This window comes from Streptomyces sp. NPDC044061 (genome assembly GCF_056434305.1).
In genome coordinates this window covers 188,080-242,311 of sequence record NZ_JBWKFL010000005.1, presented here as the reverse complement: position 1 = coordinate 242,311, position 54,232 = coordinate 188,080, and the positions used below count along the sequence as shown (strand labels likewise).

Here is a 54,232-nt window from a genome sequence, read left to right as displayed (position 1 = left end):
CCTCGGCGCTGCTGATCGCCGCGCTCGAAGAAGCGGCCGGGGGAGCCTGAGGTGAGCGGCGAGAAGGTGGTCGGGATCGTACTGGTGTCGCACAGCGCGGAGGTCGCCGCCTCCGTCGCCGAACTGGCGAAAGGCCTGGCGGGCGGGGCCCCGTCGGTGCCGGTCGCCCCGGCGGGCGGCACCGAGGGCGGCGGGCTCGGCACCAGCGCCGAGCTGATCTCCGCCGCGGCGGCCGCCGTGGACCGGGGCGTGGGAGTGGCCGTGCTCACCGATCTCGGCAGCGCCGTGCTCACCGTGAAGGCGCTGATCGCCGAGGGCGACGAACTCCCGGACGGCTCACGGCTGGTGGACGCGCCGTTCGTCGAGGGCGCGGTGGCCGCCGTCGTCACGGCGGCCACGGGTGCCGACATCGACGCGGTGGAGGCGGCGGCCGTGGAGGCCTTCGGCTACCGGAAGGTGTGAGCGACCGTCCAGGGGGCTCCGCCGTCCCCTGGCCCCCCTCAGTGGACCCCGACGAACCGCCGGGCCAGCCGTTCGCCCTCCGCCACCGTGGCGCGGTGGTTCTCGATGGGGGTGGCCCGCGAGTCTCTGAAGACGATGTAGGTGACGCCGGAGGCGACTCCCCCGCGCAGGGGGTCGGCCCGGATGCCGAGGGCCCGGGCGGTGGCGTAGGAGGCCTCGCCGATGATCCCGCGCGGGCCGGTGTCGCCGACGACCGCGTACCGCACCCGACCCCGGTAGATGACGGCCGCCACGGAGCCGCCACGGATGCCCTGCGCACGGTGGTCCCAGATGTGGCTCGGGGCGGGGATCACGATGTAGGGCAGGGTCTCGGCGTTCAGGTGGCGGCCGTCGGACTGCTGGTAGGCGGTGGCGGCGGTGAAGAGCGGGTCGGTGCGGCTGTTGCAGCGGGCGCTCGGACGTCCGTCGCAGTCGATGTCCAGGTCCGCCTTCCAGAACACCGCCTTGCGGGTGCCGCAGACCCGGACGGTCGCCCGGCCTTCGTCGTCGGTGCTGTACCGGCCCCGGGAGACCTGGGCGCAGTCGCGCACCCGGTCCAGCAGGTCGGCGGCTGTCACGTTGCCCTTGCCTCGGCCCACAGGCCCCTCCCGGGGTGGCACGGCGGCGGCGGGAAGCGTCGTCGGGGCGAGCAAGGCGGCACCGGCCACGGCCAGTGTCAGCGACTGGACACGCACTCTGAGGGACCCTCTCCTCGGGAACATTCCGGTCACAATGCGCACATTTGATACCGGTCTGCGAGCACAAACCACTCGTATGGGGCCGGATGGAGCACCCTTCTGACACCTTGTGAGAAGGCAACAGGGGCCGGGGACCTGAGCCGGCGTCGGCTCAGACTCCCCGGCCACCCGCGTCGGCGCGGGTTCGGCGACGACAGCGTTTCCGCGCCTCGGGCATGAACTTCCCTGTTTTTCACGGGAGTTCACCTCATAGGGAGACCTCAGCATACGTACCCCCCCGCCCGGTCACCAGCGCGGCCCCCTTGCTGTGGCCGCACGGACCGGGTCATATTGGTCCGGACCTTTGCCGTGATGCCGTCCCCTGGGAGGCAGAGCCGTGCGACGCGTTTCCCTCCGGCCCCTGCTGGCCTGCGGCGCCCTTGTCCTGGTCGCGTCCTGCGGCTGGAGCGGTGCGGCCGACGACGGCGACGGCCGGGCACCCGGCGCTCCGACGGGCGTCACCGCCGCGGCCGGCAGCGCCACCAGCGTGCACGTGATGTGGAACGCGGTGGCGGACGGCCCCGGGATCCGCACCTATGAGGTGTATCGCGGCTCCACGAGAGTCATGGAAGTGCCAGGGTCCCAGCACATGGTGGACGTCATCAGGCTCAGGCCGTCCACCCTGTATGCCTTCACCGTGCGGGCGCGGGACACGGACGGCCGCCTCGGGCCGCCGAGCCACGAGGTACGGGCCAGGACGCCTGCGGTCGTGGCGGCGGACCGCTCGGCGCCGACCCGCCCGTCGCGGCCTGCCGGGCGGGCGATCGGCAGCCGGGCGGTCCAGCTGTCGTGGGGTGCCTCCCGGGACGACCGGGGCGTGGTGTCGTACGACGTCCGGCAGGGCGGCGTGAAGATCCACAGCGTGGGCGGGAACGAGACCGCGACCGTGGTCACCGGGCTGCGTCCGGGCACCCGGTACGTCTTCACCGTGCGGGCGCGGGACGCGGCCGACAACCTCTCACCCGCGAGCGCGCCGGTCCGGCTCGGCACTCCGGGCACCGACGACGGCCGGGACACCGCACCGACCGGTTTCACCGCCTCCACCCACCGGTCCGCCGGGGCGTACTACATCGACCTGTCCTGGGATCCGCCCCGCGTGGACGGGGTGATCACCGAATACCAGATCCGGCTCGACGGCACCACGGCCGCCTCCCTGGTGTGGGGCGGTGATCCGCCGCGTGGCCGGGCCCACTACAGCTTCTACGTCGGGCGGGACGCGGGTGCCGGGCACCGGGTGCGGCTGCGGGCGCGGCTGCCCGACGGCACCTGGGGCGGCTTCTCCGCCGAGCGGACGGTGACCACGACCGCGGGCGGCTGACGCCCGGGCGGAGCGGGCGTCGACCGCGCTCCGGCCCGCACCGGAGGGATCGGGTCGTTCACCCGATCAGGCGCGGTCCACATGCGGCGCGATCCCGGAGGACGTTTGCTGCCGTTGAGGCAGCACGGACGTTTCCCGACCCTCGGCGGCGCATGGGACGTACCGCCAACCGTGCCGCCGGAGGGAAGCCAATGCGTATCTCCCGACTCCTCCTCCGCTCCGGCCTGACCCTGGCGGCCGCCGCCGCTCTGCCGGCTTCGATCGCCGGACCGTCGACCGCGGCCTCGGGCATCTCGGTGAGCACCACCGGGTCCACGGTCTCGGTCGTCACCAGTTCATGCACCCAGACCAACGGCAGCTGGGGCAACGCCTCACTCCTGGGCAGCCGGCAGGGGTCCTTCGCACAGGGCCGGCAGGTCGCCCTGTCGGGTACGACCATCAGCCAGTCCGCGGCCTGGTCCGGAGTGAGCCCGGGTACGTACACGGTCGTCGTGATGTGCTCCAACGGCAGGACCGCGGGCACCCAGTCCGTCATCGTCTCGGCCCCCGCCGCCCCCACCGCCCCCACGATCTCGTCGACCTCCACGCCCGCGCCCTCGCGGGGCGTGATGGGCGGCCTCGGCGGTGCGGCCCGCGACTACGGCGCGCTCACCCTGGGCGTCGGCGCGGCCCTGGTGGGCTCCGGTGTCATCGCCGCGGCCTGGTTCCTGCGCCGCCGCTCGAAGCCGTACCGGCTCTGAGGCGACGCCGACGGGCCGGGAGCCGAGGCGGCCGCGTCCGTCAGCCGGACGTGCCGTCCGCCGGTTCCGGCTCCTGCGCCGACGGCTGGACGGGCAGGCCGGCGAACTCCTTCAGGGCGTGGGTGAGCCACTGGGTCCAGAAGGTCTCCAGGTCGATGCCCGCACGCAGGACCAGATGGCGCAGGCGGTCCTGCGGGGCGTTTCGGTCCGGCGGGAAGTCACGCCGCTCGATCTCCTCGTACTCGGCCAACTGCCGCCGGTGCAGCTCCAGATGGCGGCGCAGGTCGGCCTCCAGGCCCGCTGTGCCGACCACCGCGGCGGCACGCAGCCGCAGCAGGAGGACGTCCCGCTGCGGCTTGGGGTCCTGGGCGGCGGCCGCCCAGCGGGCCAGTTCGGCGCGGCCCGCGGGCAGGACCTCGTAGCTCTTCTTCTGCCCGCGGGCCGGCTGCTCGGCCGGCAGGGCGCGGATGTGGCCCTCGGCCTCCAGCCTCCCCAGCTCGCGGTAGATCTGCTGGTGCGTCGCCGACCAGAAGTAGCCGATCGACCTGTCGAACCGGCGGGTCAGCTCCAGACCCGACGACGGCTTCTCCAGCAGGGCGGTGAGGATGGCGTGCGGGAGTGACATGGACTCATCCTAGGGACGCGCGCACGGCCCCTACAGGGCCGCCGCCAGCTCGGTGCCCTGCTTGATGGCCCGCTTGGCGTCCAGCTCGGCCGCGACGTCGGCGCCGCCGATCAGATGGGCGCTGCGACCGGCGGCGACCAGCTCCTCGTACAGGTCGCGGCGCGGCTCCTGGCCGGTGCAGAGCACGACGGTGTCCACCTCGAGGACCGTGCTCTCGTCGCCGACGGTGATGTGCAGGCCCGCGTCGTCGATCCGGTCGTAGCGGACGCCCGGGACCATGGTGACGCCGCGGTGCTTCAGCTCGGTGCGGTGGATCCAGCCGGTGGTCTTGCCGAGTCCCGCGCCGACCTTGCTGGTCTTGCGCTGGAGCAGGTGGACCGTGCGCGGCGGGGCGGGCCGGCGCGGTGCGGCGAGGCCGCCCGGTGCCGCGTAGTCCATGTCGACGCCCCAGTGGCGGAAGTACGTCTCCGGGTCCTCGCTCGCCTTGTCGCCGCCGTCGGTGAGGAACTCGGCGACGTCGAAGCCGATGCCGCCGGCGCCGAGGACGGCCACCCGGTCGCCGACAGGGGCGCCGTCGCGCAGGACGTCGAGGTAGCCGAGGACGCGGGGGTGGTCGGCACCGGGGAGCTCGGGGGTGCGCGGGGTGACGCCGGTGGCGACGACGACCTCGTCGAAGTCGGTCAGGTCGGCGGAGGTGACCCAGGTGTCGAGGCGTACGTCGACGCCGTGCTCGTCGAGCTGGTGGCGGAAGTAGCGCAGCGTCTCGTCGAACTCCTGCTTACCGGGGACCTTGCGGGCCACGTTCAGCTGGCCGCCGATCTCGCTCGCGGCGTCGAACAGAGTGACCTGGTGGCCGCGTTCGGCCGCGCTGACGGCGCAGGCGAGTCCAGCCGGACCTGCGCCCACGACCGCGACGCGCTTGCGCAGCCGGGTCGGGGAGAGCACCAGCTCCGTCTCGTGGCAGGCGCGTGGGTTGACCAGGCAGGAGGTGATCTGCCCGCTGAAGGTGTGGTCCAGGCAGGCCTGGTTGCACCCGATGCAGGTGTTGATGGCCTCCGGCCTGCCCGCGGCGGCCTTGGCGACGAAGTCGGGGTCGGCGAGCATCGGGCGGGCCATGGACACCATGTCGGCGTGGCCCTCCGCGAGCAACTGCTCGGCCAGTTCCGGGGTGTTGATGCGATTGGTGGTCACCAGCGGCACGGACACCGCGCCCATGAGCTTCTTGGTGACCCAGGTGTAGGCGCCGCGCGGCACGGAGGTGGCGATGGTGGGGATACGGGCCTCGTGCCAGCCGATGCCGGTGTTGATGATCGTCGCCCCGGCGGCCTCGACGGCCTTGGCGAGGGTCACGACCTCCTCGAGGGAGGAGCCGCCCGGGACCAGGTCCAGCATGGACAGCCGGTAGACGATGATGAAGTCCTCACCGACGGCCTCGCGCACGCGCCGGACGATCTCGACGGGGAAGCGCATCCGGTTCTCGTAGGAGCCGCCCCAGCGGTCCGCGCGGCGGTTGGTCTGCGCGGCGATGAACTCGTTGATGAGGTAGCCCTCGGAGCCCATGATCTCGACGCCGTCGTAGCCGGCCTGCCGGGCGAGGCGGGCGGCGCGGGCGTAGTCGTCGATGGTCCGCTCGACGTCGGCGTCGGTGAGTTCACGGGGCACGAAGGGGCTGATCGGAGCCTGCAGCGCGCTCGGCGCCACGAGGTCCTGGTGATAGGCGTACCGGCCGAAGTGCAGGACCTGCATCGCGATCCGGCCGCCCTCGCGGTGCACGGCCTCGGTGACGGTCCGGTGCTGCTCGGCCTCGGCCTCGGTGGTGAGCTTGGCGCCGCCCTCGTACGGCCGGCCCTCCTCGTTGGGCGCGATGCCGCCGGTGACGATCAGCCCGACTCCCCCGCGCGCGCGGGCCGCGTAGAACGCCGCCATCCGCTCGAAGCCGCGCTCGGCCTCCTCCAGACCGACGTGCATGGAGCCCATGAGCACGCGGTTGGGCAGCGTGGTGAATCCCAGGTCGAGCGGGGACATCAGGTGCGGGTAACGGCTCATCGGGCCCTCCGTGCAGGGTGCGGTCGCCTCTTGTTGTAGAGGAAGCGCACCACGTTTTGCAACTAGTTGCATAAACGCTGGCACGTGAGCCCGGCCACTCTGTAACTGCTGGTTCATTGCGGGCGCAGTACGCCCCGGCCGGGCAGGGAGCCGGCCGGGGCGTCGCTGTGGTCGGTGCCGCCCTCAGCGGCTTTCCAGGCGCAGGTGCAGGTCCCGCTCCTGGTCGCCGGAGGCCGTGCACGTCTCCTCGACGGCGAACATCGAGTCCAGGGTGGTGCGGAACCGGTCCACGGCCCAGTAACTTCCCTGGACGTCCGCGAGGATGGACGAGTCGAGATGGACCGGTGCACAGCTCCCCTCAAGGGCGTCCGCGACGTCGTACGTGCCGAGCCACACCATCGGACGGACCTCGTGGAGCTGCTGCGGCACTTCTTCGGGGGCCCGGTCCGAGGTGAAGCAGCTGTTCAGCGCGTCGAAGACGACGCGGGCGTCCTCCTTGGAGCCGCTGATCTCCACCGAGACGGTTTCCTGGTGCGACCCCTCCGGGTTCCTCATGATCGCTCCTTTCGTGGCCGCGCTGCGGTGGAACGGGGGTACCCCGCCGAACCGCGTCCACCCTCAGGAAAACACCACCGGCCGATGAGCACACCTCAGCTGTGCGAGAACTTGTACGTCTTGCTGTCGGTGAGCACGCAGAAGCCCGGCGACACGACGATGACGCGCAGGATGCCGGACCGGCGGTCGTAGTCGATGCCCTCCACCTCGAAGGTGCCCGAGCAGGAGCTGCGCAGCGGCAGCTGGCGCAGGGCGGTGACATGGCCGTTCACGTCCGACGTGCCGTTCGGTGCGGCCGAGAGGTCGATCCGCAGCAGCGGCTTGGTGATGCCGAAGAGGGAGCCCTCCGGGTCGTCCGAGGAGCACAGCAGGGTCGTCGGGCCGGAGAAGTCACAGCCCTGGACGTCGCGCACGGCGTGGTCGAGCCGGACCGTGGACGCCTGCGGGAGGTTCGCCGAGGGCGAGGTGGCCGGGTTGACGCCCGGCGTCGGAAAGACCAGCAGGCGGTTCATCGTGCCCCACTCGCCCGACAGCATCCACTGACCGTCGGGCGAGATCGCGTCCCAGGAGTTGTTCAGCGCTTCGCCGGCGCTCAGCGTGTGCACGTACTCCGTCCAGGTGCCGTCCGGCGCCTGGACGCGGAACATCTTCGCGTTGCCCGAGTCCCGCTGGTAGGGCTCGATGTAGTGGCCGTCGTAGGAGGCGTCGGGGTCGCCGACGTGGTTCCAGCCGCGGCTGGAGACGCCGACTGGGATGGTGCCGATGCCGGTGTACCGGTTGGGGCTGTTCGCCGGGACCTCCACCGAGGTCAGGCCCTGGCTCTCGGTCAGCGGGTCGGCGCGGTCCGAGCCCGTCTCGGTCCAGGTGTCGGCGGCGGAGGCCGGGGCGGACGCGGAGAGCGACACGACGGCGGCGGTGGCCAGGGTGACGAGCGCGGTGAGGGCTGAGTGACAACGTTGCCGGGCGGGCGCGGGCATGGCCGACTCCTCGGGCGGGGGGGTGGGGACACTCGGTCGGCGGACAGTCTGGCCGTGTCGACTGGTCATGTACAGACCAATGGAGCAACATGAGCGTGAACTCTCACGGCCCCCGGGACGCTTCCGCGGTCACCGGAGGCGACCACCGCATCGCGCTGCCGCCGCCTGGTGACTTCGGCGGACGTGCGCCGCCGTGTTGAGAGATGGTGGAGATAGTCGGCGAGGGCGTCGGAGAGTCGGGTGTGAGCGCGGTAGAACAAGGGGAGTCGGCACGGGGGACGACGTGCCGTGCGGACGGGCGAAGGCGGTGCGTGGCATGAGTGCAGCCGAGGCTCCGGTGACCGAGGGCGGTGAACCCGCGCGCGGGCCGGTGCGGCCGGGCGGGCTGCTCGACGTGCTGGGCGTGGCGTCGGTGGTGCTGGACACCGACGGCCGCATCGTGCTGTGGAGCCCCCAGGCCGAGGAGCTGTTCGGGTACACCGCGCAGGAGGCGCTGGGTGAGTACGCGGCCCGGCTGATGGTGCACGAACGGCACATCCAGCTGGTCGGCAAGCTGTTCGCCGATGTGATGCGCACCGGCCAGAGCTGGGCCGGCGGCTTCCCGATCCGTCACAAGGACGGCAGCACCCGGCTGGTGGAGTTCCGCAACATGCGGCTGCTGGACGACCGGGGCGACGTGTACGCGCTGGGGCTCGCCGCCGACCAGTCGACCGTGCGGCGGCTGGAGCAGGACGTGGCGCTGTCCGAGCGGATGGTGAAACAGTCGCCGATGGGGCTCGCCGTGCTGGACACCCAGCTGCGGTTCGTCTCGGTCAACCCGGCACTGGAGACGATCAACGGCTTGCCCGCCGCCGAGCACGTGGGGCGCAGGCTCAGCGAGGTCGTGCCCCGGCTGGAGGCCGACGCGCTGGAGGAAGCGGCCCGCGGAGTGCTGGAAACCGGTGTGCCGCTGATCGACGAGCCCGTGGTCGGCCGCACCCCGGCCGACCCGGACGAGGACCACACCTGGGCGCTGTCGCTGTACCGCCTCGAGGACGCGATGGGCAACGTGCTCGGCGTGGCGGCCTCGATGGTCGACATCACCGAGCAGCACCGGGCCTCCGTCGAGGCGGAGGCCGCGCGGCGCCGGCTCGCGGTCATCGCCGACGCCTCCGCCCGGATCGGTACGACGCTGGAGCTGGAGCGCACCGCCCTGGAACTGGCCGAGGTCGCCGTGCCCGAACTGGCCGACGTGGCCGCCGTGGACCTGCTGGACGCGGTCGTGGAGGGCCGGCCCAGCACGCTCGGCCCCGCGGAGCCCGCGGTGATCCGCGCCCTGGCGCTGCGCGCCGAGCAGGAGTCGGAGGCCGTACGGGCCGCCGACGAGCCCGGTCAGATCGCCCGGTACGCGCCCGACCGGCTGGTCACCGAGTGCGTCCGTACTGGCGAGGCGGTGCTGGTGCCGCAGGTGAAGGACGACGATCTGCCGCGCATCGCCCGCTCACCCGAGGCGGCCGTGCTGCTGGGCCGGGCGGGCCTGCACTCGTACCTCGCCGTGCCGCTGATCGCGCGCGGCGAGGTGCTGGGCGCCCTGGACCTCAAGCGCACCCGCAATACGGAGCCCTTCGGCGAGGACGACGTGCTGCTCGCCCGGGAGCTGGCGGCCCGCGCGGCCGTGCAGATCGACAACGCCCGCTGGTACCAGAACGCCCGCAACACCGCGCTCACGCTGCAGCGCAGCCTGCTGCCCAGCCATCCGCCGGTGACGACCGGTCTCGAGGTGGCTTCCCGCTACCAGCCGGCGGGTGCCACGAGCGAGGTCGGGGGCGACTGGTTCGACGTCATCCCGCTGGACGGCGGCAGGACGGCGCTGGTGGTCGGCGATGTGATGGGCAGTGGCATCAGCGCCGCCGCCACCATGGGCCGGCTGCGCACCGCGACCACCACGCTGGCCTCGCTCGGCCTCGACCCCGCGCTGCTGCTGGAGCACCTGGACAAGACGACCTCGGCCCTCGACCACTCCATCGCCACCTGTGTGTACGCCGTCCACGACCCGCATCTGCGCCAGTGCCGGATCGCCAACGCCGGCCACCTGCCCCCGGCCCGGGTGCGCCCCGGCCGCCCGCCGGAGCTGCTCGATCTGCCGACCGGGGTGCCGCTGGGCGTGGGCGGGGTGGAGTTCTCCACCGTGACCGTCGACTTCGAGCCCGGCGACGAGCTGGTGTTCTACACCGACGGCCTGGTCGAGACCCGCTGCCACTCGCTGGACGAGCGCCTGGACTTCCTGCTGTCGCTGCTCGACGACCCCGCCCGCCCCCTGGAGGAGGCCTGCGACCTGCTCCTGCGGACGCTGCACCATCCCGACAACCACGACGACGTGGCCCTGCTCATCGCCCGGGCCCAGGAGTTGCCGTAGCCGACTGCTCCCGTACGCCGATCACCACATGCGCGGCCGACTCCTCGGACATGGCCGGACGGGCTGTCAGACCCGCATCGGTGAAGGCCTCCAGGGCGGCTCGGGCCTGGCGTTCGCTCGTCTCGGTCAGGAGGCAGCCGCCGGGCGCGAGCCATTCGGCCGCGCCGGCGGCCACCCGGCGCAGCACGTCGAGGCCGTCCGCGCCGCCGTCGAGGGCGGCCAACGGCTCGTGGTCGCGGGCCTCCGCCGGCAGGAGCGCCACCTCGGCGCTGGGCACATAGGGCACGTTGGCCGTGAGGATGCCGACGCGGCCCCGCAGCGCGGTCGGCAGGGCGTCGAACAGGTCGCCCTGGTGGGCCCGGCCGCCGTAGGGGGCCAGGTTGCGGCGGGCGCAGCGCACGGCGGCGGGATCGATGTCGGCGGCGTGCACCTCGACGGCGCCGAGTGCGGCGGCCAGGGCCGCGCCGAGCGCGCCGGAACCGCAGCACAGGTCGACGACGACCCGGGCGTCGCCGGCCTGGGCCAGCGCCCGGTCGACGAGGAACTCGGTACGGCGGCGGGGGACGAAGACACCGGGCTCGACGGCGATGCGCAGGCCGTGGAACTCGGCCCAGCCGAGGACGTGTTCGAGCGGGAGCCCGGCGGTGCGCCGGACGACCATCAAGGCCAGTTCCTCCGGGGTGCGGGCGGTCGCGAGGAGCAACTCCGCCTCGTCCTCGGCGAAGACGCACCCGGCAGCGCGCAGCGCGGCGACGACCGCGTCAGCCGAGGAAGAACATGAAGGGGATGAGGGCGACGAAGGGGATGAAGGCGTCGGGGAAGATGGGGTGGACAGGGAGGGCATGGAAGCCGAGAGCCTTTCGGGAACCTGGAGCCGAAGGGCGCTCTCGCGGTCACCGGTGCCGGTGTTCCGCGCTGTCACAGATGGCTGTCACAAGGAGAGAGCACCCCAGCTGACACAGCGGTAATGGGTCTCACCTCCTCGGCAGCCGGCGGCCACGAATCGTCCGCGGCCGGACGGCCACCATACCCCAGCGCCCCGGTCCGGCCGGCGGCCGCACGGTGTACGGGAAAACGCGCTGGCGCGGTCCGGCGCGGGCCCGTTACGCTCGCCGCGATGACGACTCACTCCGCTGACAGAATGGGGGTCCCGTCCGCGCAAGGTGAGTGCTGATGCTCACTCAGACCGCGTACGGGGACTCCCGGCTCTCCCTGTGGCTGCGCGTGCGCGAGTTCGCCGTGCCGCCGTCCATGATCGAGACCGCGACCGTCCGCCGCCGTGCCGGGGACTGGGCGGGGGCATGTGCCGCCGCCCGTGTCGACGTCGATCTCGACCTTCGTTCCGTGACCCGCGAGCACGGCCGCGAGCTGGCGGCCCGGGTCCGTGCCGACCTCCGCTCGCTCGCTCCCGACCTGCTGCGCTGGCACATGCCGAGGATCGCGCCCGACGGGCTGCTGCGCCCGGGGCTGACCCTGGCACTGGCCCGGTACGAGGGCCGGGGGCGTGGCCGGGACGGCCCGGTGCACCTCGTGGCCCGCACCCCGCCGGCCTGGGCGGACGCCGGTCAGCGGATCGCCCTCGCGCTGTGGGACGGGTCCCGCCCGGACACCGCCGGGCATCCGCATCCGCGCCCCGGCGTTCGGTACCGGCTCGATCTGCACCGGCACCTGTGGGACGCCCGCAGGAGCGCGGAGCTGCGGCTGCGGTCCGGGACCGGCCGACTGGTGGCCGACCCGCAGCTGACCGGCCTCGTACCGCCCGGTCTCGGCTGTGCCGTCGACCGGTGGGCGGCCGAGGCGGCCGTGCTGCTCGGCGCCGAGGGGCGGTCCGCCGGCGCCTTCGTCGTACGGCTCGGCGGCCGGCGCCGGCTGGTCCTGGAGCTGGTCGCCGATGGCGGCGGGGCAGCTCCCGGGCTGCGGATCGCGAGGGCGCTTCCGGCGGGCGGCTCCTCCGCGCTGCCCGTCCTGCCGGACGCGGCCACGCGGGTGCTGCCCGACCTGGAGCTGCTGCGGGCCGGTCTGCTGGCGCCCGACCAGCTGCATCCGCTGGTCGCGTCCGCCCTGGTACCCGGTCACATGGCCGCCGGTCCACCCCGACCTCCCGACCGCGCGGACGGTCCGCGCACGGTGGAGTGCCGGGGAGCCCGGCACCGGATCGGCCTGGTCGACGGTGTGCTGGCCCCGCTGGACCACGGTCCGGAGGAGGTACGGCGGGAGGAGATGCTGGTCGCGCTCGGCGGTCCGCCGCTCCCCTGCCTTCAGGCCATCGACGAGGCGCACCGGCGTCCGGACTGCCTCACGGGTGTCCGCGAGCGGCTGGACCACGGCGACACCGCGGGCGCGCTGGCCGTGGTGGAGGGCCTGCTGGGTCCGGACGCGCTGCTGCGGGACGGCCCCCTGCGGGAGGAGTTGGAGGCGGCCGCGGCCCGCAGGATCACGTACGGGCTCTACCGGGCCGGTCTCGTCGGTCCCGGCCGCGCCCCTCTCGAGCCGAAGCGTCGCGCCACCCGGCACCACCGCCGCCGCCCACGCAACGCGGTCTTCCCCCGCTGATTCCCCTTTCTCTCGGCCCACTTCACACCCTAGGTGATCACCATGCCCACACACGCTTCGCCCACCACGCCCGACGCCCCTTCCCATGCCTCCCAACTCGACGTCGCCGCCGCCCTGTTGTCCCTGTTGCGGGACACGGACACCGAACCCCGCGACGACACCCAGCTGGAGGCGCTGACCCTGGCCGTGGCCGCCGACCTCCCGGTGCTCCTGTGGGGCGAGCCGGGCATCGGCAAGACCGCCGCCCTGAACCAGCTCGCCACCTCCCTGGACCTGCCGCTGACCACCGTGATCGCCAGCGTCCACGAGCCGTCCGACTTCTCGGGACTGCCGGTCGTGGGGGACGACCCCGCGGGGCAGGGGGTCCCGATGGCCCCGCCGGACTGGGCGGTGCGGCTGGTGCGGGCGGGCCGCGGGCTGCTGTTCCTGGACGAGCTGTCCACCGCGCCCCCGGCCGTCCAGGCCGCTCTGCTCCGGCTGGTGCTGGAACGCCGCATCGGCGCGCTGCGGCTGCCGCCCGGCGTGCGGATCGTGGCCGCCGCCAACCCGCGGTCCTCGGCGGCCGACGGCTGGGAGCTGAGCCCTCCCCTGGCCAACCGGTTCGTGCACCTGCAGTGGACGCACGACCACGACGTCGTCGTACGTGGCCTGGGCGGCACCTGGCCCCGGCCCGGTCTACCCCGGCTCGATGCCGGCGGGCTGCCGGAGGCCGTGGCCTTCGCGCGGCGCGCGGTGTGCGGCTTCCTGTCCGCGCGCCCCGGGCTGGTGCACCGGTTGCCGAGCGGTGAGACCCGCCGCGGCGGTGCCTGGCCGTCGCCGCGCAGCTGGGAGACGACCCTGCGGCTGATCGCCTTCGCGACCGCCGCCGGCTCCTCCCGCGACGTGCTGTCCTTGCTGGTCAGGGGGTCGGTGGGCGACGGGCCGGGGCTCGAGATGCTGGCGAGCCTGGACCGGATGGACCTTCCCGATCCCGAGGCGGTGCTGGCCGACCCCGCGGGTGCCGTGCTGCCCGAGCGCGGCGATCTGCGGCAGGCCGTGCTGGACGGCGTGGTGGACGCGGTCCGCAACCGGCCGGAGCGGGCGCGCTGGGACGCGGCGTGGACCCTGCTGATCCGCGCGATGGAGACCGGGGCCCCGGACGTGGTGGTGGTCCCCGCGACCACGCTGGCCTCGCTGCGGCGGACTGACTGGGACGTGCCGGAGGCGATCGAGCGGCTCGCCGGCGTGGTGTCCCTGTCCCGGCGCGCCGACGACGCGGCGCGCCGGGCGGTGGGCGCGGGCGGGTCCGGCCGTTGACGCCGGACGCACCGGGGGCACTGGACCTCGGCAAGCTCTTCGCCGCCCGGCTGCACGCGGCCCGGGCACGGCCGTACCTGGCGACGGCGCTGTTCGCGCTGCACACGGTCGAGTCACGGGAGGTGCCCACGATGGCCGTCGACCGGCACTGGCGGTGCTACGTCTCACCGGCCTTCGTGGACCGGATGCCGGTGGAGGACCTGGCCGCGGTGTGGGTGCACGAGGTGGCGCACCTGTTGCGCGACCATCACGGGCGCGGCGACCGGGTCGCCCGGGAGCGCGGCCTGACCGGCCGCGGGGAACGGCTGCGGATGAACATCGCCGCGGACCTGGAGATCAACGACGACGTGTACGGCGACGGTCTCGTGCGGCCCGGAGGCGCGGTGCGCCCGGAGGACCTGGGGCTGCCGTCCGGGCTCCTCATGGAGGATTACCTGCGCCGGTTCCGGCTCGATCCCCATCACCCGTGGCTGGCCTGGCTGGACTGCGGCAGCGGTGCCGACGGGCTGGAACGCGGGTGGGACCTGGGTCCCGACGGTGCCCAGGGGCTCAGCGAGCAGGAGCGGGACGCGGTCCGCTTCCGGGTCGCGGAGGGCATCAACGGGCGGCCGGGCAACGCGCCGAAGGGCTGGCGGCGGTGGGCCGAGGAGGTGTTCCATGCGCCGCAGCCGTGGCGGGAGTTGCTGGGCGCGGCGGTCCGCGCGGCGGCCTCCGGCGCGGGTGCGGGCGACGACTACAGCTACGGCCGTCCGGCGCGCCGCTCGACCTCGGTGCCCGGCGCCGTCCTGCCGAGTCTGCGGCGCAGGCCCCCTCGGGTCTGCGTGGTCGTCGACACGTCCGGGTCGGTCAGCGACGCCGAACTGGGCGGCGCGCTGCTGGAGGTCGCCGCGATCTCCCGTGCCGTGGGCGGCCGGCGCGACCTGGTCACCGTGGTGTCGTGCGACGCGGCGGCGCAGACCGTGCAGCCGCTGTGCGGTACCGAGGGGATCCCGCTGGTGGGCGGCGGGGGCACGGACCTGCGGACGGGTTTCGCCCGGGCGCTGCGGTCCCGGCCGGGGCCCGACGTCGTCGTGGTCCTGACGGACGGACAGACGCCCTGGCCGGACACCCGGCCACCGTGCCGGACGGTGGTGGGCCTGTTCCCGCGGCCGCGGGCGGGCCGGCCCTGGCGGGACCCACCGCCCGAGTGGGCGCGCGTGGTGACGATCGGGTCGGCGGGCCCGTGAGCCGGCCGGCGGGAGGGGCTCCGCCCGTCCGCGGGCGGCGCGCCGCTACTCCGGTACGGCGGCGGCTCAGACGCCGACCGCTTCCTCGACCTCTTCCTCGGCCTTCTCCTCGGCCTTCTCCTCGGCCTGCTTCCCGGCCGCCGCCCGGGCCTCCTGGCGCGCGCTCGGCGCGGGCTCGGGAAGAGCGGTCGCCTGCCGGGGCGCCCGGGTCCGCTCGTGGGCGGCTGCGAGCGCGGTCAGGGCGAGGCCGGCGAGGAGCCAGACCACGAGCGTCCACACGGTGCGCGCGAGCCCGTCGTCACCGAAGTAGAGCAGGCTGCGAACGCCCTCGACGAAGCCGGCGCCGTTCCAGAAGGCGTGCAGGGTGCCGAAGAAGCCGTTCTGCAGCTCGGGCCGGAACAGACCGCCGGAGCTGGTGAAGTTCAGCATCACGAAGAGCACCATCATGGTCAGCGTGGTCCAGCGCTTCAGGAAGGTGTGCAGTCCGACGCCGATGAAGAGGATGCCCGCGGAGTAGAGCCACGCCATGCCCCACAGGCTCGCCAGATCGTGGTGCGCGAGGTGGAACACCGGCCCGGCGAGCAGCGCGCCGATGCCGCTGACCACGGCGGAGACACCGAGCGCGAGCAGCGCCCGTACCCGCATCGGGAGTGCGGCGCCCGCGGCTCCGAGGGCGGCGACCGAGGCGTAGGAGCCGATGCTGAGCGCGATCAGCAGGAAGAACAGGCCCTGCCCGGTGGGGTCGTCCGCGACCGGTGCCGCCACGTCGGTGACCTTCAGCGGCGCGCCCGCCTCGGCGGCGACCGGGGTGAAGACCCTCTCGACGGCCGTGGCTCCCATGTCGGACGCGGCGGTGGCCACCAGCAGCTCGGGCGCCTTGGCGGTCGGTACGTAGGCGCCGGTGATCTCGCGGGACTTCAGGAGGCCGACCGCGTCGGCGCGGGTGGCGACGGTGCGGACGTCGAGCTTGTCCCCCGCGGTGTCCTTGACGGTCTGGGCGAACACCTTCGCCCGGGGCCCGGCGCCGACGACGGCGACGGGCAGGTGGTTCGGCTCCGGGGTCACGAAGGCCCCCATGTACGCGAGCCCCATGCCTACGCACATCAGCAGCGGGGTGATCAGGTGCGTGAGCACATGGCGCAGTGCCGGTGACCTCATCGGGCGCGACCTCCAAAGGTTGGCTTATACAACTTTCGCTTCAAGTTGTACTATACAACTACGACGGCGGAGGAGGCATTCCCCGTGGGTGACCAGGAGGTGATCCCGTGAAGGCGACGGAGACGGCCGTGGAGACGATCCAGCGCGAGATGACGATCTTCGCCCGCCGGGCCCGCGCCTCGGCGGGGCGCATGCATCCCGAGCTGTCCCTGGTGTCGTACACCCTGCTCGGCCACCTGGAGGAGAGCGGGGGCTGCCGGGCGACCGACCTGGCGGCGCACTACGCCCTGGACAAGTCGACGGTGAGCCGCCAGGTGGCCGCGCTGGAGCGGGCCCGGCTCATCGAGCGGCGGCTGGCCCCGGAGGACCACCGGGTGCAGGTGCTGCACCTGACCGGGGCCGGCCAGGAGATGCTCGCCCAGGTGACCCGCAGCCGCCGGGCCGCCTTCCGGGAGCGGCTCGCCGACTGGCCCGAGGAGGACCTGATCCGCTTCGCGGCCTACCTGGAGCGGTACAACGCCGGGGCGTCCGGCGCGGCGTCGGAGTGAGCGAGGGACCGGTCGCGGCGGCAGTGGAGCCGCGACCGGTCCGGCCCGGGACGGAGGGCGATCACGGCACCGGTACGGCCGCCCGCCCGTCCGCCAGACGTTCGGGTACCCGCGCCGCGAGGAAGGCCGTGCGGCGGCGGAGCCGGAAGCCCAGGGACTCGTAGAGCCGGATGGCGTTGGTGTTCTGGGCGCTGGTGTGCAGGAACGGGGTCTCGCCGCGCTCCCGGATGCCGTGCGCGACCGCGAGGATCAGCCGGGTGGCCAGTCCCTCGCCGCGATGGGCCGGGTCGGTGCACACCGCGCTGATCTCGGTCCAGCCCGGCGGGTGCAGTCGCTCCCCCGCCATGGCGATCAGGGTGCCCTCGCGGCGGATGCCGAGGTAGGTGCCGAGTTCGACGGTGCGCGGCAGGAAGGGGCCGGGCCGGGTGCGCGCCACCAGATCGAGCATCTCGGGCACGTCCGCCGGGCCGAGGCGGACCGCCTCGGCGTCCGGTGCGGCGGCGAGACCGTCGTCCACGAACTGGACGCCCTCGATCCGGAAGGTGATCTCCCAGCCGTCCGGCACCTCTCCGTGGTAGCCCGCCAGCGGCACCTCGGCGCCGGGTCCGGCCAGCGCGGCGACGTCCGCCCAGTCGTCCGCGTCCGGCTCGTCGGGCAGGGCCAGCCACGGGGACACGTCGAGCTGGTAGCGCAGCGCCCGGCCGCGCCGCTCGGCGAAGTGGGCGTGCGGACCGGTCAGGGAGGCGAGGGCGGGGTTGTCCAGGACGTGCCGTGCCCCGGCCGCCCTCGGCGCGCCCACAGGGGTCGGCTCGCTCATCCGGCCACCTCGATCACGATCTTGCCGCGGGCGTGGCCGTCCTCGACGGCGCGCAGGGCCTCCTCGGCCCGGTCGAGCGGGAAGGTGCCGGTGACGTGCGGGTTGAGGGCCCCGCGCAGGACGAGGTCCGCCACCGCGTCCAGGACGGCGGCGGTGCGGGCGCGGGCGACCCGGGAACCGCCCAGCTCGGCGACCGTCTCGGGCGGGGCACCGGCGGTGATCAGCTTCGTCCGGTCGGTGAGCAGGGTGGCCACCTCGGCGAGTGTCCCGTCGCCCACCAGGTCGTACACCGCGTGGACGCCCTCGGGCACGGCGGCGCGCACCCGCTCGGCCAGGTCCGGGCCGCTGGGCACGTGCACGGCGCCCAGCGACTCCACGAAGTCCTTCTTGCCCTCGCTCGCCACGCCCACGACCCGCACCCCGAAGGCGCGGGCGATCTGCACTGCCGCCGCGCCGACCCCGCCGCCGGCGCCGGTCACCAGCAGGGTCGCGCCCTCGGGCAGGGCGAGCTGGCGGACGCCGTCGTACGCGGTGGCCGCGGCGACCGGCAGGGTGGCGGCGTCGGCGAACGACAGGCCGGCGGGCCTGTGCGCCGTGACTCCGGCGTCCAGCAGGGCGTACTCGGCGTACGCGCCGTCCACGGCGTTGCCGAACACCGCGTCGCCCACGGCGAACCCGGTCACGCCCTCGCCGACCTCCTCGACGACACCGGCGGCCTCGTTGCCGAAGACCGCCGGAAAGACGCGCTCCCCGGTCTCGCCGGGGCGGCGGAAGCCGGAGCGCTGTTTCCAGTCGACGGGGTTGACTCCCGCCGCCCGCACGGCGATCAGAAGCCGGCCGGGACCGGGGCTCGGCCGTTCCACGTCGGTCAGCGCCTCGGTCTCCGGGCCGCCGTACCGCGTGAAGGCATACGCCTTGGGCATCCTCTTTCCTCGCTTCCGTCGTGCTCTCACCGGCGCACCGGCCGGCACTCAGCGTGCAAGGAGCGGTGGCGTGCGGCTATTCCCGGCCCTGACCGGAGTTCATACGACCGCAACGACCGGGGCACTGACCTGGGACGGAGCACCCGCACCGACAGCGTACGGTTGAAACATGAACGTCACCCGAGGCTTCACGGGTCGCCCGCGCGTCGCCAACCCGGGGCTGCCCCCGGGACAGTACGACGCGGGGGACGACTGGCCCGTCCTGTCCGCCGAGGTCACCCCGGACCTCGCTCCGGCCGACTGGTCCTTCCGCCTCGACGGACTGGTGGAGCGGCCGCACACCTGGGACTGGGAGGGGGCGCGCGCCCTGCCCGCCTCGTCGTACGAGGGCGACATCCACTGTGTGACCGGCTGGTCGAAGTTCGGCGTGCGCTTCGGCGGCGTCTCGCTGGACACGTTCTTCGATGTGGTCCGGCCCCATGGGTCGGCCACCCATGCGATCGCCTACTCGCACACGGGTTACACCGCGAACCTCCCGCTCGCGGACCTCACCGGCGGGCGGGCCTGGATCGCCTGGGAGTTCGACGGCGAGCCGCTCGCGCCCGAGCACGGCGGCCCGGCCCGGCTCCTGGTGCCGCACCTGTACTTCTGGAAGAGCGCCAAGTGGATCGCCGGGATCACGCTCCTCGACCAGGAGGAGCCGGGTTTCTGGGAGGGCAACGGATACCACGTGCGGGGCAACCCGTGGGAGGAGCAGCGGTACTCCGGTGACTGAGACGGCGACGGCCTTCACTCCCCCCTCGCGCTTCGCCGTGCCCGGGCGCATCGCCGTGAGCGACCAGGTGGCGGCGGTGTGGCAGACGGCGACGCTGACGGAGATCCGGCGCGAGACTCCGCACGCGGCCACCTTCCGGCTCGCGGTGCCCGACTGGGCCGGGCATCTGCCCGGGCAGCACCTGATGCTGCGGCTGACCGCGGAGGACGGCTACGTGGCTCAGCGCCACTACTCGATCGCCTCCGCGCCGGACGACTCCGGCCACATCGAGCTGACCCTGGACCATGTGCCGGACGGCGAGGTCTCGGGCTGGTTCCACACGCTGGCCCGGCCCGGTGACACGGTCGAGGTGCGCGGCCCGCTGAGCGGCTTCTTCGCCTGGCCGGGCGACCGGCCCGCCCTGCTCCTCGGGGCCGGTTCCGGGGTCGTACCGCTGATGTCGATGGTGCGGCACCACCGGGCGCGGGGTATCGCCGTACCGCTGCGGATGCTGGTGTCGGCGCGCAGCCCCGAGCAGCTGATCTACGCCCGGGAACTTGGCGGGGAGACGACGACAGTGTTCACGCGCAGCGCCCCCCAGGGTCTGGGGGTGGGGCGTATGGCGGCAGCACATGTGGCGCCCCTCCTGGCCGAGCAGCCTCCCGGTGGGTGGGAGGCCTATGTGTGCGGCTCCAACGGGTTCGCCGAGCACGCCTCGCGCCTGCTGGTCGAGGCGGGCCAGCCGGTCGACCGGATCCGCATCGAACGCTTCGGCTGAGCGCCCGGGCTGGGCGGGCGACCGCTCGACCGGCCGTGGGGCGCATGCGTCGTGCCGTGCCCGGTGCGCCCTGCTGCACGAGGCTTGAACTCGCGGCAGGTGGCGTGAGCGAGCTGCGCCGTACGGGGTACGAGACGGATGTGGCCGCTCGTGTACGGCGGCGGGGTCGGACGAACCGGTGCCAGGGTTCGCCCGGCTCTCCGGCTCCGGCGGCGAGGAGGTGGACATGCGTACCCGGGTGCGTGGCTGGCGCTGGCGGCGCAATCCGCTGCGGCGCCGCTCGGACGTCGTGGAGGCGTGGGCGGCGCTGGTGGTCTCCGTCCTGCTGTTCGTGGTCGCACCCCTGGTCGGGGTGGCGGCTGGCCTGCGCGGCTACGACGAGGCGCAGTCGCTCGCGGTGGCGCAGCGGGCCGAGCGGCACCATGTGCGGGCCGTGGTGATCGCCAACTCGCCCGAGCGGCTGCGCACCGTGCAGGGCGACCGCGATCACCCCTACCGGGCCCAGGTCCGCTGGACCGAGGCGGGCAAGGGGACGCGGACGGCACTGGCCCGCGTGCCGGCGGGGACCCGGGCCGGTGACGTGGTCACCGTGTGGTTCGACGCCCGGGGCCGCAGCGTGGCCCCGCCGCCGGACGACGTCGCGGTCTGGCAGCACACGGTCACCATCGGCGTGTGCGCGGCGGGCGGTGCGGCGGCCATGGTCCTGCTGGGGCACTCCGTGGAGCGCCGGATCGCGCTGCGCCACCGGCTGGCCGAGTGGGAACGGGAGTGGGCCCGCACGGGACCGAAGTGGAACCAGCCAAGGACCTGACCGGCAGTGACCCGATGACCGCAGGGCCGGTGTCCACCGCACCGGGCGTTCACAGCAAGCGATTTCCCCTCTTTCGCCTGCGCATCGACCGCGGGTGCGGGGCGACGAACGGGGCCCGCCCCCCGCACCGGCCTGGCGATTCATCCGATGACCGACGTACGGTGAGGTCCCGCAGCCTCCCTCACGCTCCCTCCGCAAAGGCGGTTGTCGATGGCCCTGTTCGACCTCCCGATCGACGAACTCCGCGCGTACCGCAGCGAGTCCGGCGCACCCGAGGACTTCGACGCCTTCTGGGGCAAGACACTCCAGGAGGCGCGCGAACACGACCTGGGCGCACGCTTCGAGCCGGTGGACACCGGGCTGGCCACGGTGCGGGTGTACGACGTGACGTTCGCCGGGTTCGGCGGTCACCCGGTGAAGGGCTGGCTGCGGCTGCCGGCGGGGGCCACCGAACCGCTGCCGCTGGTGGTGGAGTTCATCGGCTACGGCGGCGGGCGGGGGCTTCCGCACGAGAAGCTGCTGTGGGCGTCGACGGGCCGGGCGCACTTGGTGATGGACACGCGCGGACAGGGCAGCGTCTGGGGCGGTGGGGGCGGCACGGCGGACCCGGTGGGCGCCGCGCCCGCGTATCCCGGGTTCATGACGCGGGGCATCGACGCGCCCGAGAACTACTACTACCGCCGCGTGTTCACGGACGCCGTGCGCGCGGTGGAGGCTGCCCGCTCGCACCCGCTCACCGACGCGGCGCGGACCGCGGTGATCGGGGAGAGTCAGGGCGGCGGCATCGCCCTCGCCGTCGGCGCTCTGGTGCCCGATCTGGTCGCGGTGGCCCCGGACGTGCCGTTCCTGTGCGACTTCCCGCGCGCCGCGACGGTGACGGACCGTCATCCGTACCGGGAGATAGGCCTGTTCCTGAAGACGCACCGCGGTCGGGCCGCCGACGTGCTGCGCACCCTGTCCTACTTCGACGGTGTGCACTTCGCGGCGCGCGGCCGGGCCCCCGCCCTCTTCTCGGCGGCCCTGGAGGACCAGACCTGCCCGCCGTCCACGGTCTTCGCGGCGTTCAACGCCTGGGCGCACGAGGACAAGGCCATCGAGGTGTACGACTTCAACGACCACGAGGGCGGCGGGCCGTTCCAGGAGGCGCGCAAGCTGCGCTGGCTGCGGTCGTACGCCTGAGGGAGCGCGGTTCTCCACGCCCCCGACGGGGGTGTCCTTCTGCTGAATGCACCACGGCCCGAACACCACCTTCCCTCCAGTCCGACCAGTCGGTACGTTCGGTACTCCCCGGGTCGCGGCGTCGCGCCCCGGGTGTCCGGCGACGACGGAGGTGCGATGTCCGCGCACGAGGCACAGGTTCAGGGTCACTGCGACACGCGATTCGCGGCGGTACGGGAGGCGTTCGGGGAGAACTTCCGGGAGCGCGGGGAACTGGGTGCCGCGGTGACGGTGACCGTCGACGGCGAGCCGGTGGTCGACCTGTGGGGCGGCTGGGCCGACCCGGCCCGCACCCGGCGGTGGGAGCGGGACACCGTGGTCAACGTGTGGTCGACCACCAAGGGGCCGGTGGCCCTGTGCGCGCACATCCTCGCCGACCGGGACCTGCTCGACCTCGACCGGCCGGTGGCCGCGTACTGGCCGGAATTCGCGGCGGCGGGCAAGGAAGGGGTGCTCGTACGGCATCTGCTGTCGCACCGCGCCGGACTGCCCGGGCTGCGGGAGCCGCACTCCGTCGAGCAGCTCTACGACTGGGAGCTGACGACCGCGCGGCTGGCGGCGACCGAGCCGTGGTGGGAGCCCGGCACCCGGTCCGGCTACCACGCACTGACCTACGGCTTCCTGGTCGGCGAGGTGGTACGGCGGGTCTCGGGGCTGCTGCCGGGGGCGTTCCTGGAGCGTGAGGTGACCGGACCGCTCGGCCTCGACTTCACCATCGGCCTGCCGCCGAAGGAGTCCGGCCGGGCGGCGGAGATGACGCACGGACGTTCCGCGAAGGACGGGGAACGGGCCTCGGTTTTTGGTCAGTTGGCACCGGCCGCGATCGCCGCGCTGGCGAATCCGCTGGTGGGCGCGGCGCAGGCGAACACGCCCGAGTGGCGCGCGGCGGAGATCCCCGCGGCCAACGGGCACGGCACCGCGCGGGCGGTCGCCGCCCTGTACGGCGTCTTCGCCGGTCGCGGCTCTCTCGGCGGCCGGCGGATCCTGTCCCCGGAGGCGGCGGAGCGGGTGCGCGAGGGGCAGGGCAGTTGCCGCGATCTGGTGCTGGGGGCCGGCTTCGAGAACGAGACGGAGATCGGGCTCGGGGTGTGGCTCAGCGGACCGGGCGGCTCGTACGGACCGAATGCGCGGGCTTTCGGACACGACGGATTCGGAGGCTCCTGCGGGCTCGCCGATCCCGATGCAGGTGTGTCGCTGGGGTACGCGATGAACCGGATGGGGCCGCACATCGCCGATGATCCGCGCAAGACGGCACTGGTGGAGGCCGTGTACAGCGCCCTGTGACACCCCGGTCGCGCGGGTGGGTTTCGGCCGAACCGGCAGACCACTCTTCCCTCGTGGTTTAGACCAATGCTAGATGTGGTCGCGCAATGAGCCCGCACGGCTACTTCTTGTGACCATCAGGAGGCGCGGCATGGCCCGCACCACCCCGCACGAACCCCCGCAGACCGACGGCCGGCCCCTGTACTGGCGGATCGCGTCGCTGCTGCTCGACGAACTGCACGACGGCACCATTCCGCCCGGTGAGCGGCTGCCGGGCGAGCGGCATCTGGCCCGGCACTTCGGGGTCAGCCGGGAGACCGTCCGGCAGGCGCTGGAGGTGCTGCGCCGCGGCGGTCTGGTCGCCACCGACCGGCGGGGCAGCCACGCCACCCTGCCGGGCCGCCCGGTCGAGGACCCGGTCTCCCTCAGCTTCCCGGTCGGCGCCCGGCCGGCCGACCCGTGGGCGGTGGACCGGGCGACGGTGACCTGGGAGGAGCCGCCGCCGGAGCACGCGAAGGCGCTGGGCCTGGCCCCGCACCGGCCGACGCTGGTGCACCGCTACCGGTCGGCCACCCCCGACGGCCGCTCGCTGCGCACGGCGGTGACGTCGTTCTCGACCGTGGCGCTGGCCGAGGTCGCGGAGCTGGGCCGCTACCGCGACCGGGCCGACGGGGCCACCCCCGCACAGCTGCGCCGGGCCTACGACTGGATGCGCAAGGCCGGTCTGACCCTGCACCACCGGGACTCCATCACCCAGCTCGGCGACGCCTCCTCGGTACGGGTGACCCGCCGGGTGCACGACCAGTACGCGCGCCCGCTGGAGATCACCGAGCTGGTGGTGAACGCCGAACAGGACGCGCTGGTCTACGAGTTCACGATGCCTGCGGCGGGATAGCGCCGTCCCTGCGGCGCGCCACCACCAGCCGGGCGCGCGGGCTGCCGTCGTCGCGCCGGCCGAACTCGGGCAGAGCGCGCAGATCGACCGTGAAACCGGCGTGTGCCAGTTCCTCCAGCACGTCGCCGAGCCGGAAGGTCCGGTAGTACATGACGAACGGCGGTCGCCACAGGGCGTTGCGCACCCGCATCACGACGTCGAAGCCGAGCAGCATCCAGTAGGCGGGGCCGGAGGGCCGGGGCGGGGCGAGGACCGGGAATGCGAAGCGGCCGCCCGGCCGCAGCACCGAGTGGACCTGGGTGAACAGCCCGGGCAGCTCCCGGGGCAGGAAATGACCGAACGCCCCGAAGCTGACCACCAGGTCGAACGCGGCCGTGAACGGCAGGGCCCGGGCGTCGCCGCGCACCCAGGCGACGCCCGGCCCGCCGGACGGCACCCGGCGCCGGGCGACGTCGAGCATGCCCGCGCTGAAGTCGACTCCGGTGACGCCGTGACGGCACAGTCCGGCCAGGACGTCGGTCCCGGCACCGGTCCCGCAGCACAGGTCGAGCCCGTCGTCGAACGGGCCGAGCGGGGCCAGAGCCTTGGCCACCGAATCCAGCACCGACCCGGGGGTCCGGAAGGGGGTGTGGTCGAACTTCGGGGCCAGCAGGTCGTAGCCGTGCTCGACGGACGACAGCGCCTGCACGGCGAGTTCGCGGAGCGTGGGGCCTTCGGGGCTGAACATCCCGTCAGCCTAGGGGGATCCGCTGTCGCAGCACCTTCAGAACGCGCTCGCACCAGCGCAGGTTCTCCTCCTCGAAGGCGATCCCGGCCATGAGGGTGAGGTACGGGCCGATCCGGTCGGCCGTGCGCAGGTACTCCTCCTCGGTCCGCCCGTCCAGGAAGCGGTCCCGCACCCGCTGGTAACGGTCGAGTTTCCCGCGCGCCCAGCCCCGGCGCTCCTCGATCAGCGCCCGGGTCACCTCCGGGTCGCCGCCGTCCATGGCCTGGATCTTGATGAGGAGTTCGTCGCGGACGGCGGTCGGCCGCTTCGGCGGTTCATCGGCGAAGGACCGCAGTTGGGCCCGGCCGGCCTCGGTGAGGGTGAACATCCGCTTGTTGGGCCGGCGTTCCTGCTGCACCGTCCGGGCCTCGACGAGCCCGTCCTGCGCGAGGCGCTCCAGCTCCCGGTACAGCTGCTGGGGCGTGGCGGGCCAGAAGTTCGCGAGCGAGACGTCGAACACCTTCGACAGCTCGTAGCCCGAGGCCTCGCCCTCCAGCAGGGCGGCCAGGACGGCGTACTTGAGCGACATGTGGACACGCTAGCAGCCGGCGACTAATCTCATCCGCACCTATTCAATTAATTGACTATACGAGGTGATCCGATGCGCGCGTTCCGCGAGGCCGTCGAGGCGGGCGACCTGGACGCCGTCGAGGCGCTGCTGGCCGAGGACGTCGTCTTCACCAGCCCGGTGGTCTTCAAGCCCTACCGCGGCAAGGCGATCACCGCGGCGATCCTGCGCGCGGTCTCCCAGGTGTTCCAGGACTTCCGGTACGTCCGCGAGATCGGCGCGCCCGACGACGCCGACCACGCGCTGGTCTTCACGGCCCGGGTGGGCGACCGCGAACTGACCGGCTGCGACTTCCTGCGGGTGAACGAGGCCGGTCTGATCGACGACTTCATGGTCATGGTGCGTCCGCTGTCGGGCGCCCACGCCCTCGCAGAGGCCATGGGCGCGCGGTTCGAGCAGATCGCGAAGGAGGCGGAGGCGCGGACCGCCTGAATGGACCGTCAGTCCTTGAGTCGTGCCAGCGTCGCCCTGGTGTCCGTCTTCAGCCAGTCGGACACGTCGGTGAGGGCGGGCGGGTTCTTGTCCTGGTCGTACGAGCTGAGGTAGGCGCTGTAGCTCATCGTGTACGTCACCCAGCCGTCGCGCACGGCGAGCGTGGCGTAGCGGGAGCCGCTGGAGGAGCCGCTGGTGGTGTCCTGGCTGACGAGGTAGGCCTCGTCGCCGATCCCCTTGACCGGGTTCACGTCGTAACCCGTGTGGCTGTCGCCGTAGTTCTTCCAGGTGGCCGTGAACTCCGGCCCCGGGTCGGTGCTGCGGTGCAGGTCCACCTGGATGGACAGATAGGCGTCCGCGTACGTGGAGCCGGACTTCTTCAGGCTCAGGCTGCAGTAACTCTCGTCCAGCGCCTTGTCCTCGAGGGAGCTGTGCGTCGGCGAGGTGCCGTTCTCCGGGTACTCGTCCTTGAAGGATGAATAGTCCGCGCCCGAGCACATGTTGGAGGGCGCCGAGTAGCCGCGCAGGTCCGCGCTGTCGCCCCTGCCGCCGATCAGGAACACACCCGCCGCCCACGCGGCGGAGGCGACGACCGCGCCGACGGCGAGCCACAGCACCGTCCGCCCGGCCCCGCCGCCACCCGCCGGCGGAGTCGGCACCTGGCCGTACTGCGGCGGCTGCGTGTAGGGGTTCGCCGGCATCCCCGGCTGCGGCTGGGCGGGCTGTCCGACCAGCGTGGGCTGCGCGTAGAAGTTCCCGGGCGGCGGGGACTGCGGGTTCGGGTACGGGTAGGCCGTCGGCTGCGTCGGGATCGCGGGCTGCGGCGCGGGCTGCCCGGGCTGCGGCGCGGGCTGGCCGGCCGGCTGCGGGGGCTGCGGTGGCGTGGACATGTCGTGACGATAGTGCACGGTTGCGGGTCAAGTCCCTTGACGTCCGGGATCGTTACGGTGTGAGGACATCTGGCGCGGGTCGGTGACAAGCCGCCGGCTGCGGGAGTCGTCTCCACCGCGCTCTTCTGGGATCCGTCGGACGGGAACGGGCCCGATCGTAGGCGGCGTCGCTTCCCGCCACGGGAACAGTTCGGGCAACAGACGTGTTGATGTGGGCACAGCCGGACCGAGCCGTCGAGTGGTACCGTGCTGACAGCACTCGTGCACGCCCCCTTGTGGGCGCCGGTGCCGTTTTCTCCTTCCGCGCTGATCCGCCCGTCGTTTCCGACCCGGCGCATCAGCTTCTCGACACCACCTCGCCGTGAGGTGCCGTTCCCGCCGCCCAGAGGCACGTACGCCCTCCAGTCCTGCGGCTTCTCCCCCTCCTCGCCCTTCTTCCCGGCTTCCGTCCGTGAAAGGACCACCATGACCACCACACTCGAACCCCCGCACGTACAGCAGACCCCGGCCGCCCCGCTCGTCACCGGCGTCCTCGACATCGACGCACACGGGAAGGGGCATCTGCGGGCCGTGAACTGCCTGTCCTCCCCCGCCGACCCGCAGGTACCGCCCGCGCTGATCCGCCGTCACGGCCTGCGCCGGGGCGATCTCGTCGAGGGCGTGCGCGGCGCCCAGCGCGCCCTGACCGAGGTCGCGCAGGTCAACGGGCGCGCCCCGGGCGATCTGCGGGGCCGCCGCCACTTCCGGGACCTCACCCCGCTCCACCCGCACGAGCGGATCCGCCTGGAACACCCGGCGTCCGGCCTGGCCGGACGGGTCACGGACCTGTTCGCGCCGGTCGGCAAGGGCCAGCGCGGACTGATCGTCTCACCGCCGAAGAGCGGCAAGACCGTGCTGCTCCAGCAGCTGGCCGCGGCCGTGGCGGGCAACCACCCCGACTGCCGTCTGATGGTCGTCCTGCTGGACGAGCGGCCCGAGGAGGTCACCGAGATGCGCCGTTCGGTGCGCGGCGAGGTGTACGCCTCCACCTTCGACCGGGCGCCCAAGGAGCACATCGCCCTCGCCGACCTGGTCGTCGAGCGGGCCAAGCGGCTGGTCGAGGCCGGCGAGGACGTCGTCGTCCTGCTGGACTCCCTGACCCGGCTGTGCCGGGCCCACAACAACGCCTCCGCCGCCGGCGGACGCACGCTGAGCGGCGGTGTCGACGCCGGCGCGCTGCTCGGCCCCAAGCGGTTCTTCGGCGCCGCCCGGGCGGCCGAGGAGGGCGGCTCGCTCACCATCCTCGCCACCGTTCTGGTGGACACCGGCTCCCGGGCCGACGGCTACTTCTTCGAGGAGCTGAAGAGCACGGGCAACATGGAGCTGCGCCTGGACCGGGAGCTCGCCGCCCGCCGTGTCTTCCCGGCCGTGGACATCGACCCCACCGGCACCCGGCGCGAGGAACTGCTCCTCACCCCTGCGGAGTTGACGGCGACCCGGGGCCTGCGCCGCGCCCTGCGCTCCCGTGAGGGCGGTCCGGCCGCCCTGGAGACCCTCCTGGAGCGGATGCGGGACACCCCGGACAACGCGGCCTTCCTGCGCCGCGTCCAGCCGACCCTGCCCGCGGGCTGAGGGACGCCGGGGCGCTCCCGCGTGCGGCATCCGGGTTGCTCCGCTAGGCCGTCCGGCCCGGGCAGCGCGCCACCCCACCCAACCCTTCCTAGGTTGATCATATGATCACCGGATTCTCTCGTCGGACGGCCGTCTCAGCCTGTTCCCTGTGCGTGGCGGGCGTGCTGGCGCTCTCGCCGGCCGCTGCCGCCACCGCACACCGTGCGGGGGATCCCGCACCGCCGGCGCCGCGGGCGGCGGTTCCGCAACCGTCCCTGCTCTACCACTCCGGCACCCAGGTGCGGGCGCGCCGCGGTGCGCCCGAGGTGCCCGAGCTCTCCGCGCTCTCCTGGCTGGTGGCCGACGCCGGCAGCGGCGAGGTGCTGGCCGCGAGCGACGCGCACCGCAAGCTGCCGCCCGCGAGCACCCTGAAGACCCTGTTCGCCCTCACCGTGCTGCCGACCCTGCCCGCCGAGCGGCAGCACACCGTGCGGTACCAGGAACTGGCGGACGTGGGCGAGGGCAGCAGCCTGGTCGGCGTCGAGGAGGGCCACACCTACAAGGTGTCCGACCTGTGGCGCGGCGTCTTCCTCAGCTCCGGCAACGACGCCGTGCACGTGCTCGCCTCCCTGGACGGCGGCTGGCACGAGACCGCTGTCCGGATGCAGGCCAGGGCCCGCTCGCTGGGCGCCCTGGACACCCATGTCGTCTCCCCCGACGGCTACGACACCCCCGGCCAGGTCTCCTCGGCGTTCGACCTGGCGGTCTTCGGCCGGGAGGGGCTGCGCAACCCCGACTTCGCCCGGTACTGCTCCACCGCCAAGGCCCAGTTCCCCGGCGACGGATGGCCGTACGAGATCGAGAACACCAACCGCCTGCTGACCGGCGAGGACGGTGTGGCGCCCTACCCCGGGCTGATCGGCGTCAAGAACGGCTACACGACCAACGCGGGCAACACCCTCGTCGCCGCCGCGCGCCGGGGCGGGCGTACCCTCGTCGTGACGGTGATGAACCCTCAGGCGGGTGGCGGGTTCACCGTGTACGAGGAGGCCCGCGAGCTGCTCGACTGGGGTTTCGCGGCGGCCGGGCGGGTCGATCCGGTCGGCTCGCTGGACGCTCTGCGCACCGGTTCGCGCACCACGGCCTCCGCCGCTCCCGTGGCGGCGGCCGCCTCCCCGGCACCGGACGACGACTCCGACTGGTCGCGGACCGCGGCCGTCGCGGGTCTGGCCGGGCTCGGCGCATGGGCCGTGGCGCGGGCGCTGCGGTCCAAGGGCGGCCGGGACGCGGACGGCTGACCGACCGGCAGGCCGAGCAGGAGGCCGAGCGTGATCCAGGTGTAGGTGTTGCTGCCGACGAAGCCGTCGACACCCGAGGCGTCCTCGAACCAGAGCCACACCACGCTGGTGCACAGCACCGCGTACAGGCCGCCCGCGAGCCGCGGGTGCCCGGCGCGCGCCAGCACCGCGAGGGAAGGCAGCAGCCACACCAGGTGGTGCACCCAGGTGATCGGGCTGACCAGACAGGCCGCCGCGCCGGTGAGGGCGAAGGCCGCCGTCCAGTCCCCGGCCGCCACCGCCCGGCCGGCCCGCCACGCCCACGCGCACAGCACCAGCAGGACCGCCGCGGCCCACAGCGCCCGGTCCGGTTCGCCGAGCCGGGCCAGGACGCCCTGCAGCGACTGGTTCGAGACGTAGTCGAGGCGTCCGACGCGGCCGGTGTCCCACAGTGCCCGGGTCCAGTAGAAGCGTGACGCGGCCGGGTCCGCCCAGGCGGCGAGCCCGGTCGCCGCGAGGGCCACGGCCGTCGCCACCCCGGCCGCCCGCCACCGCCGGGCGAGCAGCAACAGGCCGATGAACAGGGCGGGCGTGAGCTTCACGGCGGCTGCGAGTCCGATCCCGACGCCCGCCCAGCGGCCCCGCCCGCTCGCCAGCAGCCAGGAGTCGCCGAGGACCAGCGCGAGCAGCACCAGGTTCACCTGGCCGAAGCTGAAGGTGTCCCGCAGCGGCTCGAACAGGGCCAGGCCGCACAGGACCAGCGACCAGCGGTACCAGCCGTGCCGCCGCCAGCGGGGCCCGGCCAGGATCCGCAGCACCACCGCCAGCGCGCCCAGGTTCGCCAGCAGGGAGGCCACGATCGCGGTGTGCCGGCCCATCGGCGCCAGGGGCAGCATGGCGAGCGCGGCGAACGGCGGATAGGTGAAGCCGTACGACGTCCCCGGCACCCGGTAGTCGTAGATCCGGCCGCCGTGGCGCAGCCATGTGTGCACGGTCCCGTAGTAGACGCGCAGGTCGAAGAAGTCGCGCAGCAGCGGCACGGTCGCCGTGAACGCGACGACCGCGACGGCGAGCGCGAGGACGAGCAGCAGTCGGCCCCGGTCGGTGCGCGGCAGCGGCCCGGTCATGCCGTCCGTCCCGGGGCCGGGATCCGGGCCGTCTGGTGGGCCTGCCACAGGACGACCACGCCGAGCAGCCCGCCGGAGACCGCGAGGACCAGTTGGCCGGCGTCCGCCGGGCCGCCGCTGGGCAGCACCGCGAGGGCCAGGACACCGGCGAGGGCGGCCACCCGGTGCCGTACCGGGGCGCTGGGCCCTGCGGCCGCTATCAGGAACAGGCCCCAGAGCACGTACCAGGGGCGGATCGCCGGGCCGAAGACGGCGACGGCCAGGAGGCTCAGGCCGAGGGCGTACACCGGTCGCGGGCGCAGCCGCAGCCATATCAGCAGCACGGCGCAGGCGGTGGCCGCGAGGCCGAGCAGGTGCCAGACCGGTACGGCCAGCGGGGCCAGGTCGCTGCCGAGGCGGTCGAGCAGCGCGCCGGTGGCACGGCCCAGCAGGCTGGTGAGCGCCCAGTTGTGCGGGGAGACGGGGGTGTCCAGGGCGCGGATCCAGCCGTACCCCGTTCCGGCCACGGCGGTCGCGGCGACCGTGGTCGCGGCGGCGGCGGCCACCGTCGTCAGGGTGGCCCACAGCGGGGTGCGGCGGGTGCGGATCTGCAGGGCCACCACCGCCAGCAGCCCGAGCGCGGCGGGCGCCTTGACCAGGGCGGCCAGCGTGACGAGCACCGCCCCGAGGACGGGCCACCGGCCGCGTGCGGCGACCAGGCCGAGGCCCAGCAGGCCGAGCATGATCGCATCGTTGTGGGCGCCCGCGACCAGGTGCAGCAGGACCAGCGGGTTGAGGGCGCCGAGCCACAGCGCGGCGGCGGGGTCGGCGCCGCTGTGCCGGGCCAGGCGGGGCAGCGCCACCGCCATGAGGGCCACCCCGAACAGGGCGACCAGGCGCATGCCGAGCAGGCCTTCGGGCAACTGGCCGCGGGTCAGTCCGGACAGCGCGGAGGCCAGCCACAGGAAGGCGGGTCCGTACGGGGCGGCCGTGTGCTGCCACACCGGGGCGACCTCGTCGGCCAGCGGGCCGCCGAGCTGCGCGGGCCCCTGGGCGTACACGTCCATGTGGGCGTCGACCATGGCGCCCTGGGCGAGATAGCTGTAGACGTCCCGGCTGAACAGCGGGGGCGCGAGCAGCAGCGGGGTCGCCCAGACGGCCAGGACCACCAAAAGGGACCGCTGGGTGGGGGGTTGCGGACCGCGCACCAGACGGCCGAGGAGCACCCAGGCCGCTATCAGCAGCACTACACCGAAGTAGACGCCGACCAGCCCGAGCGCGGCCTGCGCGGAGGCGGGGGCGAAGAGGTCCTGGACGGGCAGGGCACCGGCGGTCTCACCGCCCAGCGCGAGGAAGGCGGTACCGGCCAGACCGAGTACCTGGCAGCGGCGGAGATCGACGGGGAAAGCCATGGCCAACACTGGGTCAGCGTGTCAACGCGGGATGGCCGGAAGACGACAGTCCTCTCACCAGCGGGCGGCCTGCGTGTGACCAGCGTGTGAGCAGTGCCGCCTGAACCGGTGCGGGCCGGCCGGATGCTCGGAACACTCAGAACACGGACAGGCCGGTGAGAGTCGTGAACCGGTCCAGGGCCGCCACCCCGGCCACCGAGTTCCCGCGCTCGTCCAGCCCCGGGCTCCACACGCACAGCGTGCAGCGGCCGGGGACGACCGCGATGATGCCGCCGCCGACGCCGCTCTTGCCGGGCAGCCCGACGCGGTAGGCGAAGTCACCGGCCGCGTCGTAGGTGCCGCAGGTCAGCATCACGGCGTTGACCTGCTTGGCCTGGCTGCGGGTGAGCAGCCGGGTGCCGTCGGCGCGGATGCCGTGCCGGGCGAGGAACGTGGTGGCGAGGGCCAGGTCGGCGCAGGAGGCGGCGACGGAGCACTGCCGGAAGTACTGGTCGAGCAGCACCGGCACGTCGTTGTCGATGTTGCGGTACGACGCCATGAAGTGGGCGAGGGCCGCGTTCCGGTCGCCGTGCGCGTTCTCCGAGGCGGCGACCTCCTTGTCGAAGTCCAGCGAGGGATTGCCGCTCTCGGTGCGCAGGAAGGCCAGCAGTTCCCCGGCCGCGTCCCCGGTACGGGTCTGGAGGCGGTCGGTCACGACCAGCGCGCCCGCGTTGATGAAAGGATTCCGCGGGATGCCGTTCTCGTACTCCAGCTGCACCAGCGAGTTGAACGGGTTGCCGGAGGGCTCGCGGCCCACGTGCTCCCAGAGTTCGTCGCCCTCGCGGGCCAGGTCCAGGGCGAGCGTGAAGACCTTGGTGAGGGACTGCGTGGAGAAGGGCTGCCGCCAGTCCCCCACCCCGTACACCGTGCCGTCCAGCTCGGCGACGGCCATGCCGAAGCTGCGGGGATCGCGGGCCGCGAGGGCCGGGATGTAGTCGGCGGGGCGCCCGCGGCCGGGCGTGCGTTCTATCTCCTCGGCGATGCGCTCCAGGACCGGCAGGAAGGTGAGGGACGACGTCGTTGTCATGATCACCATTGTGCCTCCGGCCGTCCTGGGGCGTAACCGCAGCAACGTGTCCGCAGGTCAGGCGGCGGGTGCCCCGCTGCCCGCGACGATCTCGGGACGCAGCAGGTCGGCCAGCCGCTCGGCGGGCAACAGGCCCTTCTCCAGGACTAGTTCGGCCACGCCCCGGCCGGTGGCGAGGGCCTCCTTGGCGATGTCGGTGGCGGCCGTGTACCCGATGTGCGGGTTGAGCGCGGTGACCAGGCCGATGGAGTTCTCGACGGTCGCGCGCAGCACCTCGGTGTTGGCGGTGATGCCGTTCACGCAGCGCTCGGCGAGGGTGAGGCAGGCGTTCCGCAGGTGCGTGATCGACTCGGACAGGGAGTGCAGGATGATCGGCTCGAAGGCGTTGAGCTGGAGCTGTCCGGCCTCCGCCGCCATGGTGATGGCGACGTCGTTGCCGATCACCTCGAAGGCGACCTGGTTGACGACCTCGGGGACGACGGGGTTGACCTTGCCCGGCATGATCGACGAACCGGCCTGCACCGGCGGCAGGTTGATCTCGCCCAGGCCCGCGCGCGGCCCCGAGGACAGCAGACGCAGGTCGTTGCAGCTCTTGGAGAGCTTGACCGCGATCCGCTTGAGCACGCCGGACATCTGGACGAAGGCACCGCAGTCCTGGGTGGCCTCGACCAGGTTGGCCGCGGTGACCAGGGGCAGTCCGGTGATGGCGGCGAGGTGCCGGCGGGCTGCCTCGGCGTATCCGGCCGGGGCGTTGAGGCCCGTACCGATGGCCGTGGCCCCCAGGTTGATCTCGTGGATCAGCTCGACGGCCTCGGCGAGCCGGCTGCGGTCCTCGTCCAGCATCACGGCGAACGTCGAGAACTCCTGGCCGAGGGTCATCGGCACCGCGTCCTGCAGCTGGGTGCGGCCCATCTTCAGCACGTCGCGGAACTCGACGGCCTTGCGCGCGAAGGCGTCCTGCAGGACGGCCATCGCCTTCAGCAGGCCGCGCACCGCGAACACGGTCGCGATCTTGACGGCGGTCGGGTAGACGTCGTTCGTCGACTGGCCGAGGTTGACGTCCTCGTTGGGATGCAGGTGCGCGTACCGGCCCTTGTCGTGTCCGAGCAGTTCCAGCGCGCGGTTCGCCACGACCTCGTTGGCGTTCATGTTGGTGGACGTGCCCGCGCCGCCCTGGATGACGTCCACGACGAACTGGTCGTGCAGCCTGCCGTCCCGGATCTCCCGGCAGGCGGCGACGATCGCGGCCGCCTTCCGGGGCTCCAGCAGGCCCAGCTCCTCGTTCGCGAGGGCGGCGGCCTCCTTGACGGCGGCCAGGGCGTCGATCAGATGCGGGTAGGCGGAGATGGGGGTGCCGGTGATGGGGAAGTTCTCCGTCGCGCGCAGGGTGTGCACACCCCAGTACGCGTCGACGGGAACGTCACGGTCACCGAGCAGGTCGTGTTCGCTGCGGGTGGTGGCGGCGGTCATGAGGTGGGGTCCTCTTTCTGAGGTACGGAGGTGGGAGCAGGGGCCCGGGGAACTGCGCGATCGACCACGAAGGGCCCGCAGACCGGCGACGACCCGCGGTCCCCCGACGGCCTGCTGCGAGGCGCTACGCGCAAGCGGTGAGCGGCACCGGGTCCAGGGCGCGCACCGGCTGCACGCAGCCCACCGGCTCCCCACCACCCAGCAGCGGCTCACCCGCGAACTCCGTGAGCAGGTCCGGGTCGACGCCCGCGCGGGCGAGCGCAGCCGCCGCGACAGGGATCCGCGCCCGGTTCGCCCCGTCGGCGATCTTGACCGCGATCGCCCGGCCGTCGGGCAGCGCGGCCACCTGGACGCCCTCGAAGCCGTCCTTGGCGAGCAGGCCCGGGACGGCCCGCATCAGCGCGGCCACGTCGCGCCCCGAGCCGGAGGCCATCTCGGCGTGCTCGCGCATCGCGTCGGCGACGCGGGCCTCGGGCGTGCCCGGCGCGGCGGAGACGATCCGGGAGACCGCGCGGGCGAGGCCGTGCAGGGAGACGGAGAACAGGGGCGCGCCGCAGCCGTCCACCGTCACCCGGGCCACCCGCTGTCCGGTCAGGTCCTCGGCGATCTCGGCGACCGCCTGCTGGAGCGGGTGCGCCGGATCCAGGTAGTCCTCCAGGGACCAGCCGTTGAGCCTGGCGGTCCACAGCATCGCCGCGTGCTTGCCGGAGCAGTTCTGCGCGAGGCGGGAGGGCAGCCGGCCCTCCCGGACCCAGGCGTCCCGCACGACCGGGTCGAACGGCATGTCGGGCACGTTGCGCAGGTCGTCCTCGGTGAGCCCGGCGAGTTCGAGGATCCGCCGGGTGCCGGCGAGGTGGCGTTCCTCGCCGGAGTGGCTCGCGGCGGCCAGCGAGAGCAGCTCACCGTCGAGCGGCAGCCCGGCCCGCAGCATGGCCACGGCCTGGACGGGCTTGAGCGCCGAGCGTGGGTAGAACGCGGCCTCGATGTCGCCGAGCTGGAACCGGACCTGGCCGTCGGCGCCGAGGACGACGACGGAGCCGTAGTGGATGCCCTCGACGACCCCACCGCGGATGAGGTGGGCCACGGGGGCGTGGAGCGGTTCGCGGATCAGGGGTGCGTCCGCGGGGGAACTGCTGTACATCACTGCCTGCTTGTCGGGGAGTGCCGCGCGGGTCACGCGTCGGATCCGGTGGTGGACTTGCGCGATATGCGGCCGCGGATGCCGTACCAGCCCGCGACCAGCGCCGTGGCGATCAGCGGCAGGAACAGCACGGTGGTGCGTCCGGCGCCGCCGTCGGCGTACATGAGGACCAGGACGGAGGCGAGGAACGCCAGCGTCACGACTTCGGTCCAGGGGGAGCCCGGCAGCCGGTAGGACGGCCGGGTCAGTTCGCCCCTCTGGGTCTTCCGCCAGAAGAGCAGGTGACAGAGCATGATCATGCCCCAGGTGGCGAGGATGCCGATCGCCGCGAAGTTGAGGACGATCTCGAAGGCGTCCGCCGGGACGACGAAGTTCAGGCCGACGCCGAGGACACAGATACCGCTGGTGAGCAGGATTCCGCCGTACGGGACCTGGCTGCGGCTCATCCGCGCGGTGAACTTCGGGGCCGAGCCGCTCACCGCCATGGAGCGCAGGATGCGGCCGGTGGAGTACAGACCGGAGTTGAGCGAGGACATGGCCGCGGTGAGCACGACCAGGTTCATCACGCCGCCCGCCGCCGGGACACCGATGTTCGACAGGACCGTCACGAAGGGGCTCTCGCCGGCGCTGTACTTGTTCCAGGGCAGGAGCATCGAGAGCAGGACGACCGAGCCGACGTAGAACAGGCCCACGCGCCACATGATCGAGTTGATCGCCTTCGGCATGATCTTCTCGGGGCTCTCGGTCTCACCGGCGGCGACGCCGACCAGCTCGACGGAGGCGTAGGCGAAGACGACGCCCTGGATGATCAGCAGCATGGGCAGCAGGCCGTTGGGGAAGATGCCGCCGCTGTCGGTGATCAGGGACGGGCCGGGGGTGCGGCCGTCGACCGGGTGCTGCGTGACCAGCAGGAAGATGCCGATGCACATGAAGACCACCAGCGCGCTGACCTTCACGATCGCGAACCAGAACTCCAGTTCACCGAAGATCTTCACCGAGATCAGGTTCACCGTGAGGACCACGGCCAGGGCTGTCAGCGCGATCACCCACTGCGGGATGTCGGAGAACATGCCCCAGTAGTGGGTGTACGTGGCCACCGCCGTGATGTCGGCGATCCCGGTGGTCGCCCAGTTGAGGAAGTACATCCAGCCCGCGGTGTACGCGCCCTTCTCGCCCATGAACTCCCGGGCGTACGACACGAAGGCGCCGGAGGAGGGGCGGTACAGGACGAGTTCGCCGAGGGCACGGACGACGAGGAAGGCGAAGACGCCGCAGACGGCGTACGCGACGAACAGGGAGGGTCCGGCCTCGGCGAGCCTGCCGCCCGCGCCGAGGAAGAGGCCGGTGCCGATGGCTCCGCCGATGGCGATCATGTTGACGTGGCGGTGTTTGAGGCTCTTGCTGTAGCCCGCGTCCCCGGCGTCGACGTGGTCGGCGACATGGCCTGACGGGGGGCGCGTCTCGTCCTTGAGGTGCTGTTCGCTCACGCCTCGGGTCCGCCTTCCGTGGGGTGGTCCGTGCGCCCGGAGCGCACGATGTCGGTGAGGGTGGTCTCGACGCGGTCGAGGTGGTGGCTCATCGCCTCGACGGCGTCGTGCTCGGAACCGTCCGTCAGCGCCTCGACGATCGCCCGGTGCTCACGGTTGGACTGCTCGCGGCGCCCGCCCAGCTCGTTGAGGAAGGCCGACTGACGCGCCAGTGCGTCGCGGATCTCCTCGATGACCCGGCGGAAGACCGGGTTCTGGGCGGCCTCGGCCACGGCGAGGTGGAAGAGGGTGTCCATGGCGACCCACGCGGTGGTGTCCGTCTCCCGCTCCATGCGGTCCAGCAGGTGGGCCAGGTGGTCCAGGTTCTCCGGGGTCCGGCGCGCGGCCGCGTAGCCGGCGACCGGGACCTCGATGTGGCGGCGCACCTCGAGCAGGTCGCTGGCCGCGTAGTCGCCGAAGGTGGGGTCCTCGACGGCGCTCGCGACGACGAAGGTGCCCTTGCCGGTCCGGGAGACCGTCAGGCCCATCGTCTGCAGCGCGCGCAGCGCCTCGCGGAGCACGGGCCGGGAGACCTCGAGGGTGCGGCACAGCTCGGCCTCGGAGGGGAGCTTGTCGCCGATCGCGTACTCGCCGCGTTCGATGGCACCGCGGAGGTGGCCGAGAACCGCTTCCATGGCGCTGACGCGCCGCGGAGCCGGGCCACCTGTCTGGCTGTCTGACAGGTTCACGGAGCGATCCTGCGGGTTGCCGGTGGAAACTGTCAAGACAAGCCGGTAAGGAAACATTCACGGGGTGCGGCGCCTGAATGCAGGCATCCGCACCCCGTGGGTGATCAGCGAGTTCGCTCAGCCGGCGAGCGTGCCGGTGGCCAGCAGGCCGAGGAGCGCCACACCGATGACGATCCGGTAGATCACGAACGCGTTGAAGGAGTGCTTGGCGACGAACTTCAGCAGCCAGGCGATGGAGGCGTACGCGACCACGAAGGAGACGATCGTGCCGACCGCGAGCGGCGCGGCGCCGACGCCCGCCCCGAGGGCGTCCTTGAGCTCGTAGATGCCGGCGCCGGTCAGGGCCGGGATGCCGAGGAAGAACGACAGACGGGTGGCCGCGACCCGGTCCAGGTCCAGGATGAGCGCGGTGGACATGGTGGCGCCGGAGCGGGAGAAGCCGGGGAAGAGCAGGGCGAGGATCTGCGAGCAGCCGACCAGCATCGCGTCCTTGAACGAGGTGTCGTCCTCGCCGCGCTTGTGCCGGCCCATCTGGTCGGCCGCCCACATCACGCCGGAGCCGACGATCAGGGAGGCCGCGACCACCCAGAGCGAGGCGAGCGGGCCGTCGATCAGATCCTTGGCGGCCAGGCCCACCAGCACGATCGGGACCGTCGCGGCGATCACCCACCAGGCGAACTTGTAATCGTGGTGGTAGCGCTCCTCGCGGTTGGTCAGACCGCGGAACCAGGCGGAGACGATCCGCTTGATGTCCTTGAAGAAGTACACGAGCACGGCGGCGATGGCGCCGACCTGGATGACGGCGGAGAACCCGACGACGGACTTGTCGTCGACGGGGATGTCCATGAGCCCCTCGGCGATCTTGAGGTGGCCGGTGGAGGACACGGGGAGGAACTCGGTCACCCCCTCGACTACTCCGAGGACGACGGCTTGACCGACGGAGATGGCGCTCATGGGATCCAATACTGAGGATAGTTGGTCGACAGTGCTGTAGACAGTACTCACTATGCCCGGGCGTGCACGAAGCGCCTAGGCCCACAGCAGGCCGGCGAGTGAAACCCCGGCAAAGGCCGCCGCCAGACCCACTGCCACGCTCGCGACGACGTTGAGGGCAGCGTAGAGGCCGGCGCCGGCCTCGGTCAGCCGCAGGGTCTCGTAGGAGAAGGTGGAGTACGTCGTCAGGGCCCCGCACAGTCCCGTGCCGAGCAGCAGCTGCAGGTTCGGACCTGCGGCTCCGGCCAGGGCGGCACCGGTGATCAGGCCCAGGATCAGGCAGCCGGTGACGTTCACCACGAAGGTGCCCCAGGGGAAGAGCGAGTCGTGTCTGGCCTGGACGGCCCGGTCGGTGAGATAGCGCAGAGGCGCGCCGACCATGGCCCCCAGGACGACGAGCAGCCAGTTCACAACGACTTCTTACCCTTCGGATCCGCTTCGTCCGGAGCGGGCGTACGGCCCACGTACCGGATGACCTCGCAACTCTCCAGGGTCACCAGTCCCTCGCCGACCAGCTCGTCCAGCTGCGGCAGGAACGCCCGGACCCGCTCCTCGGTGTCCACCACGACGATCGCCACGGGCAGGTCCTCGCTCAGGGACAGCAGCCGGGAGGTGTGGATCAGGGAGGAGGCGCCGAAGCCCTCGATGCCCCGGAAGACGCTGGCCCCGGCGAGTCCGGCGGTGTGCGCGCGGTGCACGATCTCGGAGTACAGGGGCTTGTGGTGCCAGGTGTCGCTCTCGCCGATGTAGACGGTCAGTCTGAGGGCGCGGCCGCCGAGTGCCGTCATCGCTGCCTCCGGGTGAGCACCAGGCGGGCGGCCACCGAGGCCAGCCACACCGCCGCGAGGGCCGCGAGCAGGGTCGCGGCGAGGTAGGCAAGGCCGGTGCGGGGATGGCCCGTGCCGAACAGTCTGCGGATGTCGACGGCATAGGTGGAGAAGGTGGTGAAGCCGCCGAGCACGCCGGTCCCGAAGAAGGGCCGGACCAGGCGGTGGGCGGCCCACACGTCGGTGATCAGCACCATGAACACGCCGATGACGGCGCAGCCGGCGACGTTGGTCCAGAAGGTCGCCCAGGGGAAGCCGCCGGGCGGCGTGGGCAGGGCCAGTGTGAGCGAGTAGCGGGCCACGGCTCCGAGGGCACCGCCCACGGCGACCACCGCGACGACGGGGCCCTGAGCGCGCCACTCGAGCCGCCGCGGGCGTGCCGGGCGGGTGCGGAGGCTCTCTGCTTCCGGGGCTGTCATGGTCTTGCGTCTCCTGTCAGGCCTGCCCCGACGGGTGATCACGGCCGCCCACCAGCGTACCGCCCGGTCAGCGGGCCGAGGGCAGCACGCAGACCGCGACGCCGGGTTCCCAGAGACTGCCGAGGACCAGGTGCCCGTCGGCCCGGCAGACGCTGGTGACCATGCGGAAGCCCGAGCGGCGGCGGGTGAGGTGGTGGACGGTTCCGCCGTGGTCGTCGAGGGCCATCACGCCGATCGTGCCGCCCGGGCGGAAGGGGACGTGCACGGCCGCCCGGGCAGCGGCGCGCCGGACGGCGGGCGGGGTCCGGTGCAGCAGATCGAGCGGCGGGACGCGCGGCCCCGCGAGGGCCACCCAGATCGGACCGCCGGGCCGCTCGCGCCACAGGTTGTCGGGCATCCCGGGGAGATCCGCGAAGGGCTCGGCGTGTCCGGCGCGCGGGCCGGTGAGGTGGTAGCGGGTGAGGCGGCAGGCGCCGGTCTCGGCGATCACCAGGAAGGAGCCGTCGGCGCTGGGGGCGAGGCCGTTGGCGAACTGCAGCCCCTCCAGGAGGACTTCGGGGGTGCCGCTGCCGGGCGCGAGGCGGAGCAGCCGTCCGGTGCCGGTGTGCTCCACGATGTCGCCGATCCAGTGCTCCAGGGGATGGCGCCGGCTGGAGACGGTGAAGTACACGCTGCCGTCGTCCAGGGCGACGGCGTTGCTGCAGAACCGCAGCCGCTCCCCCGCCACCGAGTCGGCCAGGACCGTCACGCCGCCGCCGGGCTCCACGCGCAGCAGGCCGCGTTCCGCGTCGCACACCAACAGGGCGCCGTCCGGGAGGAGTTCCAGGCCGAGAGGACGGCCGCCGGTCTTCGCGAGCGTCTCGACCCGGGCCGTGTCGGGGTCCGCGAGATGGCGCAGGCGCAGGATGCGGCCGTCCTCCGTCCCGGTGAGGACGCTGCCGTCGGGGTCGGCCACCACGTCCTCGGGGCCGCGGCCGCCGAGCGCGACGTGGTGGAGGGGTACGAGTGCGGTCGTCACAGGTGTCTGCCCTTCGCCGTCCGAGCGGTCCGTCCTCGCGGCCGGCCGCATCCCGACGAGGCCGTATCGAAGCAGGCCGTGATCGCTTTCACCAGCCCTTCTCGAACATCCGGGCCACCTCGGCGATGCGGATCTCGTCGCGCCGATAGTAGGTCCGGCAGCGGATCCGGCGGGTGCGCAGCAGGCCCATGCGGGTGAGGAGGTCTAGGTGGACGAGTGCGGCCCGGCGTGACACACCGAGCTTGGCGGCGACGGCCCGCGCGGTGACACCGGTGTCGGCGGGGTCGCCGGGGCAGGGGCCGGGGAAGTGGGCCGCCGGGTCCTTCAGCCAGTGCAGGATGTCCTGCCGCGTGTGTCCCGAGGGAGTCCTCAACATCCGTCTCGCCTCCGTCCCGGCCTCCTGCGTGCGCCGTGTTCCCACTGTGTCGCAGCCGACGCCGTCGCGTCCGGGACTCGGCGACCCTTGTCCGGTACCGAACGGGAGTACGACCGGGGAAGGTTGTACCGCCCGGCCCGGAGGAGACCGGAAGAAGCCGGAAACCAGGGGAAGGGCCCGGCCGTCCCCTTACGGCCGGGCCCCGTCGGTGGTGGTTCAGCGGTGGCCGAACCACGTCATGGAGGAGAGCGCCCTGTCGTCGTAGCCGAACAGTGCCTGGTTCTCCCAGCCGTTGCCCGAGGTGGCGTCGGTGGGGTCCCAGCCGATGCCGGTGACGGTGGTCCAGGTCGCCTCCCGGGTGGGGGTTCCTCCGGAGGGGCCGGAGGAGACCCCTGCGCCCGCGGCTCTCGTGGCACGCGCGGACGGAGGGGAAGCCTGCTCAGCCGTCGAGCCGTACGACCCGTACGGCCCCCGCCGGGACCGGCAGGCGGCCCGCGCGGCGCGCTCGCCCGTCAGCAACTCGGTGCCGGGCGACACCAGCGGCACCCTGGCGTCGGTGGCGGTGTGGTTGATGGCGAAGAGGTCGCTGCCCGACTCCCCGCCGCGGCGCACCACCTCGACGTCGCGGGGCAGGTCGGCGCGCGGGGCGATCCCGGCGTCGTCGGCGGCCCGGCCGACGAGCGCGTCCAGGCCATGGGCGTCGAGCGCGTCCAGGCCATGGGCGTCGAGGCGGGTGGAGACGTACCAGGCGGTGCCCTCGCCGAGCCGGTGCCGGGTGACGGCGGGACGGCCCGCCGGGAGCCCGCCGGCGTAACCGCCGGTAGTCGAGCGCCTGGCCCGGGTTGCCGACGGTCGGGGTGGCACGGGGCGGGTTGATCTGCTCGAGGTCGGTGTAGTGCTGGCCCCAGAAGGCGGTGCCCCAGGCCTCGTTGACGGCTTCCACTGCGCCGTGGGTGCCGGAGAGCCGGCGGCGGAAGTGGGCGGCGCAGGAGTCGCAGTAGCAGGCCGAGACGGGGACGCCGTACTCGTTGTGCACGTGCCACATGGCCAGCGCCGGGTGGTCGCCGTAGCGCTCGGCGAGCCTGGTGGTGATGTTCGCTGCGGCCGCGCGGCCGCATCAGCAACGAGATGGTGCGGGTGCTGCTCGCCCAGATCGGCGGCGAGGACCCGGCCGCGGTGATCCTGCCGACGGAGCCGGTGCGCCGCGCCTCCACGTGAGCCGGGTCCTCGGTCGCCCGCGGCGCCGAGGTGGCGGTCGTGCGGCCCCGGCTCGGCGAGGATGCGGGCAGAGGGGCTGCGCGACGAGTGGCGGCAGCGCGGCGGAGCCCGCAACCGGTCAGGATCGGAGAAGCCACCGCGGGCTCCGCGGTCCTAGCGTGAGAGCACCGACGAGGAACCCTCGTCGGGCCACGCATCGAAGGAGTGAGTCCCATGACCGCCGGCCTGCAGACGATCATCTACCCCGTCAAGGACCTGGAGAAGGCCAAGCCGCTGTTCACCGCTCTGCTGGGCGTCGAGCCGTACGCCGACGAGCCCTACTACGTCGGTTTCAAGGCCGAGGGGCAGGACGTCGGTCTCGACCCGAACGGGCACGCACAGGGCATGACCGGACCGGTGCCGTTCTGGCACGTCACCGATCTCCGGGAGCGGCTGGCGGCCCTGCTCCAGGCCGGCGCCGAGCTGCTGCAGGACGTGCGGGACGTCGGCAACGGCCGGCTGATCGCCTCCGTGAAGGACCCCGACGGCAACCTGGTGGGGCTCCTCCAGGACCCGGCGGTCTGAGGCCCGTACGTCCCCTTGCATCCGCACTAGTTGCACACTCAACGATTGGCCGAATCGGTGCTACGGTGCGGGTATGGCAGTCAAGACGGCCGACGCCCGGCTCGAGGAACGCTGGCGGGACATCCTCTCGGTGCACGCGCGCACCATGTGCGAGATCGACCGCGCCCTGCACCCGCACGGGCTGGGCGCCAGCGACTTCGAGGTGCTGGACATCCTCGCCTCCGAGTCGCCCGGGCAGGGGGACCAGTGCCGGGTGCAGAACCTGGTCGGACGGGTCCATCTCAGCCAGAGCGCGCTGTCCCGGCTGATAGGCCGCCTGGAGAAGGAGGGCCTGGTCGAACGCTCGGTGTGCGCGGAGGACCGGCGCGGGGTCTGGGTCGCGCTCACCAGCAGGGGCCGCGACCTGTACGCCGAGGTACTGCCGCTGCAGCGGGCCGTGCTGGAGCGGATGCTGGCCGAGGGGGCCGGCTAGAGCGTCAGCTCCGCGCCGTCCGGCAGGACCTCCACCCCGTGCTCGGCCACGCGCGCGCGTGCCGGGGAGCCGGGGTCGAGCAGCGGGTTGGTGTTGTTGAGGTGGGTGTAGATCCGGCGCGGACCGGGATGGCGGGCCAGGGCCTCGAGTGAGCCGAGGGTACCGGTGACCGGCAGATGCCCCATGGTCGCCTGCCCGGCACCGGTGCGCACCGCCGTGCCCATCTCGTCGGCCGCGAAGAAGGTGCCGTCCAGCAGCACGCAGTCGGCCGACACGCACAGTTCGTCCAGCACCGGGGTCCAGGCGCCGACGCAGGGCGCGTACACCAGCACTCCCCCACTGGCCAGGTCCTCGACGCGGTACGCCGTCACCCACGGGCCGCCGGGCTCGGGTGCCTGGGCCGGCACGTACTTCGGGATCTTGGTGCCCACCCGGTGGGCCGTGACGACCAGCCCGCCGGCCAGTACGAACCCGCCGTCGGCCAGGCTGTCGGCCCACTCCCAGGGGGCGTAGCGGTCCAGGGCCGCGCGGGCGGGGGCGAGGACGGCACGCACCGGTGGGGCCGCGTAGACCTTCAGGCCGGCCGCCCCGCGCAGCTCGGACAGGCCGGTGACGTGGTCGGCCTCCGCGTCGGTGAGCAGCACCCCGCGCAGCGGGGTGTCCCGTGGCCCGGGACCTGGCCACAGGGCGGGGGTGGCGATGAGCTGGGTACGCAGGTCGGGCGAGGCGTTGAGCAGCCACCAGTCGCGGCCGTTGCCACTGACGGCGGCGCACTCCTGGGTGCGGGAGGGCAGTTCGCCCTTCCGGGCCGCCGCGCACAGCGCGCAGGCGCAGTTCCACTGCGGGAAGCCGCCACCGGCGGCGGTGCCCAGCAGGACGATCCTCACGGCCATCGGCTCCTTCACAGGCACGGGACCTCTCGCTGGGATCTTCCCAGCGGAGGGCGGGGTGACTACTCGGAGACGGGGGGCAGTTCCGGCCGACCTGAGACGGGCCGCCGGTCCGCCGGCCGCTGTGGCGGAATCGGTTCGCCGGGGAAGTCGCGGGGGCCGGTCCACAGCCCGGGTACGGCGTCGCAGCGGCGGCACAGCTCATAGGCGATCGCCTCGTAGTTGACCCGCCAGCCCCGAAAGTGCGGCCAGGCCTCCTGCGGGCTGCGTTCCGCCCGGAAGCCGGCGGCCCCCATCATGGCCACCGCCTCCTCGAACTCGGCGAAGGCGAGCTGGATCGGACTGCCCGGAGAGGGGTCGGGGTCGAAGGGGATGCGCAGCGCGCGGGCGATGTCGCGCAGTGCGCTGAATCCGGCGCGCAGCACCAGACGGGCCTCCGGCGGGGCGACGCGCGGGTCCAGCGCGAGCTGCAGGGCGGCCGCGTCCATGACGGAGACGAGCCCGACCAGCCAGCTGCGGTGCGCGCGCGGGGAGCGGAAGGTCAGCAGGATCGGGTACGTGGAGTGGCTCTCGCCCATGTCGGAGGCCAGGCGCTCCCAGGCCCGGTACAGCTGGGGCAGCGCGGTCTCTGTGTCGACCAGCCACTGCCGGGCGAGGATCTCCGGTCCCCAGGCGGGCTCGCCGGCCCGCGCCTGGAGCAGGGTGACCTCCAGTTCGCGGCGGTTGTAGGCGCCGTAGAGCGTGGGCAGGTAGGCGATCTGGAGGGCGATCAGGACGGGACCTGTGGCCGCGGCGAGGAAGTCGAGCACGGACAGTTTCAGCCGGGCGCCGCTCGCGAAGCCGAGCGTGAAGAGACTGGAGCCGGCCTCACGGAAGGCGGTCGCCCAGGACAGCGGGGACACCGCGTACAGCAGGAGGCCGAAGCCCAGCAGGGCCCCGCCGAGCCAGGTGGCGAGCATGCCGATCAGCATCAGCGGGGCGAGCCAGGTCTGGACCCGGTCGATGGCGTCGTAGCCGCCGCGCAGGGCGGTCACCCTGAGGAGCCTGCGCAGCAGCCACCACAGCCGGAACACCAGCGCCGAGTAGAGGCCTCTCGGCACCACCAGGGTGCGCAGGATGCTGCTGAGGACCAGTACGAGGACCAGTCCGCCGGCTACGCCGGAGATCCATTCCATGGGGGCATTTTGTCGCCTGCGGAGCCCGGATTCCGCTTGGTGCGCCTCACCGCGCCAGCAGGGTTCGCACCCCCTGTGAGGTCAGCGTCAGGCCGTGGTCCGAGCTGCCGTCTATCGCCAGGGAGAGATCGTCGTCGGGCCACTGGGAGGCCAGTGCGCCGAGCGGGATCAGGCGGTAGCGGGAGACGAATGGCAGCAGGTCGGCCATCGTCCCCTCGGAGGTGAACACCGGGACGACCGGATCGCCGCCGGCCTGTTCCAGGACGGGCAGGGCGACAGTCGAGGACTCGGCGCCGTCCCCGTCCAGCGCGTCGTCCGGCACCGGGACGAGCACGTCGCTGTGGGCGAGGGTGTCCAGGGCGGCCTGGTCCTCGGCGTTCACGGCCAGCGCGTCCAGCGCCTGCTGGGCCGGCGTCGGAAGTTCGTCGTGTGCGGGTGTCTCCATGGCAGATCCCCAGGTTGCGGCGGTCGTACGGCCACGCTCGGGCGGTCGCCCGGGCGTGCTCCCGCCTCGCGTACCCGGTGGAGCAGGGGGCATGCGTGAGGATTCCGGGGAGGGCCGGTGCTCCTGGCCCCGGTGTCGGAGCGGATCCGTCCGGGTGCCGAGCGTGCCCGGCGCGAGGACGCGTCGAGGGCGGCCGCGGCCGGTGCGGTGGCGGGGCCCGGCGCGCTCACGGCGCCGGACGGCGGCCTCGTCGTGGCTCCGAAGCGAGTCAGCCGAAGGTGAGGGTCAGCTGGAAGTGGTCGGGGTCGAGCAGGGTGTCGGCGTGCTCGACGAAGGCGCCGTCGGCCGCCCGGCTGGTGCGTCGTGTGTGCAGGAACCAGTCCCCCGGCGGCCTGCGCAGCGGCTTCGCCTCGTGGGCGTCGATCCGCCGGCCGCATACCCGCTGTTCGCCGTGGTCGGGCCGCAGCCCGGCCCGCCGCAGCGCCTCGGTGAGCGAGTCCTCGCCGAGCCCCCGTGCGGGCAGTTCCCGGATCCCCGGCACGGGCGGCAGGAAGCTGCGTTCGTACGCCACCACGATGCCGTCCGCCGCCAGCTCCCGGGTCCGCTCCACGCACACGAACGCGTCCTGTTCCAGGCCGAGTTCGCCGGCCAGCCCGCCGTCGCGCGTCTCGCGCACGGCGAGGGTGCGTACCCGGGTCCCGAGGCCCTGCCGGGCCACGGGGCGGGCCCAGCCGAGCCGGTCGTCCGGGGGGCGGCCGTCGAAGAGGACGTAGGAGCCCTTTCCGGTCCGGGTGGTGATCAGGCCCTCCTCGGACAGTTCGGCGAGTGCCGCACGAACGGTCGTACGGCTGACGCCGAACCGCTGGGCGAGGGCGTGTTCGCCGGGCAGCCGCTCTCCGGCGGGGCGGTGGCCGCCGCGGATCTCCCGGGCGAGGATCCGGCTGATCTTCTGGTGCTTGAGGGGAACCCCGGTCATGGCCGGGTCCGAGCGAGCACGTCGTCGACGGTGGTGACCCGGACGAGCGGCCGGTAGAGGTCCAGCACCTGCAGGGCCCGGACGTGGGAGTCGTCGTCCACGCCCGCGCAGGCGTCCGCCACCACCAGTACCTCGGTGCCGGCGTCGGCCGCGGCGAGGGCGGTGGACAGTACGCAGCAGTCGGTGCTGACGCCGGCCAGGACCAGAGGGCGGTCCGGGCCCACATGGCCGGCGAGTTCGGGGGTCCATTTGCCGAAGGTGGTGGTGTTCACGACGCGGGTGTCCCGGTCGGCGAACTCGTCGGTCAGCCGCCACAGTCCGGCGTCCGGGGGCTGGAGGGCGAACGGCCACCGGGCGTAGTAGGAACGCCAGGCCCCGGTGGGCTTCTCGGGTGCCAGGAAGCGGGTGAAGACGACGCGGTCGCCGAAGGCCGGCAGCAGGCGCCGTACGCCCGCGGCCGCGTCCGCGTACCGGGGGGTGGCCCAGGGACTCCCGGGGTCGGCGAAGACGCGCTGCATGTCGATGACGGCCAGCAGGCCGGGCACGGTGGTCGTGGGGGTCATGCGCTGTACACCCCCTCGTTCGGTGCGGGGCTCGGCGCCCGAGCCTCCTGCCGGCGCACCCGGCCCCGGCCCAGCAGCAGCGTGCCGAGGAAGGCGAGCGCGAGGGCGACGAGGACACCGAGGTTGGCGTACGCCCAGGCGCCGGACTTGCCGCCGAGCCCGAACGGCTCCAGGAGATAGCCCTGCCACGTCAGCCAGCTCGCCGCCGTGTTGGTGACCAGGCCCCAGCCGACGGCGGTGGCTCCGAGGGTGAGCAGCAGCGGCAGCAGTGGTACGTCGCCGTAGCGCCCGTGCGGGCGGTACAGGTCGCCCTCGTCGTAGTCGCGCCGGCGCAGCGCCAGGTCGGCGAGCATGACGCCGCACCAGGCGGCGATGGGCACGCCGAGCGTGGTGAGGAAGCCCATGAACTGGCCGAGGAAGGTGCCGGCGAAGAACACGATGTAGACGGCGCCGGCGATCATCAGAGCGCCGTCGAGGAGCGCGGCCAGGTAGCGGGGCACGCGCAGGCCGGCGGAGAGCAGGGCCAGTCCGGAGGAGTAGATGTCGAGGACGGCGCCGCCGACCAGGCCGAGGACCGCGACCACCGCGAAGGGCACCAGGAACCAGGTGGGCAGGATCGTGGTCAGCGCGCCGATCGGGTCGGCCGCGATCGCCCTGCTCAGCTGCTCGGAGGAGCCGGCCAGCAGCAGGCCGAAGACCAGCAGGAGCAGCGGGGCCGCGGAGGCGCCGAAGGTGGTCCAGCCGATCACGCCCCGGCTGGACGAGCCGCGGGGCAGATAGCGGGAGTAGTCGGCGGCGGCGTTGACCCAGCCGAGCCCGAAGCCGGTCATCATGAACACCAGCGCGCCGATGAACTCCTGGGCGGAGCCCGCCGGGATCGCGCCGACCGTGCTCCAGTGGATGTGGTCGGCGACCAGGCCGACGTAGACGACGGTGAGCACGCCCGTGATCACGGTGATCCAGGTCTGCAGGCGCATGATCAGGTCGAAGCCCATGACACCGCCGACCACGGTGAGCGCGGCGACCACCATCAGGGCGACCACTTTGGTGCCCGTGCCGCCGCCCCAGCCCAGCCGGCCGAAGACGGTGGCGGTGGCCATGGTGGCGAGTGCGGTGAGGACGGTCTCCCAGCCGACGGTGAGCATCCAGGAGATCACGGACGGCAGCCGGTTGCCCCGGACGCCGTACGCGGCGCGGCTGAGGACCATCGTGGGCGCCGAGCCGCGCTTGCCCGCGACCGCGATGAAGCCGCACAGCAGGAAGGAGACGACGATGCCGATCACTCCGGCGGCCAGGGCCTGCCGGAAGGAGATGCCGAAGCCGAGGGCGAAGGCGCCGTAACTCAGGCCCAGCACGGAGACGTTGGCCCCGAACCAGGGCCAGAACAGCATGCGCGGGGTGCCCTTGCGCTCCGCGTCCCCGATCACGTCGAGTCCGTGCGTCTCCAGCTGGATCCGGCGGCCGCCGGTTCTGCCGTCGAGGGGCTCCTGCGGATGCGTCATCGCCGACCTACCTGTCCAGACGTGTCCGGTCGTGGGGAAGCTAGGCCGGTGCCCGGGGAGCGTCAAGGGCGGGCGCCGCCCGGGGCACCGGCCGCCCGCCACCGCCTCAGCGGCCGAACTCCTCCTGGATCGGGGTCCTGGGCTCCTCGCGCAGATGCTGGGACAGCCCCGGCTTGCCGCCGTGCCGTGCCTGTTCCGCCCGCTGTGCGGCGGTGAGGTCGAGCTCGGAGTCGGGGTCCGCACGGACCGACCGGGCCACGTCCTCGCGGCCGGCGTACCGCTCGGCGGGGATGCCGCGCAGGGCCTTCACCACTTCTTCCGGCGCGCCCGCGTCCCGCGCCGCCGTGACCAGCCGCTCCTTGTCGGCCGGGTACGTGACGTCCTTGAGCGCGGCCAGCACCTCGGGGACGCTGGTGTGTGCCATGGGGGTCTCCTCCTCGGGTCCGCTCGCTCGTCGTCGGCGCGACCGGAGGCGGCCCCGTGGACGTCGCGCCGGTCGTCACCGGTTACCGCCGGGGGCGTCCTCGGAGTCGTCGCCCTCGGCCCGGGACGGGGTGTGCTCGCTCATCCGGGTGACTCCACGGCGGTCGCATGCCTGTGCCGGAGTCACCGAGTACCCGTCCGGGACGAGTCCCACCACAACGGGAAAGGGGTTGCATCCAAGCGCATCTCGCACCTTGGGAAGGAGGAGTTCCAGAACCCCGGGCCGGTGTCAGGCCGAGGTCCGCAGCGTCGCTCCGAGGCGTTCGAAGGCGGTGGGACGCGGCCGGTCCGCCAGGAAGTCACGGATGCGCAGGGCGCACTCCTGGGGGGACAGCAGGCTCGTGTCCACGTCGAGGTCGTGCAGTCCGTGGGAGTGCACGTGGTCGTACTGCAGGGCGGCCAGTCCCACCTGCCGGTCACCGCGCTCGCGCTCACGGCGTTCCAGCTCGGGCAGGGGGCAGCGGACCCCGATCAGGACCGTGTCCTCGGGCACGAGCAGGTCGAGGAGGTCCAGCAGGCGCCAGCGGCGGCTGAGCGGATGGTCCACGACCAGGTCGTTGCCGCCCGCGGCCATCCCCGCGACCGCGCGGTGGAAGCCCTTGGCGGTGCGGTCGATCTCGGCCTGGAGGTACTCGTCGGCGATGGGGTGGTCGCAGCGCATCGCGTGGAACGCGTCGACGGGCATGTGGAACCAGGTCCCGTCGAGCAGCTCCAGCAGGGCCCTGGCGATGCTGGACTTGCCCGAGCTGGACGTGCCGTTGAGCACGATGACCGTGCCCCCGGCCGGGGTGTCGGGGATGCGTGCGTGATCCGGGTCGGCCGTGGCCGGTGCCGCCTCGCTCGCCATGCTGTGGTCCTTCCGTCCGCACGCGTCCCGACCTGCCGTGGTTTCCGCGATCATCGCACAGGGTGGCGGCGCAACCCGTCGCATTTTCAGGGCGGTTGAGGAGTCACCCGACTGTTCCGCGCACCTTGGGCCGCACACAACTCCCGTGTCTCGTACGGCCCTTGACGCGATTGGTTCAGACCTCCTAGGTTCCAGTCGTCGTCCGGTCACCCCGCTCCCCCGTCGGCCCCGACCGGCGACCTCCACTGCTGACACGAGCTGCCCGGCAAGGAGCGGTCATGCGCAACCGGAAGTCCCTGGCCAAGGTCCTCCTCGGCGCGCTCGGCGCGATGACGTTCGTCGTGGCGGTCCCGGCCAGCGCCCACGCGAACGTCCTGCGGCTGCTGCCGCAGAACGCCGACGGGCTGGAGCAGACCTTCTCGCCCGCCTACGACTACGACGGCGACGGCTGCTACGCGACCGCGGCCATCGGAGCCGACGGCACCCTCAACCCCGGCCTGAAGCTGGGCGGCGACGTCAACGGCCACTGCCACGACTACGCCCAACTGGCCAACGCCAACACCTACTCGCGCGAGAAGTGCGACAACGGCTGGTGCGCATTGATGTACGCCAGCTACTTCGAGAAGGACCAGGCGACGCTCGGCCCGGCGGCCGTCGGCCACACCCACGACTGGGAGCACGTCGTGGTGTGGATCAACGACAACACGGTCCAGTACGTGTCGGTGTCCCAGCACAGCGGCTACGAGGTGGCCGCCCGCTCCGCGGTCCGCTTCGACGGCACGCACCCGAAGATCGTCTACCACAAGGACGGGGTGTCCACCCATGACTTCCGCTTCGCGGGCGCCAACGACGAGCCCCCGGAGAACGTGACCGGCGGCTGGTTCCACCCCCGCCTGGTGGGCTGGAACGGCTACCCCGCCGGCTACCGCGACAAGCTGCTGAGCGCCGACTTCGGTGCGGCCACCATCAAGATCAAGGACGGCGACTTCGCATACGCCCTGGCGCACTCCGTGCCGCCCGGCATCCCCTTCGATCCCAACGCGTGACGCGCGCCGGGGCGCGGCCTGCTGCACGAGCACGAGGTCGCCCCGTTCACCGCCGACGGCCCGCCGCGCACGTCCCCGGCGGCGCCCCGGCCTGTCGAAAGCGCCTCCCATCAGCGCGTACGCTGCTTTCCGTGCCACAGTCCCGCCTGCGCCGCGTCGCCGTTCTCGTGCTCGAGGGTGCGAAGCCGCTCGACGTCGGCATTCCCGCGCAGGTCTTCACGACCCGCGCGAGCATGCCGTACGAGGTACGGGTCTGCGGCGCCACGCCCGGTCTCGTCACCGGCGGCGACGGGCTGTCGTACCACGCCGCCCACGGCCTGGACGCGCTCGCGTGGGCGGACATCGTCTTCATCCCTGGCTACCGGTTCCCGGACCGCGACGACCCGCCGCCGGCCGTCGTGGACGCGCTGGTCGCCGCCCACCACCGCGGCGCGCGGCTCGCCGCGATCTCCACGGGCGCGTTCGCGCTCGCGGCCACGGGCCTGCTCGACGGCAGGCGCGCCACGACGCACTGGCACTACGCCCGGGCGCTGGCGGCGAAGCATCCGCTCGTCCGGGTCGACGAGAACGTGCTGTTCGTCGACGAGGGCAGCGTGCTGACGTCGGCCGGCGCCGCGTCGGGCATCGACCTGTGCCTGCACATCCTGCGCGGCGACCTCGGCGTGGCCGCCTCCAACCACGCGGCCCGGCGCCTGGTCGCCGCCCCGTACCGCAGCGGCGGCCAGGCGCAGTACGTGCCGCGCAGCGTGCCCGAGCCGCTCGGCGAGCGGTTCGCGGCCACCCGCGAGTGGGCGCTGCACCGGCTCGGCGAGCCGCTCGGCCTCGAGGCGCTCGCCCGGCACGCGGGGGTGTCGGCGCGGACGTTCTCACGGCGCTTCGCCGAGGACACCGGGTACACGCCCATGCAGTGGGTCATGCGCGCCCGCATCGACATGGCCCGTGAGCTGCTGGAACGTTCGGAGCGGAGCGTCGAGCAGATCGCCACGGACGTCGGTCTCGGCACCGGCGCCAATCTGCGGCTGCACTTCCAGCGCATCCTCGGCACCACACCGAGCGAGTACCGGCGCACCTTCGCCCAGGGCGAGTAGCCCGCGGGCCGGCGCGACGGGCGAGTGGCCCGCAAGGCTGGCGCGACGGGCGAGTGGCCCGCAAGGCTGGCGCGATCCTTTCGAACCATGGCGATCCCGCCGCTGTCCCGTACGGACGCGGCACGCGAACCTGGTGGCGAAACCGAAGGGACACCATTCATGACGCGTATCGCCATCAACGGATTCGGCCGCATCGGACGCAATGTGCTGCGCGCCCTGCTCGAACGCGACAGCGACCTCGAGGTCGTCGCCGTGAACGACCTCACCGAGCCCGCCACCCTCGCGCGGCTCCTCGCCTACGACACGACGGCCGGCCGGCTCGGCCGCCCGGTGACCGTCGACGGAGACGTCCTCGTCGTCGACGGCCGTCGCATCAAGGTGCTCGCCGAGCGCGAACCGGCACAGCTGCCGTGGGCCGAACTCGGCGTGGACATCGCTCTCGAGGCGACCGGCCGCTTCACCTCGGCCAAGGCCGCTCGCGCCCACCTCGACGCCGGTGCGAAGAAGGTGCTCGTCAGCGCGCCGTCGGACGGTGCCGACGTCACGCTGGCGTTCGGGGTCAACAGCGACACGTACGACCCGGCCCTGCACACGATCGTCTCGAACGCCTCGTGCACCACCAACGCGCTCGCCCCGCTGGCCGCGGTGCTCGACGAACTCGCCGGGATCGAGCACGGGTTCATGACGACGGTGCACGCCTACACGCAGGAGCAGAACCTGCAGGACGGTCCGCACCGCGACGCCCGTCGCGCCCGCGCCGCCGCGGTCAACATCGTGCCGACCACGACGGGTGCCGCGAAGGCGATCGGCCTGGTGCTGCCGAACCTCGACGGCAAGCTGTCGGGCGACTCGATCCGGGTGCCGGTTCCGGTGGGCTCGATCGTCGAGCTCAACACGACCGTCGCCCGCGACGTGACACGCGAGGACGTGCTGGCGGCGTACCGGGCCGCGGCCGAGGGGCCGCTCGCCGGTGTCCTGGAGTACTCGGACGACCCGCTGGTGTCGGCCGACATCACGGGCAACCCGGCCTCCTCGATCTTCGACTCGGCCCTCACCCGCGTCGACGGCCGCCACGTCAAGGTGGTCGCCTGGTACGACAACGAGTGGGGCTTCTCCAACCGCGTGATCGACACGCTGGAACTGCTCGGCAACCGCTGACCACGGCAGGGGGGCGGGGGGCCGGAGTCGGGGGAAGCCCCCGGACACGACCTTACCGTTTTTTCTCCCCGTTTTTTGGCGGCCTGGTTGCGGTATACGACGGGG

55 protein-coding genes and 3 pseudogenes (1 of these 58 cut by a window edge) are annotated in these 54,232 nt (G+C 73.0%); 24 read left to right on the top strand and 34 right to left on the bottom strand.

The annotated features are described in order from the left end of the window. A protein-coding gene (gene dhaL / locus AC07CM_RS10515) for a dihydroxyacetone kinase subunit DhaL (RefSeq protein ID WP_478875955.1) crosses the window boundary here: on the top strand, positions 1–50 show its 3' end. The gene continues 553 nt to the left of window position 1, outside the view; the window shows 50 of its 603 coding nt (coding positions 554–603); its start codon lies beyond the left edge, outside the window; its stop codon occupies positions 48–50. Position 51: 1 nt separating this feature from the next. Next, positions 52–462 carry a PTS-dependent dihydroxyacetone kinase phosphotransferase subunit DhaM gene (locus tag AC07CM_RS10510; protein ID WP_478875954.1) on the top strand — a complete coding sequence of 137 codons (411 nt, stop codon included), beginning with the start codon at positions 52–54 and terminating at the stop codon, positions 460–462. Between the two features lie 38 nt (positions 463–500). On the opposite strand, the gene AC07CM_RS10505 is transcribed toward AC07CM_RS10510, so the two are convergent. Next, a complete protein-coding gene (locus AC07CM_RS10505) occupies positions 501–1,196 on the bottom strand; it encodes a glycoside hydrolase family 75 protein (RefSeq protein ID WP_478875953.1) in 696 nt (231 codons plus the stop codon). Between the two features lie 379 nt (positions 1,197–1,575). Between AC07CM_RS10505 and AC07CM_RS10500 the strand changes: the two genes are divergently transcribed. Beyond that, positions 1,576–2,556, top strand: coding sequence for a fibronectin type III domain-containing protein (locus AC07CM_RS10500; protein ID WP_478875952.1), 981 nt, complete (start codon positions 1,576–1,578; stop codon positions 2,554–2,556). 191 nt (positions 2,557–2,747) lie between these two features. After that, on the top strand, positions 2,748–3,296 hold the full coding sequence (locus AC07CM_RS10495) for a hypothetical protein (RefSeq protein WP_478875951.1): 549 nt from the start codon (positions 2,748–2,750) through the stop codon (positions 3,294–3,296). A 40-nt stretch (positions 3,297–3,336) separates the two neighbouring features. On the opposite strand, the gene AC07CM_RS10490 is transcribed toward AC07CM_RS10495, so the two are convergent. From AC07CM_RS10490 to AC07CM_RS10475, 4 genes are all read right to left on the bottom strand, one after another. Then, entirely contained in the window at positions 3,337–3,921 is a 585-nt protein-coding gene (locus AC07CM_RS10490; protein WP_478875950.1) for a PadR family transcriptional regulator, read from the bottom strand. 30 nt (positions 3,922–3,951) lie between these two features. Further along, positions 3,952–5,967 carry an FAD-dependent oxidoreductase gene (locus tag AC07CM_RS10485; RefSeq protein ID WP_478875949.1) on the bottom strand — a complete coding sequence of 672 codons (2,016 nt, stop codon included), beginning with the start codon at positions 5,965–5,967 and terminating at the stop codon, positions 3,952–3,954. A 183-nt stretch (positions 5,968–6,150) separates the two neighbouring features. After that, positions 6,151–6,522 carry a hypothetical protein gene (locus tag AC07CM_RS10480; protein ID WP_478875948.1) on the bottom strand — a complete coding sequence of 124 codons (372 nt, stop codon included), beginning with the start codon at positions 6,520–6,522 and terminating at the stop codon, positions 6,151–6,153. A gap of 95 nt (positions 6,523–6,617) precedes the next feature. Continuing rightward, on the bottom strand, positions 6,618–7,499 hold the full coding sequence (locus tag AC07CM_RS10475) for a hypothetical protein (protein WP_478875947.1): 882 nt from the start codon (positions 7,497–7,499) through the stop codon (positions 6,618–6,620). A 316-nt stretch (positions 7,500–7,815) separates the two neighbouring features. Here AC07CM_RS10475 and AC07CM_RS10470 point away from each other — a divergent pair, with 316 nt between their 5' ends. Continuing rightward, positions 7,816–9,894, top strand: a complete 2,079-nt coding sequence (locus AC07CM_RS10470; RefSeq protein ID WP_478875946.1) for a SpoIIE family protein phosphatase — start codon at positions 7,816–7,818, stop codon at positions 9,892–9,894. Here the strand turns inward: AC07CM_RS10470 and AC07CM_RS10465 are convergent. Continuing rightward, positions 9,866–10,738, bottom strand: coding sequence for a putative protein N(5)-glutamine methyltransferase (locus tag AC07CM_RS10465; protein ID WP_478875945.1), 873 nt, complete (start codon positions 10,736–10,738; stop codon positions 9,866–9,868). The genes AC07CM_RS10470 and AC07CM_RS10465 overlap by 29 nt on opposite strands. 329 nt (positions 10,739–11,067) lie before the next feature. Between AC07CM_RS10465 and AC07CM_RS10460 the strand changes: the two genes are divergently transcribed. From AC07CM_RS10460 to AC07CM_RS10450, 3 genes are read left to right on the top strand one after another with little or no spacing between them, the layout of a single operon-like run. Continuing rightward, positions 11,068–12,447 carry a hypothetical protein gene (locus AC07CM_RS10460; RefSeq protein ID WP_478875944.1) on the top strand — a complete coding sequence of 460 codons (1,380 nt, stop codon included), beginning with the start codon at positions 11,068–11,070 and terminating at the stop codon, positions 12,445–12,447. A gap of 42 nt (positions 12,448–12,489) precedes the next feature. Next, positions 12,490–13,743, top strand: coding sequence for an AAA family ATPase (locus tag AC07CM_RS10455; protein ID WP_478875943.1), 1,254 nt, complete (start codon positions 12,490–12,492; stop codon positions 13,741–13,743). Continuing rightward, the gene (locus tag AC07CM_RS10450) at positions 13,740–14,969 is read left to right on the top strand and encodes a vWA domain-containing protein (protein WP_478875942.1); all 1,230 of its coding nucleotides are present in this window, start codon (positions 13,740–13,742) and stop codon (positions 14,967–14,969) included. The genes AC07CM_RS10455 and AC07CM_RS10450 overlap by 4 nt, the downstream gene beginning before the upstream one ends. 66 nt (positions 14,970–15,035) lie before the next feature. Here AC07CM_RS10450 and AC07CM_RS10445 read toward each other — a convergent pair whose 3' ends face one another. Next, complete coding sequence (locus tag AC07CM_RS10445; protein WP_478875941.1) at positions 15,036–16,127, bottom strand: hypothetical protein; 1,092 nt, start codon at positions 16,125–16,127, stop codon at positions 15,036–15,038. 107 nt (positions 16,128–16,234) lie between these two features. On the opposite strand from AC07CM_RS10445, the gene AC07CM_RS10440 reads away from it, so the two are divergent. Next, positions 16,235–16,675 carry a MarR family winged helix-turn-helix transcriptional regulator gene (locus AC07CM_RS10440; protein WP_478875940.1) on the top strand — a complete coding sequence of 147 codons (441 nt, stop codon included), beginning with the start codon at positions 16,235–16,237 and terminating at the stop codon, positions 16,673–16,675. Between the two features lie 61 nt (positions 16,676–16,736). On the opposite strand, the gene AC07CM_RS10435 is transcribed toward AC07CM_RS10440, so the two are convergent. After that, on the bottom strand, positions 16,737–17,492 hold the full coding sequence (locus AC07CM_RS10435) for a GNAT family N-acetyltransferase (protein WP_478875939.1): 756 nt from the start codon (positions 17,490–17,492) through the stop codon (positions 16,737–16,739). Continuing rightward, a complete protein-coding gene (locus tag AC07CM_RS10430) occupies positions 17,489–18,415 on the bottom strand; it encodes an NADP-dependent oxidoreductase (RefSeq protein WP_478875938.1) in 927 nt (308 codons plus the stop codon). The genes AC07CM_RS10435 and AC07CM_RS10430 overlap by 4 nt, the downstream gene beginning before the upstream one ends. Positions 18,416–18,584: 169 nt before the next feature. Between AC07CM_RS10430 and AC07CM_RS10425 the strand changes: the two genes are divergently transcribed. From AC07CM_RS10425 to AC07CM_RS10400, 6 genes are all read left to right on the top strand, one after another. Continuing rightward, on the top strand, positions 18,585–19,190 hold the full coding sequence (locus AC07CM_RS10425) for a sulfite oxidase-like oxidoreductase (RefSeq protein WP_478875937.1): 606 nt from the start codon (positions 18,585–18,587) through the stop codon (positions 19,188–19,190). Then, positions 19,183–19,947 carry a ferredoxin reductase gene (locus tag AC07CM_RS10420; RefSeq protein WP_478875936.1) on the top strand — a complete coding sequence of 255 codons (765 nt, stop codon included), beginning with the start codon at positions 19,183–19,185 and terminating at the stop codon, positions 19,945–19,947. The genes AC07CM_RS10425 and AC07CM_RS10420 overlap by 8 nt, the downstream gene beginning before the upstream one ends. A 226-nt stretch (positions 19,948–20,173) precedes the next feature. Next, positions 20,174–20,758 carry an Rv1733c family protein gene (locus AC07CM_RS10415; RefSeq protein ID WP_478875935.1) on the top strand — a complete coding sequence of 195 codons (585 nt, stop codon included), beginning with the start codon at positions 20,174–20,176 and terminating at the stop codon, positions 20,756–20,758. 210 nt (positions 20,759–20,968) lie between these two features. Further along, positions 20,969–21,937: an acetylxylan esterase gene (locus tag AC07CM_RS10410; RefSeq protein WP_478875934.1), complete on the top strand. Its 969-nt coding sequence runs from the start codon at positions 20,969–20,971 to the stop codon at positions 21,935–21,937. A gap of 156 nt (positions 21,938–22,093) precedes the next feature. Next, positions 22,094–23,260 carry a serine hydrolase domain-containing protein gene (locus AC07CM_RS10405; RefSeq protein WP_478875933.1) on the top strand — a complete coding sequence of 389 codons (1,167 nt, stop codon included), beginning with the start codon at positions 22,094–22,096 and terminating at the stop codon, positions 23,258–23,260. A 130-nt stretch (positions 23,261–23,390) separates the two neighbouring features. Continuing rightward, on the top strand, positions 23,391–24,134 hold the full coding sequence (locus AC07CM_RS10400; protein ID WP_478875932.1) for a GntR family transcriptional regulator: 744 nt from the start codon (positions 23,391–23,393) through the stop codon (positions 24,132–24,134). On the opposite strand, the gene AC07CM_RS10395 is transcribed toward AC07CM_RS10400, so the two are convergent. Both AC07CM_RS10395 and AC07CM_RS10390 read right to left on the bottom strand, forming a co-directional pair. Further along, a complete protein-coding gene (locus AC07CM_RS10395) occupies positions 24,112–24,861 on the bottom strand; it encodes a class I SAM-dependent methyltransferase (protein ID WP_478875931.1) in 750 nt (249 codons plus the stop codon). The genes AC07CM_RS10400 and AC07CM_RS10395 overlap by 23 nt on opposite strands. A gap of 4 nt (positions 24,862–24,865) precedes the next feature. Further along, the gene (locus tag AC07CM_RS10390; RefSeq protein ID WP_478875930.1) at positions 24,866–25,429 is read right to left on the bottom strand and encodes a PadR family transcriptional regulator; all 564 of its coding nucleotides are present in this window, start codon (positions 25,427–25,429) and stop codon (positions 24,866–24,868) included. Between the two features lie 72 nt (positions 25,430–25,501). Between AC07CM_RS10390 and AC07CM_RS10385 the strand changes: the two genes are divergently transcribed. Next, positions 25,502–25,900, top strand: coding sequence for a nuclear transport factor 2 family protein (locus tag AC07CM_RS10385; RefSeq protein ID WP_478875929.1), 399 nt, complete (start codon positions 25,502–25,504; stop codon positions 25,898–25,900). A gap of 8 nt (positions 25,901–25,908) precedes the next feature. Here the strand turns inward: AC07CM_RS10385 and AC07CM_RS10380 are convergent, their stop codons facing one another. Beyond that, entirely contained in the window at positions 25,909–26,790 is an 882-nt protein-coding gene (locus tag AC07CM_RS10380; protein WP_478875928.1) for a hypothetical protein, read from the bottom strand. 465 nt (positions 26,791–27,255) lie between these two features. Here AC07CM_RS10380 and rho point away from each other — a divergent pair, with 465 nt between their 5' ends. Together rho and AC07CM_RS10370 are read left to right on the top strand one after the other, a co-directional pair. Next, complete coding sequence (rho, locus tag AC07CM_RS10375; protein WP_478875927.1) at positions 27,256–28,401, top strand: transcription termination factor Rho; 1,146 nt, start codon at positions 27,256–27,258, stop codon at positions 28,399–28,401. Positions 28,402–28,502: 101 nt separating this feature from the next. Next, positions 28,503–29,336, top strand: a pseudogene (locus AC07CM_RS10370) (D-alanyl-D-alanine carboxypeptidase family protein); the annotation flags it as partial. 59 nt (positions 29,337–29,395) lie between these two features. On the opposite strand, the gene AC07CM_RS10365 reads toward AC07CM_RS10370, so the two are convergent. The 14 genes and pseudogenes from AC07CM_RS10365 to AC07CM_RS10300 all read right to left on the bottom strand — a co-directional run. Next, complete coding sequence (locus AC07CM_RS10365; RefSeq protein ID WP_478875926.1) at positions 29,396–30,784, bottom strand: glycosyltransferase 87 family protein; 1,389 nt, start codon at positions 30,782–30,784, stop codon at positions 29,396–29,398. Then, complete coding sequence (mptB, locus tag AC07CM_RS10360) at positions 30,781–32,175, bottom strand: polyprenol phosphomannose-dependent alpha 1,6 mannosyltransferase MptB (RefSeq protein ID WP_478875925.1); 1,395 nt, start codon at positions 32,173–32,175, stop codon at positions 30,781–30,783. Before mptB ends, AC07CM_RS10365 begins: the two co-directional genes overlap by 4 nt. A gap of 136 nt (positions 32,176–32,311) precedes the next feature. Then, positions 32,312–33,250 (bottom strand): glutaminase, encoded by a 939-nt coding sequence (locus AC07CM_RS10355; RefSeq protein ID WP_478875924.1) that lies wholly within the window; start codon positions 33,248–33,250, stop codon positions 32,312–32,314. A gap of 48 nt (positions 33,251–33,298) precedes the next feature. Then, positions 33,299–34,711 carry an aspartate ammonia-lyase gene (gene aspA / locus AC07CM_RS10350; RefSeq protein ID WP_478875923.1) on the bottom strand — a complete coding sequence of 471 codons (1,413 nt, stop codon included), beginning with the start codon at positions 34,709–34,711 and terminating at the stop codon, positions 33,299–33,301. Positions 34,712–34,835: 124 nt separating this feature from the next. Next, the gene (locus tag AC07CM_RS10345) at positions 34,836–35,852 is read right to left on the bottom strand and encodes an asparaginase (protein ID WP_478876128.1); all 1,017 of its coding nucleotides are present in this window, start codon (positions 35,850–35,852) and stop codon (positions 34,836–34,838) included. Positions 35,853–35,884: 32 nt separating this feature from the next. Next, a complete protein-coding gene (locus AC07CM_RS10340; RefSeq protein WP_478875922.1) occupies positions 35,885–37,339 on the bottom strand; it encodes an amino acid permease in 1,455 nt (484 codons plus the stop codon). Then, positions 37,336–38,013 (bottom strand): FadR/GntR family transcriptional regulator, encoded by a 678-nt coding sequence (locus tag AC07CM_RS10335; protein ID WP_478876127.1) that lies wholly within the window; start codon positions 38,011–38,013, stop codon positions 37,336–37,338. The genes AC07CM_RS10340 and AC07CM_RS10335 overlap by 4 nt, the downstream gene beginning before the upstream one ends. Before the next feature lie 171 nt (positions 38,014–38,184). After that, entirely contained in the window at positions 38,185–39,021 is an 837-nt protein-coding gene (locus AC07CM_RS10330; protein WP_478875921.1) for an undecaprenyl-diphosphate phosphatase, read from the bottom strand. Between the two features lie 75 nt (positions 39,022–39,096). Continuing rightward, positions 39,097–39,471, bottom strand: coding sequence for a fluoride efflux transporter CrcB (gene crcB, locus AC07CM_RS10325; RefSeq protein WP_478875920.1), 375 nt, complete (start codon positions 39,469–39,471; stop codon positions 39,097–39,099). Beyond that, positions 39,468–39,848, bottom strand: coding sequence for a DUF190 domain-containing protein (locus AC07CM_RS10320; protein WP_478875919.1), 381 nt, complete (start codon positions 39,846–39,848; stop codon positions 39,468–39,470). The genes crcB (AC07CM_RS10325) and AC07CM_RS10320 overlap by 4 nt, the downstream gene beginning before the upstream one ends. Then, positions 39,845–40,306, bottom strand: a complete 462-nt coding sequence (gene crcB, locus AC07CM_RS10315; RefSeq protein ID WP_478875918.1) for a fluoride efflux transporter CrcB — start codon at positions 40,304–40,306, stop codon at positions 39,845–39,847. The genes AC07CM_RS10320 and crcB (AC07CM_RS10315) overlap by 4 nt, the downstream gene beginning before the upstream one ends. A 67-nt stretch (positions 40,307–40,373) precedes the next feature. Continuing rightward, a complete protein-coding gene (locus tag AC07CM_RS10310) occupies positions 40,374–41,375 on the bottom strand; it encodes an SMP-30/gluconolactonase/LRE family protein (RefSeq protein ID WP_478875917.1) in 1,002 nt (333 codons plus the stop codon). A gap of 37 nt (positions 41,376–41,412) precedes the next feature. Continuing rightward, positions 41,413–41,700 (bottom strand): helix-turn-helix domain-containing protein, encoded by a 288-nt coding sequence (locus AC07CM_RS10305; protein WP_478875916.1) that lies wholly within the window; start codon positions 41,698–41,700, stop codon positions 41,413–41,415. 439 nt (positions 41,701–42,139) lie between these two features. Beyond that, positions 42,140–42,811, bottom strand: a pseudogene (locus tag AC07CM_RS10300) (beta-galactosidase); the annotation flags it as partial. Here AC07CM_RS10300 and AC07CM_RS10295 point away from each other — a divergent pair. The 3 genes and pseudogenes from AC07CM_RS10295 to AC07CM_RS10285 form a co-directional block, all read left to right on the top strand. After that, positions 42,802–42,918, top strand: a pseudogene (locus AC07CM_RS10295) (LacI family transcriptional regulator); the annotation flags it as partial. The pseudogenes AC07CM_RS10300 and AC07CM_RS10295 sit on opposite strands and share 10 nt — an antisense overlap. A 213-nt stretch (positions 42,919–43,131) precedes the next feature. Next, entirely contained in the window at positions 43,132–43,482 is a 351-nt protein-coding gene (locus AC07CM_RS10290) for a VOC family protein (RefSeq protein WP_478875915.1), read from the top strand. A gap of 73 nt (positions 43,483–43,555) precedes the next feature. Then, a complete protein-coding gene (locus AC07CM_RS10285; protein WP_478875914.1) occupies positions 43,556–43,954 on the top strand; it encodes a MarR family winged helix-turn-helix transcriptional regulator in 399 nt (132 codons plus the stop codon). Here the strand turns inward: AC07CM_RS10285 and pqqB are convergent. The 8 genes from pqqB to AC07CM_RS10245 all read right to left on the bottom strand — a co-directional run bounded on the left by pqqB (position 43,951) and on the right by AC07CM_RS10245 (position 50,835). Then, the gene (gene pqqB, locus AC07CM_RS10280; RefSeq protein WP_478875913.1) at positions 43,951–44,847 is read right to left on the bottom strand and encodes a pyrroloquinoline quinone biosynthesis protein PqqB; all 897 of its coding nucleotides are present in this window, start codon (positions 44,845–44,847) and stop codon (positions 43,951–43,953) included. The two genes, AC07CM_RS10285 and pqqB, sit on opposite strands and share 4 nt — an antisense overlap. A 59-nt stretch (positions 44,848–44,906) precedes the next feature. Next, a complete protein-coding gene (locus tag AC07CM_RS10275; RefSeq protein ID WP_478875912.1) occupies positions 44,907–46,019 on the bottom strand; it encodes a hypothetical protein in 1,113 nt (370 codons plus the stop codon). Positions 46,020–46,065: 46 nt separating this feature from the next. Further along, complete coding sequence (locus AC07CM_RS10270; protein ID WP_478875911.1) at positions 46,066–46,464, bottom strand: SseB family protein; 399 nt, start codon at positions 46,462–46,464, stop codon at positions 46,066–46,068. Between the two features lie 268 nt (positions 46,465–46,732). After that, positions 46,733–47,440: a GntR family transcriptional regulator gene (locus AC07CM_RS10265; RefSeq protein WP_478875910.1), complete on the bottom strand. Its 708-nt coding sequence runs from the start codon at positions 47,438–47,440 to the stop codon at positions 46,733–46,735. Continuing rightward, positions 47,437–48,003 carry a cysteine hydrolase family protein gene (locus AC07CM_RS10260; RefSeq protein WP_478875909.1) on the bottom strand — a complete coding sequence of 189 codons (567 nt, stop codon included), beginning with the start codon at positions 48,001–48,003 and terminating at the stop codon, positions 47,437–47,439. Before AC07CM_RS10260 ends, AC07CM_RS10265 begins: the two co-directional genes overlap by 4 nt. Further along, a complete protein-coding gene (locus AC07CM_RS10255) occupies positions 48,000–49,505 on the bottom strand; it encodes a purine-cytosine permease family protein (RefSeq protein ID WP_478875908.1) in 1,506 nt (501 codons plus the stop codon). The genes AC07CM_RS10260 and AC07CM_RS10255 overlap by 4 nt, the downstream gene beginning before the upstream one ends. Positions 49,506–49,611: 106 nt before the next feature. After that, positions 49,612–49,929: a DUF2795 domain-containing protein gene (locus tag AC07CM_RS10250; protein ID WP_478875907.1), complete on the bottom strand. Its 318-nt coding sequence runs from the start codon at positions 49,927–49,929 to the stop codon at positions 49,612–49,614. Positions 49,930–50,217: 288 nt separating this feature from the next. After that, positions 50,218–50,835, bottom strand: a complete 618-nt coding sequence (locus AC07CM_RS10245) for a phosphotransferase-like protein (RefSeq protein ID WP_478875906.1) — start codon at positions 50,833–50,835, stop codon at positions 50,218–50,220. Positions 50,836–51,113: 278 nt separating this feature from the next. Between AC07CM_RS10245 and AC07CM_RS10240 the strand changes: the two genes are divergently transcribed. The 3 genes from AC07CM_RS10240 (at position 51,114) to gap (ending at position 54,127) form a co-directional block, all read left to right on the top strand. Continuing rightward, positions 51,114–51,881, top strand: a complete 768-nt coding sequence (locus AC07CM_RS10240; protein ID WP_478875905.1) for an NPP1 family protein — start codon at positions 51,114–51,116, stop codon at positions 51,879–51,881. A 131-nt stretch (positions 51,882–52,012) separates the two neighbouring features. Continuing rightward, the gene (locus AC07CM_RS10235; protein WP_478875904.1) at positions 52,013–52,969 is read left to right on the top strand and encodes a GlxA family transcriptional regulator; all 957 of its coding nucleotides are present in this window, start codon (positions 52,013–52,015) and stop codon (positions 52,967–52,969) included. A gap of 159 nt (positions 52,970–53,128) precedes the next feature. Continuing rightward, positions 53,129–54,127: a type I glyceraldehyde-3-phosphate dehydrogenase gene (gap, locus tag AC07CM_RS10230; RefSeq protein WP_478875903.1), complete on the top strand. Its 999-nt coding sequence runs from the start codon at positions 53,129–53,131 to the stop codon at positions 54,125–54,127. Positions 54,128–54,232 lie beyond the last annotated feature (105 nt).

Excerpts from the sequence above, each read along its gene's own strand:
- AC07CM_RS10425 (WP_478875937.1), top strand. The coding sequence starts at position 18,585 with ATGAACGTCACCCGAGGCTTCACGGGTCGCCCGCGCGTCGCCAACCCG.
- AC07CM_RS10330 (WP_478875921.1), bottom strand. The coding sequence starts at position 39,021 with ATGAGCGCCATCTCCGTCGGTCAAGCCGTCGTCCTCGGAGTAGTCGAG.
- AC07CM_RS10275 (WP_478875912.1), bottom strand. The coding sequence starts at position 46,019 with ATGGAATGGATCTCCGGCGTAGCCGGCGGACTGGTCCTCGTACTGGTC.
- AC07CM_RS10385 (WP_478875929.1), top strand. The coding sequence starts at position 25,502 with ATGCGCGCGTTCCGCGAGGCCGTCGAGGCGGGCGACCTGGACGCCGTC.
- crcB (WP_478875918.1), bottom strand. The coding sequence starts at position 40,306 with ATGACAGCCCCGGAAGCAGAGAGCCTCCGCACCCGCCCGGCACGCCCG.
- AC07CM_RS10430 (WP_478875938.1), bottom strand. The coding sequence starts at position 18,415 with ATGCCCAAGGCGTATGCCTTCACGCGGTACGGCGGCCCGGAGACCGAG.
- AC07CM_RS10495 (WP_478875951.1), top strand. The coding sequence starts at position 2,748 with ATGCGTATCTCCCGACTCCTCCTCCGCTCCGGCCTGACCCTGGCGGCC.
- rho (WP_478875927.1), top strand. The coding sequence starts at position 27,256 with ATGACCACCACACTCGAACCCCCGCACGTACAGCAGACCCCGGCCGCC.
- AC07CM_RS10485 (WP_478875949.1), bottom strand. The coding sequence starts at position 5,967 with ATGAGCCGTTACCCGCACCTGATGTCCCCGCTCGACCTGGGATTCACC.
- AC07CM_RS10395 (WP_478875931.1), bottom strand. The coding sequence starts at position 24,861 with ATGTTCAGCCCCGAAGGCCCCACGCTCCGCGAACTCGCCGTGCAGGCG.
- AC07CM_RS10445 (WP_478875941.1), bottom strand. The coding sequence starts at position 16,127 with ATGAGGTCACCGGCACTGCGCCATGTGCTCACGCACCTGATCACCCCG.
- aspA (WP_478875923.1), bottom strand. The coding sequence starts at position 34,711 with ATGACCGCCGCCACCACCCGCAGCGAACACGACCTGCTCGGTGACCGT.
- AC07CM_RS10305 (WP_478875916.1), bottom strand. The coding sequence starts at position 41,700 with ATGTTGAGGACTCCCTCGGGACACACGCGGCAGGACATCCTGCACTGG.
- AC07CM_RS10400 (WP_478875932.1), top strand. The coding sequence starts at position 23,391 with ATGGCCCGCACCACCCCGCACGAACCCCCGCAGACCGACGGCCGGCCC.
- AC07CM_RS10270 (WP_478875911.1), bottom strand. The coding sequence starts at position 46,464 with ATGGAGACACCCGCACACGACGAACTTCCGACGCCGGCCCAGCAGGCG.
- AC07CM_RS10245 (WP_478875906.1), bottom strand. The coding sequence starts at position 50,835 with ATGGCGAGCGAGGCGGCACCGGCCACGGCCGACCCGGATCACGCACGC.
- AC07CM_RS10410 (WP_478875934.1), top strand. The coding sequence starts at position 20,969 with ATGGCCCTGTTCGACCTCCCGATCGACGAACTCCGCGCGTACCGCAGC.
- AC07CM_RS10365 (WP_478875926.1), bottom strand. The coding sequence starts at position 30,784 with ATGACCGGGCCGCTGCCGCGCACCGACCGGGGCCGACTGCTGCTCGTC.
- AC07CM_RS10470 (WP_478875946.1), top strand. The coding sequence starts at position 7,816 with ATGAGTGCAGCCGAGGCTCCGGTGACCGAGGGCGGTGAACCCGCGCGC.
- AC07CM_RS10290 (WP_478875915.1), top strand. The coding sequence starts at position 43,132 with ATGACCGCCGGCCTGCAGACGATCATCTACCCCGTCAAGGACCTGGAG.
- AC07CM_RS10480 (WP_478875948.1), bottom strand. The coding sequence starts at position 6,522 with ATGAGGAACCCGGAGGGGTCGCACCAGGAAACCGTCTCGGTGGAGATC.
- AC07CM_RS10465 (WP_478875945.1), bottom strand. The coding sequence starts at position 10,738 with ATGCCCTCCCTGTCCACCCCATCTTCCCCGACGCCTTCATCCCCTTCG.
- gap (WP_478875903.1), top strand. The coding sequence starts at position 53,129 with ATGACGCGTATCGCCATCAACGGATTCGGCCGCATCGGACGCAATGTG.
- AC07CM_RS10475 (WP_478875947.1), bottom strand. The coding sequence starts at position 7,499 with ATGCCCGCGCCCGCCCGGCAACGTTGTCACTCAGCCCTCACCGCGCTC.
- AC07CM_RS10320 (WP_478875919.1), bottom strand. The coding sequence starts at position 39,848 with ATGACGGCACTCGGCGGCCGCGCCCTCAGACTGACCGTCTACATCGGC.
- AC07CM_RS10335 (WP_478876127.1), bottom strand. The coding sequence starts at position 38,013 with ATGGAAGCGGTTCTCGGCCACCTCCGCGGTGCCATCGAACGCGGCGAG.
- AC07CM_RS10490 (WP_478875950.1), bottom strand. The coding sequence starts at position 3,921 with ATGTCACTCCCGCACGCCATCCTCACCGCCCTGCTGGAGAAGCCGTCG.
- AC07CM_RS10255 (WP_478875908.1), bottom strand. The coding sequence starts at position 49,505 with ATGACGCATCCGCAGGAGCCCCTCGACGGCAGAACCGGCGGCCGCCGG.
- AC07CM_RS10345 (WP_478876128.1), bottom strand. The coding sequence starts at position 35,852 with ATGTACAGCAGTTCCCCCGCGGACGCACCCCTGATCCGCGAACCGCTC.
- AC07CM_RS10380 (WP_478875928.1), bottom strand. The coding sequence starts at position 26,790 with ATGTCCACGCCACCGCAGCCCCCGCAGCCGGCCGGCCAGCCCGCGCCG.
- AC07CM_RS10310 (WP_478875917.1), bottom strand. The coding sequence starts at position 41,375 with ATGCGGCCGGCCGCGAGGACGGACCGCTCGGACGGCGAAGGGCAGACA.
- AC07CM_RS10265 (WP_478875910.1), bottom strand. The coding sequence starts at position 47,440 with ATGACCGGGGTTCCCCTCAAGCACCAGAAGATCAGCCGGATCCTCGCC.
- AC07CM_RS10460 (WP_478875944.1), top strand. The coding sequence starts at position 11,068 with ATGCTCACTCAGACCGCGTACGGGGACTCCCGGCTCTCCCTGTGGCTG.
- AC07CM_RS10260 (WP_478875909.1), bottom strand. The coding sequence starts at position 48,003 with ATGACCCCCACGACCACCGTGCCCGGCCTGCTGGCCGTCATCGACATG.
- AC07CM_RS10240 (WP_478875905.1), top strand. The coding sequence starts at position 51,114 with ATGCGCAACCGGAAGTCCCTGGCCAAGGTCCTCCTCGGCGCGCTCGGC.
- pqqB (WP_478875913.1), bottom strand. The coding sequence starts at position 44,847 with ATGGCCGTGAGGATCGTCCTGCTGGGCACCGCCGCCGGTGGCGGCTTC.
- AC07CM_RS10455 (WP_478875943.1), top strand. The coding sequence starts at position 12,490 with ATGCCCACACACGCTTCGCCCACCACGCCCGACGCCCCTTCCCATGCC.
- AC07CM_RS10435 (WP_478875939.1), bottom strand. The coding sequence starts at position 17,492 with ATGAGCGAGCCGACCCCTGTGGGCGCGCCGAGGGCGGCCGGGGCACGG.
- AC07CM_RS10405 (WP_478875933.1), top strand. The coding sequence starts at position 22,094 with ATGTCCGCGCACGAGGCACAGGTTCAGGGTCACTGCGACACGCGATTC.
- AC07CM_RS10390 (WP_478875930.1), bottom strand. The coding sequence starts at position 25,429 with ATGTCGCTCAAGTACGCCGTCCTGGCCGCCCTGCTGGAGGGCGAGGCC.
- AC07CM_RS10415 (WP_478875935.1), top strand. The coding sequence starts at position 20,174 with ATGCGTACCCGGGTGCGTGGCTGGCGCTGGCGGCGCAATCCGCTGCGG.
- mptB (WP_478875925.1), bottom strand. The coding sequence starts at position 32,175 with ATGGCTTTCCCCGTCGATCTCCGCCGCTGCCAGGTACTCGGTCTGGCC.
- AC07CM_RS10355 (WP_478875924.1), bottom strand. The coding sequence starts at position 33,250 with ATGGTGATCATGACAACGACGTCGTCCCTCACCTTCCTGCCGGTCCTG.
- AC07CM_RS10250 (WP_478875907.1), bottom strand. The coding sequence starts at position 49,929 with ATGGCACACACCAGCGTCCCCGAGGTGCTGGCCGCGCTCAAGGACGTC.
- AC07CM_RS10285 (WP_478875914.1), top strand. The coding sequence starts at position 43,556 with ATGGCAGTCAAGACGGCCGACGCCCGGCTCGAGGAACGCTGGCGGGAC.